53 protein-coding genes, 1 tRNA gene and 1 pseudogene (1 of these 55 only partly in view) are annotated in these 56,907 nt (G+C 63.4%); 13 read left to right on the top strand and 42 right to left on the bottom strand.

Translation table 11 applies throughout. The features are described from left to right. The 18 genes from lptB to AKL02_RS00185 form a co-directional block, all read right to left on the bottom strand. Window positions 1–335, bottom strand: the 5' portion of a protein-coding gene (gene lptB / locus AKL02_RS00270; protein ID WP_083076650.1) for an LPS export ABC transporter ATP-binding protein. The gene continues 442 nt to the left of window position 1, outside the view; 335 of the gene's 777 nt are visible here — the first part of the coding sequence; its start codon is at window positions 333–335; its stop codon lies beyond the left edge, outside the window. Further along, window positions 335–826 (bottom strand): lipopolysaccharide transport periplasmic protein LptA, encoded by a 492-nt coding sequence (lptA, locus tag AKL02_RS00265; RefSeq protein ID WP_078570664.1) that lies wholly within the window; start codon window positions 824–826, stop codon window positions 335–337. Before lptA ends, lptB begins: the two co-directional genes overlap by 1 nt. A gap of 8 nt (window positions 827–834) precedes the next feature. Beyond that, the gene (lptC, locus tag AKL02_RS00260; RefSeq protein ID WP_108722335.1) at window positions 835–1,437 is read right to left on the bottom strand and encodes an LPS export ABC transporter periplasmic protein LptC; all 603 of its coding nucleotides are present in this window, start codon (window positions 1,435–1,437) and stop codon (window positions 835–837) included. Beyond that, window positions 1,437–2,393, bottom strand: a complete 957-nt coding sequence (locus tag AKL02_RS00255; protein ID WP_083076653.1) for a KpsF/GutQ family sugar-phosphate isomerase — start codon at window positions 2,391–2,393, stop codon at window positions 1,437–1,439. The genes lptC and AKL02_RS00255 overlap by 1 nt, the downstream gene beginning before the upstream one ends. Next, window positions 2,374–2,988, bottom strand: coding sequence for a ribonuclease D (locus AKL02_RS00250; RefSeq protein ID WP_078522186.1), 615 nt, complete (start codon window positions 2,986–2,988; stop codon window positions 2,374–2,376). The genes AKL02_RS00255 and AKL02_RS00250 overlap by 20 nt, the downstream gene beginning before the upstream one ends. Window positions 2,989–3,093: 105 nt before the next feature. Beyond that, on the bottom strand, window positions 3,094–3,735 hold the full coding sequence (locus AKL02_RS00245; RefSeq protein WP_078550970.1) for a DedA family protein: 642 nt from the start codon (window positions 3,733–3,735) through the stop codon (window positions 3,094–3,096). A gap of 75 nt (window positions 3,736–3,810) precedes the next feature. Then, window positions 3,811–4,554: a hypothetical protein gene (locus AKL02_RS00240; protein WP_133051934.1), complete on the bottom strand. Its 744-nt coding sequence runs from the start codon at window positions 4,552–4,554 to the stop codon at window positions 3,811–3,813. Between the two features lie 110 nt (window positions 4,555–4,664). Beyond that, window positions 4,665–5,723, bottom strand: a complete 1,059-nt coding sequence (locus AKL02_RS00235) for an ABC transporter ATP-binding protein (RefSeq protein WP_078550972.1) — start codon at window positions 5,721–5,723, stop codon at window positions 4,665–4,667. A 3-nt stretch (window positions 5,724–5,726) separates the two neighbouring features. After that, window positions 5,727–6,515: an ABC transporter permease gene (locus AKL02_RS00230; protein WP_078541553.1), complete on the bottom strand. Its 789-nt coding sequence runs from the start codon at window positions 6,513–6,515 to the stop codon at window positions 5,727–5,729. Beyond that, on the bottom strand, window positions 6,512–7,366 hold the full coding sequence (locus AKL02_RS00225; RefSeq protein WP_078522181.1) for an ABC transporter permease: 855 nt from the start codon (window positions 7,364–7,366) through the stop codon (window positions 6,512–6,514). Before AKL02_RS00225 ends, AKL02_RS00230 begins: the two co-directional genes overlap by 4 nt. A 77-nt stretch (window positions 7,367–7,443) precedes the next feature. Then, window positions 7,444–8,511 (bottom strand): ABC transporter substrate-binding protein, encoded by a 1,068-nt coding sequence (locus AKL02_RS00220; RefSeq protein WP_408648145.1) that lies wholly within the window; start codon window positions 8,509–8,511, stop codon window positions 7,444–7,446. Between the two features lie 279 nt (window positions 8,512–8,790). Then, the gene (locus AKL02_RS00215; RefSeq protein ID WP_083076661.1) at window positions 8,791–9,945 is read right to left on the bottom strand and encodes an iron-containing alcohol dehydrogenase; all 1,155 of its coding nucleotides are present in this window, start codon (window positions 9,943–9,945) and stop codon (window positions 8,791–8,793) included. Beyond that, on the bottom strand, window positions 9,942–11,330 hold the full coding sequence (locus AKL02_RS00210) for an aldehyde dehydrogenase family protein (RefSeq protein WP_083076665.1): 1,389 nt from the start codon (window positions 11,328–11,330) through the stop codon (window positions 9,942–9,944). Before AKL02_RS00210 ends, AKL02_RS00215 begins: the two co-directional genes overlap by 4 nt. 44 nt (window positions 11,331–11,374) lie before the next feature. After that, entirely contained in the window at window positions 11,375–12,739 is a 1,365-nt protein-coding gene (locus AKL02_RS00205; RefSeq protein ID WP_083076669.1) for a glutamine synthetase family protein, read from the bottom strand. A 110-nt stretch (window positions 12,740–12,849) separates the two neighbouring features. Then, window positions 12,850–13,887, bottom strand: coding sequence for a TRAP transporter substrate-binding protein (locus tag AKL02_RS00200; protein WP_078522177.1), 1,038 nt, complete (start codon window positions 13,885–13,887; stop codon window positions 12,850–12,852). Between the two features lie 45 nt (window positions 13,888–13,932). Further along, the gene (locus AKL02_RS00195; protein ID WP_083076673.1) at window positions 13,933–15,258 is read right to left on the bottom strand and encodes a TRAP transporter large permease; all 1,326 of its coding nucleotides are present in this window, start codon (window positions 15,256–15,258) and stop codon (window positions 13,933–13,935) included. Then, on the bottom strand, window positions 15,258–15,764 hold the full coding sequence (locus tag AKL02_RS00190) for a TRAP transporter small permease subunit (protein ID WP_078522175.1): 507 nt from the start codon (window positions 15,762–15,764) through the stop codon (window positions 15,258–15,260). Before AKL02_RS00190 ends, AKL02_RS00195 begins: the two co-directional genes overlap by 1 nt. Then, a complete protein-coding gene (locus AKL02_RS00185; RefSeq protein WP_083076676.1) occupies window positions 15,764–16,534 on the bottom strand; it encodes an N-formylglutamate amidohydrolase in 771 nt (256 codons plus the stop codon). The genes AKL02_RS00190 and AKL02_RS00185 overlap by 1 nt, the downstream gene beginning before the upstream one ends. A 200-nt stretch (window positions 16,535–16,734) precedes the next feature. Here AKL02_RS00185 and AKL02_RS00180 point away from each other — a divergent pair, with 200 nt between their 5' ends. The 3 genes and pseudogenes from AKL02_RS00180 to AKL02_RS00175 all read left to right on the top strand — a co-directional run bounded on the left by AKL02_RS00180 (window position 16,735) and on the right by AKL02_RS00175 (window position 18,183). Next, on the top strand, window positions 16,735–17,550 hold the full coding sequence (locus AKL02_RS00180) for a MurR/RpiR family transcriptional regulator (protein WP_332836473.1): 816 nt from the start codon (window positions 16,735–16,737) through the stop codon (window positions 17,548–17,550). Window positions 17,551–17,793: 243 nt separating this feature from the next. Further along, window positions 17,794–17,874 (top strand): annotated as a pseudogene (locus tag AKL02_RS21255) (hypothetical protein); the annotation flags it as partial. Between the two features lie 87 nt (window positions 17,875–17,961). Next, on the top strand, window positions 17,962–18,183 hold the full coding sequence (locus AKL02_RS00175; protein ID WP_133051935.1) for a hypothetical protein: 222 nt from the start codon (window positions 17,962–17,964) through the stop codon (window positions 18,181–18,183). Between the two features lie 173 nt (window positions 18,184–18,356). On the opposite strand, the gene AKL02_RS00170 is transcribed toward AKL02_RS00175, so the two are convergent. The 15 genes from AKL02_RS00170 to AKL02_RS00100 all read right to left on the bottom strand — a co-directional run bounded on the left by AKL02_RS00170 (window position 18,357) and on the right by AKL02_RS00100 (window position 36,089). After that, window positions 18,357–19,295: a sugar kinase gene (locus AKL02_RS00170; RefSeq protein WP_083076682.1), complete on the bottom strand. Its 939-nt coding sequence runs from the start codon at window positions 19,293–19,295 to the stop codon at window positions 18,357–18,359. After that, a complete protein-coding gene (locus AKL02_RS00165) occupies window positions 19,292–21,382 on the bottom strand; it encodes an FAD-dependent oxidoreductase (RefSeq protein WP_083076686.1) in 2,091 nt (696 codons plus the stop codon). The genes AKL02_RS00170 and AKL02_RS00165 overlap by 4 nt, the downstream gene beginning before the upstream one ends. Before the next feature lie 24 nt (window positions 21,383–21,406). Beyond that, on the bottom strand, window positions 21,407–22,576 hold the full coding sequence (locus AKL02_RS00160; protein ID WP_083076689.1) for a Gfo/Idh/MocA family protein: 1,170 nt from the start codon (window positions 22,574–22,576) through the stop codon (window positions 21,407–21,409). Between the two features lie 93 nt (window positions 22,577–22,669). After that, entirely contained in the window at window positions 22,670–23,695 is a 1,026-nt protein-coding gene (locus AKL02_RS00155) for a LacI family DNA-binding transcriptional regulator (protein WP_083076693.1), read from the bottom strand. A 1-nt stretch (window position 23,696) separates the two neighbouring features. Continuing rightward, window positions 23,697–24,029, bottom strand: a complete 333-nt coding sequence (locus tag AKL02_RS00150; protein ID WP_108722336.1) for a Dabb family protein — start codon at window positions 24,027–24,029, stop codon at window positions 23,697–23,699. Between the two features lies 1 nt (window position 24,030). Next, complete coding sequence (locus AKL02_RS00145) at window positions 24,031–25,617, bottom strand: GMC family oxidoreductase (RefSeq protein WP_083076700.1); 1,587 nt, start codon at window positions 25,615–25,617, stop codon at window positions 24,031–24,033. Between the two features lie 42 nt (window positions 25,618–25,659). Continuing rightward, window positions 25,660–27,159 carry an FAD-dependent oxidoreductase gene (locus AKL02_RS00140; RefSeq protein ID WP_083076703.1) on the bottom strand — a complete coding sequence of 500 codons (1,500 nt, stop codon included), beginning with the start codon at window positions 27,157–27,159 and terminating at the stop codon, window positions 25,660–25,662. Then, window positions 27,156–28,268 (bottom strand): ABC transporter ATP-binding protein, encoded by a 1,113-nt coding sequence (locus tag AKL02_RS00135; protein WP_083076707.1) that lies wholly within the window; start codon window positions 28,266–28,268, stop codon window positions 27,156–27,158. The genes AKL02_RS00140 and AKL02_RS00135 overlap by 4 nt, the downstream gene beginning before the upstream one ends. A 5-nt stretch (window positions 28,269–28,273) precedes the next feature. Continuing rightward, window positions 28,274–29,158, bottom strand: a complete 885-nt coding sequence (locus AKL02_RS00130; RefSeq protein WP_078541537.1) for a carbohydrate ABC transporter permease — start codon at window positions 29,156–29,158, stop codon at window positions 28,274–28,276. Further along, window positions 29,158–30,051: a carbohydrate ABC transporter permease gene (locus AKL02_RS00125; protein WP_078522163.1), complete on the bottom strand. Its 894-nt coding sequence runs from the start codon at window positions 30,049–30,051 to the stop codon at window positions 29,158–29,160. The genes AKL02_RS00130 and AKL02_RS00125 overlap by 1 nt, the downstream gene beginning before the upstream one ends. A 73-nt stretch (window positions 30,052–30,124) precedes the next feature. Further along, window positions 30,125–31,375, bottom strand: a complete 1,251-nt coding sequence (locus AKL02_RS00120; RefSeq protein WP_108722337.1) for an ABC transporter substrate-binding protein — start codon at window positions 31,373–31,375, stop codon at window positions 30,125–30,127. 54 nt (window positions 31,376–31,429) lie between these two features. Then, the gene (locus AKL02_RS00115) at window positions 31,430–32,956 is read right to left on the bottom strand and encodes an aldehyde dehydrogenase family protein (RefSeq protein ID WP_083076709.1); all 1,527 of its coding nucleotides are present in this window, start codon (window positions 32,954–32,956) and stop codon (window positions 31,430–31,432) included. A 2-nt stretch (window positions 32,957–32,958) separates the two neighbouring features. Continuing rightward, entirely contained in the window at window positions 32,959–33,726 is a 768-nt protein-coding gene (locus AKL02_RS00110) for an enoyl-CoA hydratase/isomerase family protein (RefSeq protein ID WP_083076711.1), read from the bottom strand. Next, window positions 33,723–35,294 (bottom strand): acyl CoA:acetate/3-ketoacid CoA transferase, encoded by a 1,572-nt coding sequence (locus tag AKL02_RS00105; RefSeq protein WP_083076713.1) that lies wholly within the window; start codon window positions 35,292–35,294, stop codon window positions 33,723–33,725. Before AKL02_RS00105 ends, AKL02_RS00110 begins: the two co-directional genes overlap by 4 nt. Before the next feature lie 710 nt (window positions 35,295–36,004). Continuing rightward, window positions 36,005–36,089: transfer RNA gene (locus tag AKL02_RS00100), tRNA-Leu, on the bottom strand. A 160-nt stretch (window positions 36,090–36,249) separates the two neighbouring features. Here AKL02_RS00100 and AKL02_RS00095 point away from each other — a divergent pair. The 8 genes from AKL02_RS00095 to mtgA all read left to right on the top strand — a co-directional run bounded on the left by AKL02_RS00095 (window position 36,250) and on the right by mtgA (window position 47,546). Then, entirely contained in the window at window positions 36,250–37,236 is a 987-nt protein-coding gene (locus AKL02_RS00095; RefSeq protein WP_078570642.1) for a complex I NDUFA9 subunit family protein, read from the top strand. A 57-nt stretch (window positions 37,237–37,293) separates the two neighbouring features. Beyond that, on the top strand, window positions 37,294–38,091 hold the full coding sequence (locus AKL02_RS00090) for an undecaprenyl-diphosphate phosphatase (RefSeq protein ID WP_083076715.1): 798 nt from the start codon (window positions 37,294–37,296) through the stop codon (window positions 38,089–38,091). 218 nt (window positions 38,092–38,309) lie between these two features. Further along, window positions 38,310–39,743 carry an NAD(P)-dependent oxidoreductase gene (locus AKL02_RS00085; RefSeq protein ID WP_083076717.1) on the top strand — a complete coding sequence of 478 codons (1,434 nt, stop codon included), beginning with the start codon at window positions 38,310–38,312 and terminating at the stop codon, window positions 39,741–39,743. Between the two features lie 35 nt (window positions 39,744–39,778). Then, complete coding sequence (locus AKL02_RS00080) at window positions 39,779–40,534, top strand: hypothetical protein (protein WP_232621682.1); 756 nt, start codon at window positions 39,779–39,781, stop codon at window positions 40,532–40,534. Then, on the top strand, window positions 40,531–45,069 hold the full coding sequence (gene gltB / locus AKL02_RS00075; protein ID WP_083076723.1) for a glutamate synthase large subunit: 4,539 nt from the start codon (window positions 40,531–40,533) through the stop codon (window positions 45,067–45,069). The genes AKL02_RS00080 and gltB overlap by 4 nt, the downstream gene beginning before the upstream one ends. A gap of 76 nt (window positions 45,070–45,145) precedes the next feature. Then, window positions 45,146–45,721, top strand: a complete 576-nt coding sequence (locus AKL02_RS00070) for a DUF1269 domain-containing protein (RefSeq protein WP_165756944.1) — start codon at window positions 45,146–45,148, stop codon at window positions 45,719–45,721. 129 nt (window positions 45,722–45,850) lie between these two features. After that, window positions 45,851–46,768, top strand: a complete 918-nt coding sequence (locus tag AKL02_RS00065; RefSeq protein ID WP_083076729.1) for a Hint domain-containing protein — start codon at window positions 45,851–45,853, stop codon at window positions 46,766–46,768. Window positions 46,769–46,799: 31 nt separating this feature from the next. Then, entirely contained in the window at window positions 46,800–47,546 is a 747-nt protein-coding gene (mtgA, locus tag AKL02_RS00060) for a monofunctional biosynthetic peptidoglycan transglycosylase (RefSeq protein WP_083076732.1), read from the top strand. Here mtgA and AKL02_RS00055 read toward each other — a convergent pair whose 3' ends face one another. The 4 genes from AKL02_RS00055 to AKL02_RS00040 are packed head-to-tail and all read right to left on the bottom strand — an operon-like array spanning window position 47,547 to window position 51,337. Continuing rightward, a complete protein-coding gene (locus AKL02_RS00055) occupies window positions 47,547–48,113 on the bottom strand; it encodes a DUF3833 domain-containing protein (protein WP_083076736.1) in 567 nt (188 codons plus the stop codon). It lies immediately after the preceding gene. Window position 48,114: 1 nt separating this feature from the next. Continuing rightward, window positions 48,115–49,278: an SAM-dependent methyltransferase gene (locus tag AKL02_RS00050; RefSeq protein ID WP_083076788.1), complete on the bottom strand. Its 1,164-nt coding sequence runs from the start codon at window positions 49,276–49,278 to the stop codon at window positions 48,115–48,117. After that, the gene (locus AKL02_RS00045) at window positions 49,278–50,030 is read right to left on the bottom strand and encodes a DUF1365 domain-containing protein (RefSeq protein ID WP_083076739.1); all 753 of its coding nucleotides are present in this window, start codon (window positions 50,028–50,030) and stop codon (window positions 49,278–49,280) included. The genes AKL02_RS00050 and AKL02_RS00045 overlap by 1 nt, the downstream gene beginning before the upstream one ends. After that, window positions 50,027–51,337 (bottom strand): NAD(P)/FAD-dependent oxidoreductase, encoded by a 1,311-nt coding sequence (locus AKL02_RS00040; RefSeq protein ID WP_083076742.1) that lies wholly within the window; start codon window positions 51,335–51,337, stop codon window positions 50,027–50,029. Before AKL02_RS00040 ends, AKL02_RS00045 begins: the two co-directional genes overlap by 4 nt. A 46-nt stretch (window positions 51,338–51,383) precedes the next feature. Between AKL02_RS00040 and AKL02_RS00035 the strand changes: the two genes are divergently transcribed. Then, window positions 51,384–52,115 (top strand): sigma-70 family RNA polymerase sigma factor, encoded by a 732-nt coding sequence (locus tag AKL02_RS00035; protein WP_332836456.1) that lies wholly within the window; start codon window positions 51,384–51,386, stop codon window positions 52,113–52,115. Beyond that, window positions 52,112–52,750 (top strand): ChrR family anti-sigma-E factor, encoded by a 639-nt coding sequence (locus AKL02_RS00030; protein ID WP_083076749.1) that lies wholly within the window; start codon window positions 52,112–52,114, stop codon window positions 52,748–52,750. Before AKL02_RS00035 ends, AKL02_RS00030 begins: the two co-directional genes overlap by 4 nt. A gap of 4 nt (window positions 52,751–52,754) precedes the next feature. Here the strand turns inward: AKL02_RS00030 and AKL02_RS00025 are convergent, their stop codons facing one another. From AKL02_RS00025 to rfbC, 5 genes are read right to left on the bottom strand one after another with little or no spacing between them, the layout of a single operon-like run. Further along, on the bottom strand, window positions 52,755–53,663 hold the full coding sequence (locus AKL02_RS00025; RefSeq protein ID WP_083076752.1) for a glycosyltransferase: 909 nt from the start codon (window positions 53,661–53,663) through the stop codon (window positions 52,755–52,757). 6 nt (window positions 53,664–53,669) lie between these two features. After that, a complete protein-coding gene (rfbA, locus tag AKL02_RS00020; protein WP_083076756.1) occupies window positions 53,670–54,536 on the bottom strand; it encodes a glucose-1-phosphate thymidylyltransferase RfbA in 867 nt (288 codons plus the stop codon). Continuing rightward, the gene (gene rfbD / locus AKL02_RS00015; protein WP_198453234.1) at window positions 54,536–55,381 is read right to left on the bottom strand and encodes a dTDP-4-dehydrorhamnose reductase; all 846 of its coding nucleotides are present in this window, start codon (window positions 55,379–55,381) and stop codon (window positions 54,536–54,538) included. Before rfbD ends, rfbA begins: the two co-directional genes overlap by 1 nt. Then, complete coding sequence (gene rfbB, locus AKL02_RS00010) at window positions 55,378–56,415, bottom strand: dTDP-glucose 4,6-dehydratase (protein ID WP_083079523.1); 1,038 nt, start codon at window positions 56,413–56,415, stop codon at window positions 55,378–55,380. The genes rfbD and rfbB overlap by 4 nt, the downstream gene beginning before the upstream one ends. Beyond that, window positions 56,412–56,852, bottom strand: a complete 441-nt coding sequence (rfbC, locus tag AKL02_RS00005; protein ID WP_408648104.1) for a dTDP-4-dehydrorhamnose 3,5-epimerase — start codon at window positions 56,850–56,852, stop codon at window positions 56,412–56,414. The genes rfbB and rfbC overlap by 4 nt, the downstream gene beginning before the upstream one ends. Window positions 56,853–56,907 lie beyond the last annotated feature (55 nt).

Genomic DNA, 56,907 nt, shown 5'->3' with positions numbered 1-56,907 from the left:
ACCGAAAGCCCGCGGAAAATCGAGGCTTCCTGCGGCAGATAGCCGATCCCGAGCCGCGCGCGGCGATACATCGGCAGGCCTGTCACATCGCGCCCGTCGATCAGAACCTCGCCCGCATCGGGACGGATCAGTCCGGCGATATTGTAAAAACAGGTGGTTTTGCCCGAACCGTTCGGTCCGAGAAGCGCCACGACCTCGCCACGCAACAGGTCGAGCGAGACGTCGCGAATCACGGGGCGGCGCTTGTAGCTCTTGCGCAGACCCCGGACCTGCAAACCGCCCTGGCCCGCGACCGGGGCGAGCCCGGTGTCGCTTTTGACGGCATTCTCGGTCATCACTTGCTCCCGGCGGGCTTCAGAAGCGTGCGCACACGCCCGTCCATGGTGCCGGCGCCGGTGCTCAGATCGACATTGAGCTTGTTGCCCGACATCACGTTGTCGCCTTGGGTCAGCAGCACGTTGCCGGTCATCACGACGGTGCCCGCCTTCACGTCGTAGACGGCTTCCTCGGCCTCTGCCGCCTCGGTGGGCGAGACCAGCGTGACCCCGCCCGTCGCGTGCAGCCGGGTGATCTCGGAGCGTTTGTCGCTGGCGTAGAACACCTCAAGCTCAGCGGCTTTCATGTGCATGTCGCCCTGCGTGACCTCCACGTTGCCGGAGAACACTGCCTGGCCGCTTTCCTGATTGACGTTGAGCGAGTCGGCCGTGACTTCGACCGGGGCGGTCTTGTCGGCGCGCAGCCCCCCGAAATCGACGCTTTGCGCCATCACGAGAACCGGGAACGAAACCGCCATCGCACAGGCGGTGAAAAAACGCGCTCGAAACATCCACACCCTCATTGTTGCGGCTGATATACCAGCTTCACACCCTGTTTGAAAACAAGATCGTGACTGCTGCCATCCGCCGTCGGGACCATCTGCATATAGCCCGCATCGAGCGTTCCGAAAGGGGACGTCCCATGGATAGGACCGGGCGAGGTCAGGATACTGCTATCGGTCTGTAACTCGACCTTGTCGGAGTTCACCCGGTAGCCATCGGAGGTCTGCATCGCGACCTTGCCGGTCAGGTCGATCCGGTTCGAATTGGGCTGAAATAGACCCTCATTCGCGCTCAGATCGGTCACATGGCCATCGGGCGCGGTCAGCTTCGCCGCGACCTGATCGGCACTCGCACCCTGATCCTGCGAGGGCTGGGTGCGGGCCTGCGCGGCGGTCACCGACAGCGTCGCGCCGGTATCGGTCACGCCGGAATATTCGGGCCGGGTGACCGCATTTTCGCGCGCGAGTTTCTCGACATCGACCTTGGCATAGGGAATCGCGGCGCTCGGATCGATCCGGCGCGAGACGAGAAAGATCGTCGACAACAGCGCCAGCGCGAGCAGCGGCAGGACGATCTTCGCCCAGGTCACCAGTCGCGTATGGCTGTTGTCGTACATCATCAGACGATCCCGGCCCTCAGGCAGTCGTGGATCTGCAGGAAGCCCACGGGCTTTTCGTCTTCGACCACGAAGAGCGCGGTAATCTTGCGCTCGTTCATCTGCGCCACGGCGGCCTCGGCCAATTGTCCGGGCGCGATGGTGCGCGGATTGGCGGTCATCACCTCCGAGACCTTATGCTCGAGCAGACCCTGCATATGACGCCGCAAATCGCCGTCGGTGACGATCCCGGTCAGGCGGCCCGCCTCATCGGTGACGCCGACCACGCCGAATCCCTTCTGGCTCATCATCAAGAGCGCATCGGGCATCGGCGTGTCTTCCGCCACCAGCGGCATATCGCGATGCATCAGGTCCGAGACCTTGGAAAGCCGCGCGCCCAGCTTGCCGCCCGGATGGAAGGTGCGGAAATGCTCGGCGGTGAATTCGCGATGCTCCATCAGAGCGACGGCCAACGCGTCACCGAGTGCGAGCGTCATCGTCGTCGAGGTGGTGGGCACAACGCCCGTGCCGCAGGCTTCTTCGGCCTTGGGCAGCACCAGCGCCAGATCGGCCTGCCGCAGCAGGGTCGAGTCCGGGCGGCTCGCGACACCGATCAGCGGGATCTGAAAGCGCCGCGTATGGGCGATCAGATCGGCCAGCTCCGGCGTCTCCCCGGAGTTTGACAGGACCAGCGCCAGATCGTGCCGGGTGACCATGCCCAGATCGCCGTGGCTCGCCTCCGCCGGATGCACGAAATGCGCGGGCGTCCCGGTCGAGGCCAGCGTCGCCGCGATCTTGCGCCCGATATGGCCCGATTTCCCCATGCCGGAGACGATCACGCGCCCCTCGGTCTTGAGGATCATCGCCACCGCGCGCGAAAACTCACCATCGAGGCTCGCCGCCAAGGCTTCCAGCCCAGCGACCTCGATGCCGATCACGCGGCGGGCGACGTCGGAATAATCAGTGGTGGAAGATGTCATTGGGTTCATCCCAGCCCAGCAGATCGAGCTTCGCACGCGTCGGCAGGAAATCGAAACAGGCCTGCGCCAGCCCGAGCCGGTTCTCGCGCTCGAGCCGCGCCACGAGTTCGGCCTTGATCTGATGCAGGTAGAGCACGTCCGAGGCCGCATATTCCATCTGCGCGTCGGTCAGCTCCGCCGCGCCCCAGTCCGAGCTTTGCTGCTGCTTGGAGATGTCGACGCCGACAAGCTCCTGAACCAACACTTTCAGCCCGTGGCGATCGGTGAACGTGCGCACCATCTTCGAGGCGATCTTGGTGCAGAAGACCGGCTTCGTCTCCACCCCGAACGCATTATAAAGCGCGGCGACGTCGAAGCGCGCGAAGTGGAACAGCTTCTCCACCGACGGATCGGCCAGCATGCGGCACAGATTCGGCGCTTCGGTCTGACCTTGGGCGATCTTCACCAGATGCGCATCGCCATCGCCCGCCGAAAGCTGCACGAGGCAGAGCCGGTCGCGGCGCGGGTCGAGGCCCATCGTCTCGGAGTCGATGGCCACGACGGGACCGAGATCGAGCCCGTCAGGAAGGTCGTTTTGATGCAGGTGGATTGCCACGGCGTGTCCTTCTTTAACGTCTTGCCGGGCATATAAGCCTTTTGCCGCGTTCTTGCCAACGCGAGATGGCAAAACCCGGCTTAGGTGTCGCTTGTGCTCAGCAGTTCAGCTCTCGCGCGCGGGCGTGGCGCCGCTGGGTTCGTCGTCATCTCTCAGCGGCTTCCAGGTAATCACCCGATAGGCGTAGAGCAGGACGAGCACCACGATCACGCCGGTCGAGACCGGGTTCACCCAGCTTGCGACTTCGCTGTACTGCTTGCCGAGCAGATAGCCCGCGACTGTCAGCAATGCGGTCCAAAGCGCGCTGCCCAGCGTCGTGTAGGCAAGGAACGGGACGAACGGCATGCGCGCCATGCCCGCTGGCACCGAGATCAGCGTGCGGACGCCGGGCAGCATGCGCCCGAAGAACACGCCCACCCAGCCGTGCTTGTCGAACCATTTCTTGGTGCGGGTAATGTCGCGCGGGGTGATGCCGATCCAGCGGCCATGGCGGCTCGACAGGTGGCACAGACGCTTGATCCCGATCTTGAGGCCGATCCAGTACCAAAGGAGCGCGCCCAGCACCGAACCGATGGTGCCCGCGACGATCAGCCCGATCAGCGAGAATTTCCCCTGCGCCGCCATATAGCCTGCGAGTGGCATGATCAGCTCTGACGGGATCGGCGGGAACACGTTCTCCAGCAGCATCAGCCCCGCGATGCCGAAATAGCCGAAGGACGCGATGACGCCGGTGATCCAGTTGAACATGTTTTCTCCTTTGGCGCCTCAAGCCGGAACGGCGCGCCGTGTTCGGTTATATTGGACGACAGGTTTCGCAATGCCTCATTCGGCGGCCTCGTGCGGAGCGTCAGTCTGGCGATCCTTCTCGCTTTGTCGCTGGCGCTGTCGGAGCTGCTGCAGCTCTGCGCCACGCTCGCGGCGCTGACCGTCTTCACTGGTGAGGAAAGCGCGCGCTTCCTGCTCCAGCATTTCCTTCAGCCGCGCCGCCAGTTCGCGACGTTTGCGGAAACTGCGCAGCTGCACCGTCGAAGAGGTCTGCGGCAAGAAGCGCTGATGCTCCCCGGCGTGATAGACATCGAAACAGAGCCGCCCGGCGGTCAGGATATTGTCGCGGCTGCCCTCTGCCAGCACGGTGAAAATCACCGTTTCCACCCGTTTTGCGTCTTCGGGCAGGTCGGAGAATTCCAGCGCGACGTCCACAAGATCGGAAATGCGACCGAGATCGCGATATGCCGCGGTTTTCAGCGGGCCCTTGATCGACTCGTTGGGGCCGGAGTCCGCGAATGGCGCAAAGCCCCCGGAATCGCTGGCGATCGAGTGATAGGTTTTCCCGTCGATCACGAGATCGGCCAGAAGGGCTTTCACGAAAATCGGCTCGGCGCCCATATTGCCGAGCATCAGATGCCCGCGCTCATGGCCGCCCGCGACACGGGTCAGCAGCAGTTTCGAGCGACGCTCCCGCCGGAAATTCTGCAGCAGAAGTTGCAGATAGATAATCCAGACGAGCGCGGTGACGATCTGCACCGCGATACTCACCACCTGATTATGATCGACGAGCCACTCCATTTTCATCCTTCTGCAACGGTCGCGTGTAAGCTTTCATCGGCAACGCGGCAGAAGGGGCTCCGGGTCCGAAAACCCGGAGAAAAGAGGGGTGCGGGCCCGTTTTCGCGTCGTCAGTCGGCCAGAACCAGCAGATCGCGGCTTGCGACGCTGACCTCGGCCTCGGTGCCGACCTTGGGCGGCGGATTGCCGGGGCGGTTGAACGTGTCGAGCGCGATAAGCTGCCCTTCCACTTCCATTCTCACCCGCAGGATCGAGCCGAGGAAATGCGTCTCGACGATCCGCCCCGTGAACACCGTGTCATTGCCCTCGCGGCGGCCGAGCGCCAGAACTTCGGGCCGCGCGGCCAGCGTGACCGGAGTCCCCTGACCTGCGGTGACCGGTTCGGACAGGATCACCTCGGTGTTGCCGACGCGCAGAGCGCCGCGCGCCGGATCGGCCACTTCGGCCTCGAGCGCGTTCAGCGTGCCCACGAATTGCGCGACGAAGCGGGTCTTCGGCTGGTTGTAGATCTCGAAGGGCGCGCCGATCTGCTCGGCCACACCGCCATTCATCACCACCACCCGATCCGAGATCGACAGCGCCTCTTCCTGATCGTGGGTCACGAAGATCGTGGTGATGCCGAGGCGGCGCTGAATATCGCGGATTTCTTCGCGCAGACTCACGCGGATCTTCGCATCGAGCGCGGAGAGCGGCTCGTCGAGCAGCAGCACGCGCGGCTGGATCGCGAGCGCACGCGCCAGCGCCACACGCTGCTGTTGCCCGCCCGACAGCTGGAACGGATAGCGATTGCCCAGATCGGGCAGACCGATCAGCTCGAGCATCTCGGCCACACGGGCCTTGATCTCGGCGCGCGGACGTTTCGCCACGCGCAGCCCGAAGCCCACGTTCTGCGCGACCGTCAGGTTCGGAAACAGCGCGTAGGCCTGAAACACCATTCCGATATTTCGCTGGTTCGCCCCCAGATGCGTGACGTCCTGCCCACCAATGCGGATCGCGCCGCCCGAAGGGCTCTCGAAGCCCGCCACCATCCGCAGCACGGTCGTCTTGCCGCAGCCGGACGGACCGAGCAGCGAGATAAATTCGCCCTCTTCGATGGAGAGGTTGAAATCTTTCACAACGCGGTTCGCGCCGAAGGATTTTTCCAGATGTTCGATCTCGAGAGAGGCCATGGGTTACCGCTTTGCGTTCGTATGTTTGGAAAACCGGGTGACGAGTTGGATCAGCCCCATGCAGATCCAGGTGATCGAGAAGGCGATCACCGCAAGCGCGGCAGGCTCGTAAGCCTTGTTCGCGCCGGTCAGCTGCATATAGGGGCCGAATGCCGGCCGGTTGAGGAGCGAGGCGAGGACGAACTCGCCGATGACGATGGCGAAGGTGATGAAGGCGCCCGAGAGCACCGCGACCAGCACGTTCGGCAGGATCACGCGGGCGAGGATCGTGCTCCACCCGGCGCCGAGGCTTTGCGCGGCTTCGGTCAGCGTGCCGACATCGATCGTGCGCAGCCCGGTATCGACCGCGCGATACATGTAAGGCAGCGAGAGCGTGGCATAGCCCAGCATCAGCAGGAGGTTGGTGCCCGTCGTCGTGCCGGTCAGCGGCAGGATCGACGAGGTGTTATAGAGCCGGATATAGCCGAAGACGATCACGATCGGCGGGATCACCAGCGGCAGGAGCGTGATGAACTCCACGACCGGGCGCCAATGCGGCAGCTTGAGACGCACCCAATAGGCGGTCGGCACCACGATCAGCGCGCCCACGAGGATCGTGAAGATCGCCATCACGACGGAGTAGCTGAAGGTCTCGCGGAATTGCGGATCGGCCAGCACCGAGCGGTAAGCGTCGAGCGAATAGACCCCGCGCCGCGCGCGCAGCGAGAATTCAAGCGTGCCAAGCAGCGGCAGCGCGAAATAGAGCGCCCCGAACGCCAGCGCGAGCCAGGACCAGAGTTTCTTGGATTTCATCGCATCCACCTTTCGGAGCGCACGCGGAGCCAGACATAGGCGAGGTTGGCGAGGCCGGTGATGACGATCATCCCGAAGGCCAGCGCGTAGCCCAGATGCGGGTCCTGCAGCACATCGCCGCGGATTTGCGCGTAAAGCATGATCGGCACGATCGACATCGACGAGCCGGTGAGCGCATAGGCCGTCGCCACCGCGCCGAAGCTATTGGCGAACAGCAGCGCCAGCGTGCCCAGAAGCGAGGGCCAGAGGATCGGCAGCGCGACGATGCGCCAATACTGGAAGCCGGTCGCGCCGAGGATGCTCGCCGCCTCTTTCCATTCGCGCTTCAGACCGTCCAGCGCCGGGGTGATGATCAGCACCATCAGCGGGATCTGGAAGAACAGATAGGTGATCGTCAGACCGAAGAAGCTGAGCAGGTTGAAGCCGTGGGTGTAGATGTTGAAGCCGAACCACGACTTCAGCAGCACGGTCACGAGGCCCAGACGTCCCAGCGTCGCGAGGAAGGCGAAGGCCAGCGGCACGCCTGCGAAGTTCGAGGCCACGCCCGAGAAGGTCATCACCGGACCGCGCAGCCAGTTCGGCAGGCCGCCCAGCGTCACGGCTGCGGCCAGCGCGAAGCCGATCAGGCAGCCTACAAGCGCAGTGGCGAGGCTGATCTTGATCGAGATCCAGTAGCTCGCGAGGATCGTCGGTTGAAACAGGTTCACGAGGTTCGACAGCGTGAAGCCCCCGTCGCTCGTCCTAAACGCGCCCACCACGATATACATCGTCGGTGCGATCAGGAACAAAAGCGCGAAGAGCGTGAAGGGAACCATCCCCACCCAAGTCAGCGGCAGCTTGCGGCTTTGCATCGGGCCTCGCTTTGCAGAATTTTCAATAAAGTCGCCCCGCGCGATCAGGCGCGGGGCGTGTGCTTATGCGGGCTCGGTTACTGGACGTTCGCGCCGACGACGCTATCCCAGCCGCCGGTCACGACTTCCTTGTTCGCAGCCTGCGCGTCGAGCGACGGGAAGACCGCCTTGGCGTAGCCCTCGGCGGGCGGCATCGCGTCGAGCATCTTCTGCGGAACCTTGCCGTTGGCCGACAGGTCGTTGAAGCGGATCGGGTGGCAATAGCCTTCCAGCCAGCCAAGCTGACCTTCGTCCGAATAGAGGTATTCCATCCAGAGTTTGGCTGCGTTCGGGTGCGGCGCATAGGCCGAGATCGCCTGAACGTAGACACCGGCGACAACGCCCGATTTCGGCACGACGACGTCGACCGGCGGGTTGCCGTTCAGCGTGTCGCGACCGGCCAGAGCGTTATAGTCCCACTCGACGACGATCGGGGTCGCGCCTTGGGCCAGCGTCCCGGTCTTGCCGATGACGGGCACGAAGTTGCCGTTCTTGTTCATCTCGGCGAAGTACTTCAGACCGGCTTCACCCGAGGCTTTGCCCGGCTCGCCGCCTGCTGCGACGCCCGCGGCCAGAACGCCGAGGATCGCTTGGTTCGAGGCGCGCGGATCGCCCGCCAGAGCCACCGAGTTCGCGTATTCCGGCTTGAGCAGGTCCGACCAGTCCTGCGGCACGTTGTCGACGATGTCCTTGTTCACCGCGAACGACAGCACGCCGTAATAGTCGCCATACCAGTAGCCTTCAGCATCCTTGGCGCTGTCCGGGATCGTGTCCCAGGTCGAGACCTTGTAGGGCTGGATCAGACCCTCGTCCTTGGCCGCCGGGCCGAAGGAAAGGCCCACGTCGATCACGTCGGGCGCCTGCGGACCCTTGTTGTCCTTGTTGGCGCGGATCGCCTCGAGTTCGTCGGCCGAGCCCGCATCGGGGTTCAGTTCGTTCACGGTGATCCCGGGATACTTCTTCTTGAAGCCGTCGATCACGCCCGCGTAGTTGCACCACGAATGCGGCAGCGCGATCGTGGTCAGGCTGCCTTCTTCTTTCGCGGCGGCGTAGAGGTCATCCATGCTGTCGGCGAAGCTGACGCCGGTGCTGGCAGCAAGGGCCATGGCGCTGGCCGCTGCAAGATAACGGAACTTGAAGGTCATTTTCAGGTCTCTCCCCGTTGATGGAGGGCGGTGCCGCCTCATGCGGTCCTGTCTCCCCCGAGCTATTGTCTTTCGACGGTTGTGCCGTCCGGTTGGCTCCGGCATCGGCGACCCTTTATGCGGGCGTTGTAACAGATTTTTGGCAGTACCGATGTTGAAGCAAGATTCCTCATCAACACTAGTTACAGACGCGTGAGCCGCGCCAACGAGCGAGGGCGCTAGCCCCCGCTCGCGCCGATATCAAAAGCACGCCTCGTAAAGCGCGCGGGTATTCTCGGCCGTCATCTCGACCGGGTTGCCGCCACAGGACGGATCTTCCAGCGCCATCTCGACCAGCATGTCGAGATCTTCGCGCTTCACGCCCATCTCGGTCAGGTTCGCCGGGATGGACAATTCGGTGCGCAGGCTCTCGATCCGGGCCTTGAAGCCCTCGAAGCCGCCCGCGATGCCCAGATAAGCCGCCGCGCGGTTGATCCGCTCTTCGATGGTGGCGCGGTTGAAATCGAGCACCATCGGCATCACGCAGGCATTGGTCGTGCCATGATGGGTACCGTAGACCGCGCCGACCGGGTGGCTCAGCGAGTGGATCGCGCCGAGGCCCTTCTGAAAGGCCACCGCCCCCATCGCCGCTGCCGACATCATGTTGGCGCGCGCCTCCAGATCGTCCGGCGTCGTATAGGCGCGCGGAAGGTTCTCGAACACGAGCCGCATCCCTTCGAGCGCGATGCCCTGGCTCATCGGGTGGTAATGCGGGCTGCAGAACGCCTCGAGGCAATGCGCCAGCGCATCCATCCCGGTGCCCGCCGTGATGAAGGGCGGCATGCCGACCGTCAGCTCCGGATCGCAGATCGTGATCGCGGGCATCAGTTTCGGGTGGAAGATGATCTTCTTCTTGTGAGTCTCGGAATTGGTGAGAACGCCCGCGCGCCCGACCTCCGAGCCGGTCCCGGCCGTCGTCGGCACCGCGATGATCGGCGCGATGGCGTCACCGTTCGCGCGCGTCCACCAGTCGCCGATATCCTCCAGATCCCAGACGCTCAGCGAAGCGTCCTGCCCCGCCATCAGCGCGATCATCTTGCCCAGATCGAGCGCGGAGCCGCCGCCGAAGCAGATCACGCCGTCATGGCCACCCGCCTTATAGACCTCGATCCCGGCGGCCATATTGCCCTCGTTCGGGTTCGGATCGACCTCGGAGAAAACCGCGCGGCCAAGGCCCGCCGCGTCCAGCACGTCGAGCGCAGCGGCGGTGATCGGCAGCGCGGCCAGCGCCTTGTCGGTCACCAGAAGCGGCTTCGCGATACCCACGGATTTGCAGTGATCGGCCAGTTCCGAAATCCGGCCGGGGCCGAATTTGATCGTGGTCGGATAGGACCAGTTTGCGGTGGGGGCAGTCATTTCGTCACCTTCTTGAGATGGTAGGATTTCGGACGCGTCAGCGCGTGATAGCCCAGCACCGAAAGCGAGCCGCCACGGCCCGTTTCCTTGCAGCCGGTCCAGCACAGCGCCGGGTCGAGATAGTCGCAGCGGTTCATGAAGACGGTCCCGGTCTGCAGCCGCTTGCCCATCGCCTCTGCGCGGGCGGGATCGGCGGTCCAGATCGAGCAGGTCAGCCCGTAATCGCAATCGTTCATCGCGGCGATGGCTTCCTCGTCGTCCTTCACCGGCATGATGCCGACGACGGGACCGAAGCTTTCCTCGCGCATCACGCGCATCTCGTGGTTCACGTCGACGAGGATCTGCGGCGCGAGATAGGCGCCACCGTCGTCTGCCGGGAACAGCTCGGGGTCGAGCAGCGGCTTCGCGCCATCGGTGATCGCATCCTCGATCTGGCCACGCACCACTTCGGCGAAACGCTTGTTCGCCATCGGGCCCAGCGTCGTTTCCGGCTCGAACGGATTGCCGAGGGTCAGCTTGCTCGCCCAAGCTGCGGCCTTTTCGACGAACGCATCGTAGAGGCTGGCATGGACGTAGATCCGCTCGATCCCGCAGCAGCACTGGCCCGCATTGAACAGCGCGCCATCCATCAGCCCGTCGACCGCCGCGTCCAGATCGGCATCCGCGGCCACATAGCCCGGATCCTTGCCGCCCAGTTCGAGGCCCAGCCCGGTGAAGGTGCCTGCCAGCGCGCGCTCCACCGCGCGGCCGCCGCCGACCGAGCCGGTGAAGTTGACGAAATCGAACGCCTTCGCGCCCATCAGCTCTTCCGACACCTCATGCGTCAGGTAGACGTTCTGGAACACGTCCTGCGGCACGCCCGCCGCGTGGAAGGCTTCGGCGATGCGCTCGCCCACAAGCATGGTCTGCGTCGCATGTTTCAACATCACCGTGTTGCCCGCGATCAGGGCCGGGACCAGCGAGTTGATCACCGTCATATAGGGGTAGTTCCACGGCGCGATGATGAAGACGACGCCCACCGGCTCGCGCGCGATCTGGCGCAGGAAGCTGTCGCTCTGCTCGACCACCATCGGGGCCAGCGCCTCTTCGGCGATCGAGGCCATATAGCCCGCGCGCTCGTTCATGCCGCCGAATTCGCCGCCATAGCGGGTCGGGCGGCCCATCTGCCACGCGAGCTCCTCGACCACGAGATCCTTCATCTCGTTGAGCTTGGCGATGCCCGCCTCGACGAGCGCGATACGCTCGGAGAGCGGGCGCTCGGCCCATGCGGGCTGCGCGGCGCGAAGGCCTGCTGCCAGTGCCTGCGCGTCGGAGGCGCTCAGCGCCTCGCGTTCGGCATAGACCTGCCCGTCGACGGGCGAGATACATTTCAGGGTCTTGGTCATCATGTCTCCTTGCGGGGTGTAGGGCCCCGCGGGTCTGTCAAAACTCAGGCGCGTTCGAAACCGCGCATCCGCTCCCAGTCGGTCACAACTCGGTTCTGTTCTTCGATTTCCCAGCGGGCGGCGCGCACGTAATGGGCCATCACGTCCTCGCCGAAGGCGGATTTAAGCATGTCCGAACCTTCCAGAGCGCCCAGCGCCTCGGTCAGCGATTTCGGCACCTCGGTCACTTCGCCCGCCTTGTAGATGTCGCCCGCGGCTTCCGGCCCCGGGTCCATCTCACCCTCGATCCCGGCCAGCCCCGCCGCCAGAAGCGACGCGCAGGCCAGATAGGGGTTCAGGTCGGCCCCGCCGATACGGCATTCGACGCGAATTCCTTTCGTGCCCTCGCCGCAGATGCGGAAGCCCGCCGTGCGGTTGTCCAAAGACCAGACCGCTTTCGTCGGCGCGAAAAGCCCCTCGCAGAAGCGCTTGTAGCTGTTGGTGTAGGGCGCGAGGAAATAGGTGATCTCGCGCGCATGGGTCAGCTGCCCGGCGAGGAACTGATGCATCAACTCGGACATGCCATTCGGCGCGTCCGTGTCGAAGAAGGCAGGTTTGCCTCCCTTCCAGAGCGACTGGTGCACGTGGCTCGACGAGCCCGCCTTGTCGGTGTGGTATTTCGCCATGAAGGTCGCCGAAAGCCCGTGGGACTGGGCGACTTCCTTGGCGCATTGCTTGACCAGCACATGCATGTCAGCGGTCTGAAGCCCGCCCGCATATTTCACGTTCAACTCTTCCTGACCGCATTCGGCCTCGCCCTTGGAACATTCGACCGGCACACCCGCCGCATAGAGCGCGTTGCGCATCGCCCGCATCGCCGGTTCGGCGCGCGAATTGCCCATCAGCGAATAGTCGACATTGTAACGCGCGACTGGGGTCGGATCGGGATAGCCCGCGTCGAAGAGCTGCGGATAGCTTTCCTCGAACAGGAAGAATTCCAGCTCGGTCGCCATCATCACGTCAAAGCCCATGTCCTTGGCGCGCTTGAGCTGCGATTTCAGCATCTGGCGCGGCGCATGGGGGATCGGCTCGTGGCTGTGATGATCGAGCAAATCGCAGATCACCAGCGCCGTGCCCGGCACCCACGGGATCAGCCGCAGCGTCTCCATGTCAGGCTTCATCACATAATCGCCGTAGCCGCGCTCCCAGCTGGAGGCGTCATAGCCCGGCACGGTGACCATCTCCATATCGGTCGCCAGCAGGTAGTTGCAGCAATGGGTCTCTTCCCATGCGCTGTCGATGAAATGCGCCGCGTGGAACCGCTTGCCCTGAAGCCGTCCCTGCATATCCACAAGGGCTGCGATGACCGTATCGACCTCGCCTGCATTGACCGATTTCTTGAGCGCGTCGAACGATAATTTACGCGACATGAGTTCCTCCGGGATCAAGATCACCGCGCGAGATTGCCGCGCGGTGCGGGGCCCCACAAGAGGGCAAATGTTGCGTCGTAGGGGCAGCGTTTCCGCCGCCCCCGCTTTGCTTAGCCGCAGCGATAGGGCGGGCCTGCCTTCGCCATCGTCGCGTTGTATTTCTTGAAGATGTCGACGACCTTGGCCTTCAATTCGCTCTCGGCCGCGATCTCGTCCCAGAACTTGTGGGCGGCGTCTTCGACCTTCTGCCATTCGGCGTCCGGAATGGTCGTCAGCTCCATATCGGTGCCTTCGACGCGCAGCTTCGCCTCGCCCGACCAGTACCAGTACTGGCGGTGGTAATGCGATTGATCGAAGCAGGTCTTCATCAGCGTCTTCAGACGATCCGGCACTTCATTCCAACGATCCATGTTGGCGAAGAAGTGGCCGATCCAGGCGCCCGAGATGTTGTTGGTCAGGAAGTAGGGCGCGTTCTTGCCCCAACCCGAGGTGTAATCCTCGGTGATGCCCGACCATGCGACGCCGTCGAGCTCGCCCGTCTGCAGCGCGACTTCGACGTCTTCCCACGGGATCGTCACCGGCACGACGCCGAATTGCGCGAGGAAGCGCCCGGCGGTCGGGAAGGTGAAGACCCGCTTGCCGTTGAGATCGTCGAGCGACTTCACCGGCTCTTTCATCGCGAAGTTGCACGGATCCCACGAGCCCGCCGAGATGTGCTTCACACCGACGGCCGAATACTGCTCGTCCCAGATCTCGTTGAGACCCCATTCGTTAAACAGCGTCGGCACATCGAGCGAGTAGCGCAGGCCGAAGGGGAAATAGCCGCCGAAGACGGTGACTTCGGTGGGCGAGGCCATCGAGTCATCGTCGGATTGCACGGCGTCGATCGTGCCCGACTGCATCGCGCGGAACAGCTCGGAGGTCGGCACCAGCTGGTCGGCGTAGTAAAGTTCGATCTCCATCTCGCCATCGGCGATTTCGTTGAAGGTCTTGATGCAATTGTCCACGACCTGTTCGGCCAGCGCGGGGCCGGCATAGGTCTGCATACGCCACTTGATCGGTGTGGTCTGCGCGACGGCCGGGGCCGCAAGGCCCGCCGCAGCCGCACCCACCGCACCGGTGGTGAGGAACTGTCTTCTTGTCGTCATCACTCTCTCTCCTTGTTGGTTGATCCCGGTTTTTCCGGGTTATGGTTATCTTCCAAGCACCGCATGCGGCAGCCAGAGCGCCAGCTGCGGAAAGATCATTACGAGGATCAGCGTCAGGACCATCACGCCCACGAAGGGGATCACCGAGGCGTAGATCACCGGCAGGGTGAAATCCTTCGGCGCCATCGCCTTCATCAGGAACAGGTTATAGCCGAAGGGCGGCGTGAGATAGGCAACCTGACAGGTGATGGTATAAAGGACACCGTACCAGATCATGTCGAAGCCCAGATGCCGGGCGAGCGAGACATAGACCGGGGCCACGATCACCAGCATCGCCGTGTCGTCGAGGAACATCCCCATCACGAGGAAGCTCAGCTGCATCAGGATCAGGATCTGCCACGGGCCGAGGCCGAGGCTGTCGGTGAAGAAATCCTCGATCGCGCGGCCCGCGCCAAGACCGTCGAACACCGCCCCGAAGGAGAGCGCCGCGGTGATGATCAGCATGAACATCACGGTGATCTTGAGCGTGTTCTCGGTCGAAACCTTGAAGACCTGCCAGGTGAAGCGCCGCTTGATCGCCGCCGCGAAGACGGCCGCCAGCGCGCCGATCACCGAGGCTTCGGTCAGGCTCGCCCAGCCCTTCAGGAAAGGCACCATCATCGCAACGAAGATGAAGACCGGCATCAGGCCCGCGCGCAGAAGGCGCAGCTTCTCGCGCATGGTGATCATGGCGCGCTCTTCCGCATCCATCGGCGGCGCGAGGTCCGGGTTCATTTTGCAGCGGATCACGATATAGGCGACGAAAAGCGTGGCCATCAGCAGCCCCGGCACCGCACCTGCCAGCCACAGCTCCGACACCGGCTGGCGCGCGATCAGCGAGAACAGCACCAGCACGACCGAGGGCGGGATCAGGATGCCCAAGGACGACCCCGCCTGAATGACACCCGAGATCATCAGCTTGTCGTAGTTCCGGCGCAGCAGTTCCGGCAGCGCGATCGTCGCCCCAATGGCCATGCCCGCGACCGACAGACCGTTCATCACCGAGATCATCACCATCAGCATGATCGTCCCGATGGCGAGGCCGCCCGGTAATGGCCCGAACCAGACGTGGAACATCCGATAGAGGTCTTCGGCCAGACGGCTCTCGGACATCACGTAGCCCATGTAGACGAACATCGGCAGCGTCAGAAGCGGCGTCCATTTCATCAGCTTCATGACCGAGCCGAAGCCCATCTGCGTACCGCCCGGCCCCCAGAGCCAGAACGCCGCGACTACGGCGACGAAACCGATCGCGCCGAAGACGCGCTGACCGGTCAGCATCATCAGCAGCATCGTCGAGAACATCAAAAGGGCGATGGTGTTGTGATCCATCAGATTTCCTCTCCGCGAATAGTCGCGACATCGCGGATCAGAAGTGCCACGGCCTGCAGGAACAGAAGCGCGAAGCCCGTGGTGATGATGACCTTGATCGGCCACAGCACCGGACGCCACGCGGTCGGGTTTCGCTCGTTATATTCGAAGGAATAGACCGTGGAATCGAAGGCCGAGTAGACCATGATCCCAAGGTAGAACATCAGCGCGAAAACGGTGAAGGCATCCCACCAGGCCTGCCCTTTCGGAGACCAGCGGGAATACAGCAGGTCCATCCGGACGTTCGTGTCGCCCTGAAGCGTCCACGGCGCGCCGAGCATGTAATAGGCGACCAGCGTGAACTGGGCCATCTCGAGCGTCCAGAGCGCGGGGATTTCGAAGATCTTCGTCAGCGATGAGAACAGCATGATCGCCATCATCACGTAGAGCAGGTACATCGCCACCTTGCCGAGCTTGCGGTTGAACCCGTCGATCAGGCGAACATAGGCGACACTCCAGCGTGGCATCAGGCGGCCTCCCCGTTATTTGCGGCGATCTGCGACAGCGCGGCTTGCAGCACCGGGGCAAGCGTCGCAGCCATCGCCTCTTGCGCGGCGGGATCGGCGATCAGATCGTTGCGCAGCTCCAGCATGACATTCGGCAGCCCCATCGGCGTGGCCTGCAGCGCGAGCGTATGACAGACGCCATCGGCGCCCGAGTAAGGTTCGTTAAGACGCGCATCGAGTTCGGTGACACGGCGGGCTTCATCGAGAACCGCCTGCGCCAGGCTCGGATCGGCATCGTGGATCACGCCAAGCTCGACCGCACGCGGCTTGCCGAACCAGATCGGCGTGAAGGAATGCACGGTGACCAGCGTCGTTGGCCTGCCGCGTGCCAACCGCTCGGCGATGAGACCGCGCAGCGCGGCATGGAATGGCAGGTAAAGCGCCTCGGTGCGGGCGCTGCGATCCTCGGGCGACAGCTCCGCATTGCCGGGAATGTCGTGAATCTCGGAAGTCACGGGCATTGCACCCGGATGATGCGGCGGGCGGTTAAGATCGTAGATCAAGCGCGACTGGCGGGCCGCGACCAGCGGTGCGTGCAATTTCGCAGCCAAACCACGCGCAAGGCCCAGCGCGCCGGGATCCCAAGCGATATGCGCCTCGCGCTGATCGGGGGTCAGACCCAGATCGCCCCAAGGCGCCGGAAAAACATTCGACGCATGTTCGCAGACCAGAACGACCTCACCCGGTCGATCCGCGCCTTCGATTTCCACCGCTGCATGCGCGCTGTTCAAATCGGTCCCTCTCTGTTGAGCGGCGCGATTCTACGTCGCGTCCTGGGGTCAGGCTCGCCCCGCCAAGCCGCATCTGTCAAGAAAATTTCAGAGAAGAAAATTCTGTTACAATCATTTCTAACTTGATTCGCACGGGGGTGCCCGATTTGTCAGCAGCGACGCAAAGCATCGAAGACAGGCTCCGGACGGGCATCGAAGAGATGACCCGGACCGAGAAACAACTCGCCGGACATATCCTGCGCCACTATCCGATGGCGCTTCTGGGATCTGTCGCGCAGCTGGCGCGGGCCGCCGAGGTCTCCTCTCCCACCGTGGTGCGATTGGCGCAGAAGATGGGCTATGGCGGCTATCCGGGGCTGCAGCAGGCGGTGCGCGACGAGTTGGAGGCGCAGCTTGTCTCGCCGCTGGTCAAGCACGATCGCTGGGCGGGGGATGCGCCCGACACCCATATGATCAACCGCTTCGCCGATACGGTTCTGGGCAATCTGCAGGCGACGCTGAAGCAGATCGACCACGCCGAGTTCGACGCCGCTGCCGCGCTGATGGCCGATCCCAAACGCCGCATCTTCGCGACTGGGGGCCGGATCACCGGCCCGATCGCCGCCTATTTCGTGGCGCATATGAAGGTGATCCGCCCCGGCGTCGAACTGCTAGAGCCGCTGTCGAACAGCTGGCCGCCCGCGCTTCTCGAGATGCAGAAGGGCGACGTGCTCTTGGTTTTCGACATTCGCCGCTACGAATCGAGCGTGCTGCAACTGGTGGAGATGGCGGTCGAGCAGGGGGCGGAAGTCGTGCTGATCACCGACCCTTGGGTCTCGCCCGCCGCAACCCATGCGCGCTATCGCTTCTCGGCGCAGATCGAAGCGCCCTCGGCGTGGGATTCGACGGTCGCGATTCAGGTTCTGGTCGAAACGCTTATGGCCGCGATCCAGTCGCTGACATGGGAAGAAACCTCGGCCCGCATGGCGCGGCTGGAGGCGCTGTACGACCGCGCGCGCTTTTTCCGCAGGAAATAAGGCCCAGCGCGCGCCTGCGCGAAAACGCACAGCCCGGAAACGAAAAAGTCGCGCAACCCGGATGAGTCGCGCGACTTTTTGAATAATGGTGCCCAGGAGATGCAGGCTCGAGGGAGAAAGCAATTTTTCTCTCGGGCGTCGGAAGTTCCCAGTTTCTTTGGAGAAATTTCTCCACCCAACTGCGGGTGAAATTTGCGAGAACTCCACCCGGATGGGGCAACGGGGAAGACCTACTACTTCCGCATGCGCGTCCCGAATGAGTTTACGGACGTCGAACCTCTCCGTGAGATTAACAGGTCTCTTAAGACGAGGGACTTCATAGAGGGCGAGGCACGCTGTGCGAACGTCAGGCTTGCTCTCTCCACCGAGTGGAGGGCCCGTCGCGCCGGGCGTGCCGCAGACACACGAGCTATGTTCGACGCCTTGGTCGACATACTGAAGGCCTGGGGCATGAGCTTCAGCCCGATGGAAGACCTGATTACGGGACCTCTCAGCGACCTCCATTCCCAAATCGAGGCCATTGCCAATGTGGATCCTCTGTCGCCCGCAGTCCCGGCAGCACTCGGAGCCAAAGGCCTCCCCGACCTGTCTCTCTATGAGAGCCAAAGGCATGCCCATCCTGAAGGCGAATGAGGTTCGTGAGAAGAACACACGTCAACGCTTACCTATTTTCAGATGCCAGAGCGGTTTGGCGTGGGTGGAAGTCCCGCGCCCGACACGGCAGCCTGACAGGTTTGAAGCGTCACGGCGCGGCGGAATGACGACCACCGCATAGGCATGAGGTCACTCGATGGACCGTAACCGCCCTATTCCAGCGATGCCGCGAGGGCGCGCGCTGCGTCCTTGCCCAGCCGCGCGCCCGGCGCGCCCAAGACCGCGCCGCCGACTGTCTGTCCCATGCCGACCGCCTGTTCGACCGGGTGACCAAGAAGACGGGCGGCAAGATAGCCCGCATTGAACGCGTCGCCCGCGCCGGTGGTATCACGCAGCTCTGTCAGAACTGGGGTGTCGCGCCGACCGGTGCGCCCCTCGGCAAGATACCAGACGGGGCGCGCGCCATCCTTCACGGCGATCTCCGCCACCCCCTGCCCGCTCAATCGCGCCAAGGTCTGTTCCGGTGTCGCATCGCCCCACAAGGCAGCCTCGTCGTCAAAACTCGGCAGCGCGATATCGGTATGGGCGAGCATGCGCAGACACGTGTCACGCGCCTCCTCCGGCGATTGCCAGAGCCGTGGCCGATAGTTCGGATCGAAGGAAATACGCGCGCCATCGCTGCGCGCCTTGGCAATCGCGTCGAACAACGTCTCGCGCGCCTCCGGCGAGAGAATGGCGAGGGTGATGCCCGACACATGGACGAGATCCGCGCCGGACAAGGCGCGCCCGAGGGTATCGGGATCATCCGCGAGCCGACGCGCCGCAGAGAGCTGGCGCCAATAGTGAAAACTGCGCTCCGCCCCCTCCAGTTCGATCATGTAGAGGCCCATCTCGCGCTCGGCATCGCGCTGCACGGTGGAGATGTCCAAGCCATCCGCCTCCATCTCGGCGAGGAAACGACCGGACAGCTTATCCTCGCCGATGCGCGTGACGAAGCCCGCCCGGGCACGCGATCCAAGCAGTTGCGCCGCATGCCACAGCGTGTTGAACGTATCGCCCGCATAGCCGAGGCGGAACGTGCCGCCCTCGACCGGGGCGAGTTCCAGCATCGCTTCGCCGATGGCGACCATCTTCTTCGGGTTCTCACTCATTCGCGCAGGCCTTTCGCGTCGAGGTCAAAGATGCGTCCGGTCAGCCAATCGGGCCAATCCCGCTCGAAGAACGCGCGCGCGCTCTCGTCGAAGCTGCGGTTTTCGCGGGTGTCGATCTTCAAATCTTCCCCTTCCAGACGGACGAGGATTTGCGTCTGCTTGTCGGTGTCGCGCTCCGTTTTGAAGCGGAACGCGCCCAGATCCGTGTTGCGCGCCATCGGGATCGCTTCGCCCTCATCGGAACAGATCGCGCGCGCGCCGCGGCTGCCACCGCCTTGCGAGATATACCGGTCGAGCGCGGCAAGGACGGCCTCGGAGGCAAGTGCCATCTGCTGCCACTGGATCGCACGCCCGCCATCGCCCACGCGCTCCGGGGCGATCCCGCCGCTGCGCAAGCTCCGGTTCAACTGGCGCGCCGCTGCAAGCGCTTCGGCCACGTCCTCGCTGTTGCAGATCATCCCGGCATGGTCGCTCATCCGGGCCTGAACTTCGTCGCGGACCGACTTCACGGAATGCGCGCTGTCCGTGTTCAACCGTGCAAGCAGATCCGTCACCGCCGCAGTGAGGGCCGCCGATCCGACGGCATCCGGCGCATGCGCCGTGCGGCTCGCGCCGATATGCTCGCCAACGCGGGTGCCGAAGACCTGACCGGCGTTCAGGGCCGATCCGCCCGGGCGCGTCACGCCATGCGTGCCCGCCGCCTCGCCCGCGGCATAGACACCGCGGAGGTTGGAGCGCCCCCACGGATCGACCGCGATCCCGCCATTCATATGCTGGTTGTTCACCGCGAATTCGAGCGGCGCGGCGGCGATGTCGACCTTGTAGCGACGGTACAGTTCGATCGCGAGCGGGTTCATGTGGCGCAGCCGGTCGATCGGCAACTCCTGATCCGCCCCGGCCGTGCCCAGATAGGTCCGCACATCCTCGTCGAGGCGGGTAAGATCGAAGGGCTGATCCCCGGGCACCGGAAGCGGGTTGCGGTTGAAGTCCATGAAGACCCGGCGCCCCGCAGCGCTCTCGCGCCAAATCGCCAGATCGACGAGGCTCGACGCGAAATCCAACATCCGCGTCGCGTGGAACGGCCATTGATAGCCCTTGCGGAACACGTTGGAGGCCAACTCCTGCGTCGTCCGGTAATATTGCGCGAGGAAATGATGCTCGCGCCCTTCGGCATCGACCGAATAGATATGCGGCAGGGATTGCACGTAAGTCCCCGAGAGGTTCCACGGGAACCCTTCGCGGCGCGTACCGATGCCGAACTGGCTCTCGGTGAGGTTCACCAGTTCGATCCCCGCTTCAAGCGCGAGACCCAGCGTGCCAAAACAGCCATTAGGATAGACGCTGTCGCGATAAAGCTCACCCGGCCCGCCTGCCGCGAGCACGACATTCGGCGCGGCAAACAGCACGAGACCGTATGGGTTGGCGTCGCTGCGGTCGGATTTGCGGAACGCCAGCGCCCCGGTGACACGGCGGTCGCCCCCCTCTCCTTCGGTGAGCAGTTGCACGACCGTCGTGTGGTTGAAGATCGGCACGTGGAGCCGCAGCGCCTCTTCCGCCAGCACCTTGACCATCAGCCGCGAGGTTCTGGGGCCGCAACTCGTCGCGCGCCCGGTCTCGTCATGGTCGGTCTTGTAGCGCAGCGTCGCGCCGAACCGGTCCTGCGGCAGCGGCAGGCCGAGATATTGCAGCGAGGCCATCATGCGCGGCGAGCCGACCGCCTCGATATAGGCCGTATCCTCGTCCATTGCGCCGCCAGCCCGGATCGCCCGCGCCATCGCCTGAAAATCATCCCCGTGATCGGCGGTATTCGCGGTGTGCAGCGTCTGCTTGTCGGAGCCCGAGCAGGCGGAGGTCCCGCCCCAGGCGCTCTGGCTCGCGACGATCACCTCGCCGCCGCGCCGCTTGAGTTCGACGGCGGCGCGAAGGCCAGCCGCCCCGCTGCCGACGACGAGGCAGCCGGTGAGATAGACCGGCAGGGTGAGGCCCGCGACCTCGAGCATCTCCGGGACCGCCTCGTCGGCCCGCAGCCGCGGCATCTCGATATCGGTCAGGGCGTCGAGGATTTCCTGAGGGATTGCACTGTCCATGTCTTGGCTCCGTTTGCGGTGCGATCAGCTTTGCGGAATGTCGACCCAGGCGCGTTGCCGGGATGAGCTCATGCAGGCGTCGACGATCTGGGTGATGTGATGGCCTGTCTCGAAGGTCGGCCACATCGCCTTGCCGGAGACGATGGAGCGGATGACCTCCGCCGCTTCGATGATCTTGGTCTCGTTATAGCCGAGCGCAAAATTCGGTAGCGGCAGGAAGGCCGCGTAGGTCGGATGCTCGGGCCCGACATCGATCTCGCGGTAGCCGCGGCGCCCGATCGGATCGGCATTGGTGTAGAAGCGCAGCCGGTTCACCTCGTCGAACGTATAGGCGAGGCTGCCTTTCGTGCCGTAGATCTCGTAGGTCTGCATGAATTTGCGCCCGGTCGCTACACGGCTGAAATCCACGATCCCGTTCGCACCGTTCTCGAACGTGCACAGAATCTGGCTCGCGTCGGGATTGGTGATATCGGCCCATTCCTCGCTGCCGGTCAGCTCTGCCGTCTCGCCAAGCCCCAGCCCTTCGATCTTGGGACGGCGCGGCGTGACGATGATGTTGTTGGCGATCAGAGACGTGACGCGACCGACGAGGAATTCCATGAAGCTGAAGACATGGCTGCCGGTATCCCCGACGATCCCGGTCGGTGCGAGCGACCCATCGGCGCGCCACATATAGGGCACCATCGGGTCGCCATACATGTCGACATGCTGGCACCCTTTGAACATCGTGATCTCGCCGATCTCGCCCGCATCGATGATCTCCTTCGCGAGATCATGGACGGGGTTGCGCGGGAAGCCGTGGCCGACGCGGGTGATCAGGCCGCGCGCCTTCGCGATATCGGCAAGCTCGCGCGCCTCCTCGGCGGACTCGGCAAGGGGCTTTTCGCAGAAGACATGCTTGCCCGCTTCGAGCGCGGCTTTCGCGACCTCGTAATGCAGGTTGTCGGGCAGGCAGATATCCACAAGATCAACCTCGGGATCGGCGATCACCTCGCGCCAGTCCTGAACGATCCGCGCACCGGGCACCCGGGCGGCAAGCTCCTGCGCCCGCGCGGGATTGCGATCGACGAGGGTGACGACGCGCGCCGTACCTCCCTCGGTCCCGAAGAAATGCGGAAAAGTCTCGTAGGCCATCGTGTGGACTTTGCCCATCCACCCCGAAGCGCCGAGCACGGCAACGCGGATCTCTGTCATTAGAACACTCCTCTCCTGTTCGCGCCGGTGTCTCTCCGCGCGGTCTCGTCTCTGTTTCGTCCGAACGGGCGGGCCTCCCGTCTCCCTGTCGTCTCAGCCCGCAGGCGTCTCGCCACTCGATCCACGAATGGCCAGCGAGACCGGCGTGCGGATTTCCGGCGCCGGTACCTTGTCGTTCTCGAGCCAGGCCAGGATCGTTTCGGCGACAAGCTTCCCGAAGCCGTCAATATCGCAGCGCACCGAGCTGAGCGGCGGCCAGGAATGGGCCGCTTCCTCGATGTCATCGAAGCCCACGATGCGCAGATCGCGCCCGACATTGCGCCCGATCTCGGCGCAGCCCGAAATCATCCCGAGCGCGACCTGATCGTTGAAGCAGACCGCGGCATCGACCTCCGGATGATCCTTTGCCAACGCGTGCGCCGCCTCCCTGCCGAAGGCGCGGCTCGCGCTGCCGGTCAGAACATGGGGCTCGAGCCCGGCGCTCTCGATCGCACTCAGATAGCCCGCCATGCGTTCCTGCGTGACCGCCCGGCCTTCCAGACCGCCAACGAAAGCGATCCGCTTCGCGCCTTGTTCGAGGAGATGCTCTGTCGCGATGCGCGTCCCGTTCGGATAGTCCGGCGCGGCGAAGGGGAAGAGCTCGGTCCGCATCTCGACTTTACGCAGCACCTGCATCGCCGGAATGCCCGCCCGCTGAAGCGCCTCGAAGCTCAGCGCCTCGTCGCCATAGGCGGGCGACAGGATCATCGCGGAGACGCCGTGCTCGATCATCGCCTCGACCACCTGCGCCTGCAGCTGGGGGTCTTCGTCGGTATTGGCCACGACCGCAGCATAGCCGCGGCTCGACAACGCCATTTGGACGGATGTCGCGAATTCGGTGAAGAATGGGTTGCGCAGGTCGTTGATCACGAGACCGACGAGCCCGGCCCCCGCGCTGCGCAGATTGGCCGCCGCCCGGTTATAGACATAGCCGATCTCGGTCATCGCAGCCTGCACCTGCTCGCGCGTTTTCTGCTTCACCAAGGGGCTGTTCTGGATCACGAGGCTGACGGTCGATTTCGAGACCCCGGCCTTGCGCGCCACGTCGATGATCGTCGGTCTGCGGTCGCTCGGCGCCATGTCACGCCCCCTGCGGCTGTGCCGCGATCTCAAGGTCGAAAACGAGGATGCCGTCGATCCCGCCTTGGGCGTTGGCCACGAGCTTCGCACCGAGCGCCCGGTGATCGGGATGTTCCTGATAGGCGGCGAGCGCCTCCCAGTCGCGGAAATCGACGGTGAAGCCGTGCATGTAGCCGCGCTCGATCTTCTCGGGGCTCTCGGAGCGGCCCGCGCAGATCGCGCCAAGCCCGTCCACCTTGCCCTCGATCGCGTTCAGCTCCTCCCAGAGCGGCGCGATCTCTTCCTCGCTCAGCTCGGGTTTAAATTTGACGAGAACGATGTGGCGCACTGTCATGTCAGCCTCCATGTGACGCGCGGATCATATCGGCGGCTTTCTCGCCGATCATGATCGCCGCGGCGTTGGTGTTGGACGAGATCACGCGCGGCATGATCGAGTTATCGACGACGCGCAGTCCCTCGATCCCGTTGAACCGCAATGTCGGGTCTACGACAGCTCCCGGATCGGCGCCCATGCGACATGTCCCCGCGCAGTGATGCGACGTTTTCGAATGGGTGCAGATGAAATCGAAGTAATCCTCATCGGTTCGGACATCGGGCCCGGGAAGGCGCTCGGCGAGGATATATTTGCGCAAGGGCGATTGCGACAGGATTTCCTGCGTCAGCTTCAGCCCCCGGATCGACATTTCGCGATCGAGCGGATCCTGCAGATAGTTCGGATCGATCAACGGCGCCTTCGCCGGATCGTCGCTTTGCAGGCGGACGCTGCCGCGCGAGCGCGGGCGCAGGTAACAGGAATTGAGCGTGATACCGCCCTGCGGCATCGAGACGACGCCGTGTTCGATGCCGGTCCCGAGCCCGAGATGGAACTGCAGATCCGGGGACCGCGACTCGGGATCGGCATACCAGAAGCCGCCGGTTTCGAACAAAGACGACGCCACCGGCCCCTTGCGTCCGAACAGATATTGCAGCCCCGCCAGCGCCGCCCAATGCGGTTTCGCATAACGGTCGTAGCTATAGGGGCCCGACAGTTCGCTGATGCAATAAAGGTCGAGGTGATCCTGCAGATTGGACCCCACCTCCGGCTGGTCGAAGACGACATCGATCCCGAGCGAGGCCAGCTCGTCCGCCGGTCCGATCCCCGACAGCTGCAGGAGCCGCGGCGAGCCGATCGCCCCCGAACAGAGCAGCACTTCGCTTTCCGCCCGCAACCGCGTGCCATCGACAAGCTCGACCCCTATCGCGCGGCCATTCTCGACCACGATCCGGCGCACCTGCGCACCCAGCTGCACCGTCAGGTTCTCGCGGTGACGGTTCGGCGCGACATAGGCCATCGCCGCCGAGGAGCGGCGCACGTTGCGCTGGGTCAGCTGATAATAGGCGACGCCGTCCTGCTTCTCGCCGTTCACGTCGTAATTGCGCGGGATACCAAGCTCCGCTGCCGCTTCGAAATAGGCCTCGCAGACCGGCAGGGGGGCGCGCGGGTCGCTCACGCCGAGCGGACCGCCCTTGCCGTGATACCGGTTCTCGAGGCTCGCGTTATCCTCGGCCTTGCGGAAATAGGGCAGCACGTCCTCATAGCCCCAGCCGGTGCATCCCATCTGACGCCATTCGTCGTAATCGCGCGCATTGCCGCGGGTATAGACCTGCGCGTTGATCGCGGAGCCGCCGCCGATCACCTTGGCCTGAGTGTAGCGAAAGACCTTGTTCTGCATGTGCCGCTGCGGAACCGTTTCCCAGCCCCAGCTGCCGATGCCCTTGGTCATCTTCGCGAAGCCCGCGGGCAGATGATAGAACGGGTGGCGATCGCTGCCGCCCGCCTCGAGCAGCAGGACGTCCGCCGACGGATCCTCGGAGAGACGCCCGGCCAGCACCGAGCCCGCCGAACCGCCGCCGATAATGATGAAATCGTAAGTCGTCTTCATGCTGGCCTCCTTGGCCAAGTCTCTCGCCGTAGCCCGGGTGGCTCAGGCGGCGAGCTCTGTCTGTGCGATATGCTCGGCTGCGCGCAGGGCGAGCGCCGCGACGGTAAGGGCGGGGTTCACGGCAGCCGAGGTCGGCAAGACGGACGCATCGGCGATGAACAGGTTCGGGTGATCATGGCTGCGGCAGAACGTGTCGACGACGCTCGACGCCGGATCGTTACCCATCCGCGCCGTCCCGCATTGATGCGACGGGGTCTGTCGGTCGAACGGCCGCGCAAGCACGATCGGGTAGCCCGCAGCGCGCAGCTTTCTGCGCAGCATGGCGACGAGTTCGAGATGTGCCTCCCAGTTGGACCGCTTCCAGTCGAGCCGGATCTTGCCGTTCTTCAGCGTCACGCGGCTCTTGGGATTGGGGAGGTCTTCGGACATCGCGTAGAGATCGACCGATCGGTTGGCGATCCAGCTCGCCACCGGTCGCGGCAGCGGCGAGGCCGAGGCGAGGATCGGACCGGAGATTTTGCCGAGCAGCTGGATATTGCCCAGCGGCGCGCCACTCGCCCCGCCCGAGAGGTAGAAATCGTTGATCGCCAGTGTCTTCTGATAGACCGCCCGGTTCCGACGGAGTGGGTGCAGCGCCAGAACGGCCGAGCAATTGTGGTTCATGAAATTGCGCCCGACCTGATCGGAGCCGTTCGCCAGCCCGGTCGGATGGCGCTCAGTCGCAGAGGCCAGCAAGAGGGCCGCGCTTTGCACCGCCCCGGCGGAGAGCACGACGACCGACGCCGTCAGCGTCTGCGTCTGCCCGTCTTTCTCGATCTCGACCCCGCTGATGCGGTTCTCGGCATCGACGATCAGACGCCGCGCCCGCGTGCCCGTCATCAGCTCCACATTCGGGGATTTCAGCGCCGTCGCCAGACCGACGCTTTCGGCATCCATCTTGCCGCCGCAGGTATCGGGGAACGCATCCCAAGGCGTCCGCCCATGCGCGAGCCAGCGGTCGATATCGACCCCAAGCGGCAGGGAAGAAGGGTGCAGCCCGACCGATTTCAGCCGCCGCCGCAGCGCCTTGATATCGGGCTCGTCCGGGACCGGCGCATGGGCGTAGAGGCCGGAATGGCGCGGCTCCGTCGGGTCCTCTCCAAGCTGACCGCGCACCTGATAGAGCGCCTCGGCCTTCTGGTAGAACGGCTCGATCTCGTCATAGGCGATCGGCCAGCCCGGCGTGGTGCCACCCTGATGCGCGACAGGCGAGAAATCCGCCTTGCGGTAGCGCATCAGAACGGCGCCGTAGAATTTCGAGTTGCCGCCGACATTGTAGTAATTGCCGGGGTTGAACGGCACGTCATCGCCATCGAGCCAGGTTTCCTCGGGCCGGTAATGACCACGCGCGAAGATCGCGTCCGGGTCGCGCGCGTCCGGCGTGTCGGGCAGGCGTTCGCCACGCTCGAGCACCAGCACGCGCCGCCCCGTCCGGGCCAGTGCCGCCGCCGTGGTGGCACCGCCCATGCCCGAGCCGATGATGATGACGTCGGCATCGCTCATGGCTGGATGCGCTCCTCCGTCTTGGGATCGAAGGCCACCGCCTTGTCCATGTTGACGGCGAAATCGAAGACCTCACCCGCCCGCACGGTCACATCGGCCCGCATCCGGGCGATGGCGTCGCGCCCGCCCAGCGTCATCGTCACGAACGTGTCCGACCCTGCGGGTTCGGTGACGCCGATATGGTTGCGCAGCGACGCGATATGGTCGGCATTGCGATCGGCCCCCTCCGGATCGGTGATCGTCTCCGGCCGGATCCCGAGAAGGATTTCGCGCCCGTCCCACGCGGCGAGATTGGGTTGCGGGAAGCGGAGCAGTTGCTCCACCCCGTCATGGCCCGTCACGGCCGCATGGGGCGCACCGTCCTTCACCACGATCCGCGACGGGAACACGTTCATCGCGGGGCTACCCATGAAGGTCGCCACGAAAACATTCGAGGGCGTGTCGTAGATTTCCTTCGGCGTGCCGAGCTGCTGCACATAGCCCTTGTTCATCACCGCGATCCGGGTCGAGAGCGTCATCGCCTCGATCTGGTCGTGGGTCACGTAGACGATCGTGGTGCCAAGGCTCTGGTGCAGCTTCTTGATCTCGGTGCGCATATCGACGCGCAGTTTCGCGTCGAGGTTCGACAGCGGCTCGTCGAACAGGAACACATCCGGGTCGCGCACCAGCGCACGGCCCATCGCGACGCGCTGACGCTGACCACCTGAAAGCTGCCCCGGTTTGCGGTCGAGCAGATTGTCGATCTGCAGCATCTCCGCCACCCGGTTCATCGCGTCCTCGCGTTCGGGCTTGGGTGTGCCATGCATCTCGAGACCGAAAGTGATGTTCTGGCCCACCGTCATGTTCGGGTAGAGCGCGTAGGACTGGAACACCATCGCGATGTTGCGCTTCGACGGGTGCACACCATTCATGGTGCGCCCCTTGATCGAAATCTCGCCGGAGGTGATCCCTTCCAACCCTGCGATCATGCTCAGAAGCGTGGACTTGCCGCAGCCGGACGGGCCGACCAGCACGAGGAATTCACCTTCATCGACCGAGATGTCGACGCTGTGCAGCACTTCGACCGCGCCGTAGGACTTGGTGACGTTTGAAATATCGAGGAGACCCATTGGCATTACCCCTTGACTGAGCCCGCCATCAGGCCGCGCACGAAGAAGCGCCCCGAGACGATGTAGACGATGAGAGTGGGCAGCGCCGCAAGGATCGCACCCGCGAAGTGAACGTTGTAGGCCTTCACGCCGGTCGAGCTTTGAACGAGGTTGTTCAAGGCGACGGTCATCGGCTGGCTGGCCTGCCCGGCGAAGGACGACCCGAACAGGAAGTCGTTCCAGATATTGGTGAACTGCCAGATGATCGTGACCACGATGATCGGCCCCGACAGTGGCAGAAGGATGCGGTAGAAGATCCGGAAGAACCCGGCCCCGTCGATCTGCGCCGCGCGTACCAGCTCGGTCGGGAAGGCCGAGTAGTAGTTGCGGAAATAAAGCGTCGTGAAGCCGAGCCCGTAGACGACGTGGACGAGGATCAGCCCCGGCACCGAGCCTGCGAGCCCGATCATCCCAAGCACCCGCGCCATCGGGATCAGCACGATCTGGAACGGAATGAAGCACGAAAACAGCAGCATCCCGAAGAGGATCGTGTCACCGCGGAACCGCCACTTGGTCAGAACGTAGCCGTTGAGCGCGCCCATGATGGTCGAGATCGCCACCGCCGGAACCACGATCAGGATCGAGTTGATGAAGTAGGGGCGCAGGCCGGTCGGCTGAACGCCGATCTGGGCCGAGGACCAGGCTTCGCGCCACGGCTCGAAGGTCCAGACATCGGGCAGCGCCATCATGTTGCCGCCCGTGATCTCGCTCAGAGGTTTGACCGAGTTGATCAACATCACCGCGAGCGGCAGCAGGTAGAACAGCGCGAACAGCAGCAGGAAGAGATAGATGAAGGTGCGGGTCACGCGATTTGTGCGGATCGCGACCCCGGTATCGACGGCGCCGGACATTACTTCGGCTCCTTCAGTTCAGCGTAGAGATAGGGGATCATGATCGCGGCGATGGTCATCAGCATGATAACCGCCGACGCTGCGCCCACGCCCATCTCGTTGCGGGTGAAAGTGTAGGAATACATGAAGGTCGCGGGCAGTTCGGTTGCCCGGCCCGGGCCGCCACCGGTCAGCGCGATGACGAGGTCATAGGATTTGACCGCGAGGTGCGCGAGGATAACGAAGGCCGACAGGAAGGCAGGCCGAAGCTGCGGAATGATGATGCGGCGATAGAGGTTCCAGTTCGAGGCGCCATCCATCTGTGCCGCTTTCAGGATTTCGTTGTCGATGCCGCGCAGTCCGGCGAGGAACATCGCCATGACGAAACCCGAGCTTTGCCAGACCGCGGCGATCACCACCGTGTAGATCGCCATGGACGAGCTCTTGATCCAGCCGAAATGGAAACTCTCCCAGCCCCAGAGATGCAGGGTATGTTCGATGCCGATGCCCGGATCGAGAAGCCATTTCCACGCCGTGCCCGTCACGATGAACGAAAGCGCCATCGGATAGAGGAAGATCGGGCGCAACATCCCCTCGCCGCGGATTTTCTGATCCAGAAAGATCGCGAGGGTCAGCCCGATCGCGATACAGATCGCGATGTAGAGCGAGGCGAAGATTGCAAGGTTCTGGACCGCGATCGTCCAGGTCGGCAATTGGAAAAGCCGCCAGTAATTGTGCCAGCCGACAAGGTCGAAGCTCGGCAGGATCCGGCTGTTTGTGAACGACAGGTACCCGGTGAACACGATGAAGCCGTAGACGAAGATCAACATGGACGCGACAGAGGGCGCGAGGACGATCTTGGGAATCCATTCCTGAAGCCGGGTACGCAAGTCTGACTGGACCGGACGGGCCATTGCTCTCTCCTTTGGGGAAATGAGACGGATGGGTGAGGTTCGGGCCGGTCAGATCGACCGGCCCGAGGGCCTGTTACTGAGCCAGTGACACGGCCTTGACGAGTTCCTTGGCGGCGGTCTCGGCGTCATATTCGCCGTTGAAATTCGCCGTCACCACGTCGTAGATCGCGTTCTTCACCGAAGCCGGGTCGGCATGTCCATGCGCCATGGAACCCAGCAGCGTGCCGTTCTCGCTCGCCGATTTCAGCTGAGCCATCGCCTTCTTGCCGCAAGCGTCGAACTCTTCGTCCGACACGTCCGTGCGCGAGGGAACAGAGCCTTTCACCGTGTTGAAGGCGATCTGGAACGACGGCGACATCACGGCTTTCGCCATCGCGTCCTGCGCGGCCTGCGCATCCTCGCCCACCTTGAACATCGCGAACTGGTCGGAGTTGAAGGTCACATCGCCTGCGGTTCCCGGGGTGCGGAAGCAGCCGAAATCGACCTCGGCCTCTTTGCCGGCCCGCAGGAATTCACCCTTGGCCCAGTCGCCCATCATCTGGAAGGCGGCTTCGCCATTGATGACCATCGCGGTCGCGAGGTTCCAGTCGCGGCCCGAGAAGTTCGGGTCGACGAAGCTGTGAAGCTGCTCCATGCGCTTGAAGGATTCGACCATCTGCGGACCGCCAAGCGCTTCGGGATCGAGATCGACGAAGGCCTTCTTGTAGAACTCGGGGCCACCGACCGACAGCACGACGCCATCGAACATCGTGGCTTCCTGCCAGGGCTGGCCACCTGCGGCGAGTGCGATCTTCCCGGAATCCTTCACCTTCTGCATCGCAGCGATGAACTCGTCCCAGGTCTTCGGCTCTTCGATGCCGAGATCGGCGAGCATCTTCTTGTTCGACCACACCCAGTTGGTCGAGTGCACGTTCACCGGAACCGCGACCCAGTGGCCGTCATATTTCGAGAACTTCTGCAGCGCCGCAGGCACCACGGCATCCCAGTTGCCATCGGCCGCGACCTTGTCGAGATCGGCCAGCGCGCCTTGCTGCGCCCAGTCCGAGATGTCGAAGCCGAGCATCTGAACCGCGGTCGGCGGATCACCCGAGGTGACGCGCGCACGCAGCACGGTCATCGCACTTTGGCCACCGCCACCTGCGACGGGCATATCCTTCCAGCCGATGCCTTCTTTCTGCAGATCGTCCTTGAGAACGTTGAGCGCGGCTGCTTCGCCGCCCGAAGTCCACCAGTGAAGAACCTCCACATCCTCCGCCTGTGCCGACCCTGCGACGAGCGCCAGAACGCTCGCCATTTTCAGTGTCCGTCCGATGTAACTACGCATGATTTTCCTCCCTCTTGCGTTGTCGTCACACTCCCTCCCGTGCGACCGATCAGGTCATTCGGGTCTTACCCAAGGCTCTCGCGTGCGACCGATGCGCATCACGAGCGTCTTGATCTCGAAGAACTCCTCGAGGCCGTAGCGTCCGATCTCTCTCCCTTGACCGGATTGCTTGACCCCACCGAAGCTCAATTCCGGGAAACCGTCCATCCAGGTATTCGTCCAGACGGTCCCAGCCTGCGCCCGCGTCGAGAACTCGAGGCAGGTGTGGACGTTCTCGCTCCAAACGCCCGCAGACAAACCGTAGCTTGCATCATTCGTTAGCGCTACCGCTTCGTCCATCGTGCGGAAGGTCAGAACCGAGAGCACCGGTCCGAAGACCTCCTCGCGGGCGATCGCCATCTCGGGCGAGACGCCGCGCACGACGGTCGGTTGATAGAATTGCCCCTCGAGGCCCGGCACGGTCATCGGCCCGCCCCCCAGCGCGATCTCGGCCCCCTCGGTGACCGCGGCGCGGACATAGTCGTCGATCTTGCCTTGATGCTGGACGGAGATGATCGCCCCGACCTGCGTGCGCGGATCGAGCGGGTCGCCGAAAGCCACGCGCTTCGACAGTTCCACCACGCGCTCGACCACCTCATCCACGATATCTTCATGGACGATGATCCGGCTGCTCGAGTTGCAGCATTGCCCGGTGTTGAAATAGACGCCGAAGGTGATCGCATCGGCCGCGCTCTCAATATCGGCATCGGGGAACACGACCTGCGGGTTCTTCCCGCCAAGCTCCAGCGCGACCTTCTTCAACGTGCTCGACGCGGCCGCCGAGATCGCCTTGCCGACCGCGGTCGAGCCGGTGAAGGTCACCATATCCACGGCCTCATGCGTCGTCATCACGCTGCCCACGGAAGCTCCATAGCCCAGAACAATATTCACGACGCCCGCGGGCATCCCCGCCTCGAACAGCAGCTCCCCGAGCATAACCGTGGTCGATGGCGTCAGTTCGGACGGCTTGATGACCGTGGTGCAGCCAGCGGCGAGCGCGAAGGGCAGCTTCTGGCTCAGGATCCAGAACGGGAAATTCCACGGCGTGATCATCGACACGACGCCGATCGGGTCTTTCACGACGACGCCAAGCATGTCCGGCCCCAGCGTGTTGTGGCTGTCCCCATGCATGGTGCGCGCCAGCGAAGCCGCATAGCGCCACAGATCGGCCGCGCCCGACACTTCGGCGCGCGACTGCGAAATCGGCTTGCCGCTTTCGAGCGTCTCCAGCAGCGCCATGCGCTCGACATTGCCCTCGATCAGATCGGCGACGCGCAGCAGGATCGTGGCGCGCTCCTTGCCCGAGATCCGGCTCCAGACGCCACTGTCGAACGCCTCGCGCGCCGCGACGATCGCGGCTTCCGCATCGGCTTCGGCGCCCAGCGCTGCGCGGCTCACGAGGCAGCCATGCGCGGGGGACATCCGATCGTAGGTCTCGCCAGAGGCACTGTCGCGCCACTCGCCTGCGATCAGGTGACGACAGATGAAGGGCTCTGCGGGGATCGCCGCATCAACGGCAGAGATCAGGTTCAGCTCGGTCATGTTCAAAGTCCCGAAAAATTAGGTTTGCGTTTCTCGCGGAAAGCCGTGACCCCTTCGGCGCGATCTTCGCTGGCCGAAATGGCGGCACTTCCGAGCGCCTCAGCCATGGCGCCGCGATCTTCACCCGCCGCGACATGGATCATCGATTTCGTGATTTCGACGGCGCGGGGCGACAGCCCGAGCGCACGGTCGATCAGGGTCTGCGCTGCCGAACGCGGATCGTCGGAGATCGCGGCCACGAAGCCGACCGCCAAAGCCCGCTCGGCCTTCACCCGGTGACCGAAAAGCGCCATCTCCTTCACCATCGGTTCGGGCAGCAGGCGCATCAGCCGCTGCGTGCCCGACCAACCGGGAACGATCCCGACGCCAGCTTCCGGGAGGGCAAGGCTGGCGCCGGGTGCCATGACCCGAAGGTCGCAGGCTGCGGCAAGTTCGAGACCGCCCCCGAAGGCGTGTCCGTTCAGCGCCGCAATCGTCGGCTTCGAGAGGCGCGCGAGCCGGTCGAAGATCCGGTGTCCGTCGCGGACCCAATGCCGCGCGAACTGGGCCGGGCTCAGATCGCCCCAACCGTTGATATCCGCCCCGGTGCAGAAGGCCCGGTCGCCCTCGGCGCTCACCAGCACGCAGCGAATCTCGACGTCTCGTTCGATCCGATCGAGATGCGCCTCGAGCGCACTCAGCATCTCGACCGTAAGGGCGTTCATCTTCGCCGGGTTGTCGAGGCGCAGCTCTGCCACCGCGCCGTCGAGGATCAGGTGAATATCGCTCATGGCGTCCACCCCATCGGGGCATTGGCGAGAAGCTTCGTGGACATGGTGACGGCATTCTCCGCCACGCGCACCCGCCCCTCGGAGGCGCCGACGATATCGCGCTCGGGATCGATCCCCGGCATGATTTCGGTCGCGATGAGCCCCTTGTCATCGAGCCGCATCACGCAGCGCTCGGTGATGTAGAGCACTTCCTGCCCCTGCTCGCGCGCACGCTCCCCGGAGAAGGTCACATGCTCGACCTGGTCGACCATCTTGGTGAACTTGCCCGGCGCACGGACGCGGATGCCGGTCGCGTCCATCTCCATCTGCGCCCCGGCTTCGAACCAACCTGAGAAGACGATCTTGCGCGCATGGGCGGTGATGTCGACGAAGCCGCCGCAGCCAGCGGTCAGATAGGGCTTCTTGCCGAGCTTGGAGACATTCACATTCCCCTCTACGTCGACTTCGAGGAAGGACAGGAAGGACATGTCGAACCCGGCGCCCTGGAAATAGATGAATTGCTGCGGCGAGGGCACGTAGCCATCGGCGTTCGACGCACAGCCGAAGGCGAAGCCGGTCAGGGGCATGCCGCCCACCGCGCCTTGTTCGATCGCCCAGGTGACCGCGTCGGGATGGCCTTCCTCGAGCAGGATACGCGGCACCATCGCCGAGATTCCGAAGCCGAGATTGGCCGTCATGCCCCCGCGCAGCTCCATTGCCGCGCGCCGTGCGATCACCTTTTCGATGCCGTGCTCCGCCAGTTCGAAGCTCGACCACGGACGCATCACCTGACCCGAAATCGCCGGATCGTAGGGCGTCTCGCAGGTCTGCTTCTGATCCTCGTCCACGACGACGTAATCCACGAGGTGCCCCGGCACGCGGACGTCATGGGGCCGCAGGGAGCCCGCCGCGGTGACGCGCTCCACCTGCGCGATCACCAGCCCGCCATTGTTGCGCACCGCAATCGCCTGCTCGAGCCCGCCGAGATAGGCGCCCTCGTGCTCATAGGTCAGATTGCCGCGCTCATCGGCGGTGGTGGCGCGCAGGATGCAGACATCGGGGTAAATATTCGGGAAATGGAGCCAGGTGTCGCCATCGAACTCCACCCGGCGCACGATGGGGGCGCCCGCTGCGCGATCGTTCATCGCACAGCCCTCGCGCTCGGGATCGACGAAGGTCTTCAGGCCGACCTTGGTGATCACCCCCGGACGCCGCGCAGCCGCCTCGCGATGCATGTCGAACAGGATGCCGGAGGGCACGTTATAGGCAGTCACACGATTCTCGACGACCATCTTCCAGATTTCAGGCATCGGCAGGTTCGACGAACCCGACGGATAGGACCCGGCCAGAACCGTGCTGAGCAGACCATCCTTGGCGATGTGATCGATGCCCTTCACACCGTACATGTCCCCCGCGGCGATCGGATGGATCATGGTCAGGTTCTGCGGATGTTGCTCCTGATCGAAGCGCTCGCCGATCGCCTTGAGCACGGAATCGGGGCAGCCCAATGCCGAAGACGAGGACACCGTGATGATAGCGCCATCCGCGATTTTCCCCACTGCTTCCGATGCACTGACGATCGTGCCCATAGTTCGCTTCTCCCAATCCAAATTGCCGACCCCAGACAAGATTTCAGTCGACACGCCCCAAAAAAGACTCAGCAAATAGGAACGTTCCAAATATTCATAGGAACGTTCCAAATTTGTGTCAAACGTTTTTAGCTGAGCAAATTCATTCGATAGGAGATGGAAACGAGACGATCGCGCGAAGAGGCCCCTTCTTGCCGTGCTAAGGAGGTCGACGCCCCGCGCAGAGCCTTGACGATGAGGAGCAACTGTCAACGGCGGGGTAAAATCCTGCCATTGGGCGGCGCAAAAACCGGCGACTTCGGGGTATGGGCGCGACGCGCACTATGAGACAGCGACCGGTCAACCGCGCTCCCCAGATAGCGGACAGTTGACTGGCCGCCTTGGCCCGTGAAAGCCAAGCCTTCATCGGCTGGATCAGGCGGCGTCGGTGGACTTGCGTGCGCGGCGTTAGGCGAGCCGGCAATCGCGCTGAAGAGATGGCGAGCTAATGCTCATCTGGGCGCGCCACCAAATCCTTTCCGCATTTGCTCCACTGAACCGGAACCGGTGCGCCCGAATCTTATCGTTGCGCCTCAGGATCGAGCCTCACGAACGAAATTCATAACCCGCCTCATGAAATTCACATGCGGAACAGTTTTCGAGGCAAAATCAGGCCCAAAACAGAGAAAAGCTCGGAAAACCGAAGTTTTCCGAGCTTTTCGCTTGGTTTATGGTGCCCAGGAGAGGACTCGAACCTCCACGCCTTGCGGCACACGGACCTGAACCGTGCGCGTCTACCAATTCCGCCACCTGGGCAGGTGTCGTGGAGCGCGAGATACATAGCGGCGCTGGGACTGTCAACGGGGATCGACACGAAAAATTCGCAAGCTTCGACTCTTCGGGTCTTTGGCCTTGTTCCCGCGGGGGCGAGGCGGTAATCAAAGAACGAAATTCTTGCAAGGAAAGGCCTCTGCCCATGTCCAAGCTGGTTACGATCTACGGCGGTTCGGGGTTCGTCGGGCGCTATATCGCGCAGCGCATGGCAAAGGACGGTTGGCGGATTCGCGTTGCGGTCCGGCGTCCGAACGAGGCGCTTTTCGTCAAACCCTATGGTGCGGTCGGGCAAGTCGAGCCGGTCTTCTGCAACATTCGCGACGATGCCAGCGTGCGCGCGGCGATGCAGGGCGCGGATGCGGTGATCAATTGCGTCGGTATTCTCGTCAATGAAGGCAAGAACAAGTTCGGCGCCGTGCAAGCCGAAGGTGCAGGCCGCGTGGCGCGTATCGCTGCAGAAATGGATGTGCCGAAACTGGTGCAGATCTCGGCCATCGGCGCCAATCCCGATAGCGAGAGCGAATATGCCCGCACCAAGGCTGCAGGCGAGAAAGCGGTGCTGGATGCCTATCCGCAGGCCGTGATCCTGCGCCCCTCGATCATTTTCGGCAACGAGGACGGGTTCTTCAACAAATTCGCCTCGATGTCGCGCTTCACCCCGATCCTTCCGATCACCGGCGGTCACACGAAATTCCAGCCGGTCTTCGTCGATGATGTCGCGAAGGTCGCGGTCATGGCAGCGGATGGCAAAGTGTCCCCCGGCACCTATGAACTCGGCGGGCCGGATGTGGAGACCTTCCACGACCTGATGAAGCAGATGCTGACGGTGATTCACCGTCGTCGTCTCGTGCTGTCGCTGCCCCGCTGGGTCGCAAGCATCCTCGGCGGCGTCTTCGATCTGGGTCAGGCGGTCACCGGCGGTCTGTTCACGAACCGCATCCTCACGCGCGATCAGGTGAAGAACCTGCAAGCTGACAATGTCGTGTCCGAGGGCGCGAAAGGCTTCTCCGATCTCGGAATCCAGCCTATGGCAATGGAAGCGGTGATGCCCGGCTACCTGTGGCGCTTCCGCCCCGGTGGGCAATATGACGATATCAAAGCTTCGGCGAAGAACCTTCGCAAGACATAACCCCCTCCTTCCTCCCCGGTGCCGCTTGCGGCGCCTCTCTGACCTAGGCGGTATTTCTTGAGCTATCTGAACGACGTTCTGCTCGGTGTGATCGAAGGGATCACCGAGTTTCTCCCGATTTCGAGCACTGGCCACTTGATCCTGGCCGAACATTGGCTTGGCACGCGCTCGGATACCTACAACATCGTCATTCAGGCCGGGGCGATCCTTGCGGTGACGCTGATCTATTGGCGCCGCCTGATGGAGCTTCTGTTCAACTGGCGCAATCCGGAGAACCGCGACTATCTCGCGAAGCTGACCGTCGCCTTCCTGATCACCGCCGTTCTGGGCCTGATCGTGAAGAAGATGGGTTTCGAGTTGCCGACAACGATCCATCCCGTCGCCTGGGCGCTGGTGATCGGCGGTTTCTGGATGCTGTTTGCGGAACGCGTCGCGGATCGGCAGGCCGATAACAGCCAAATCTTCTGGCGCGTCGCGATCGCGGTCGGGATTGCGCAGATCGTGGCCGGGGTCTTTCCGGGCACCTCGCGCTCGGCCACGACGATTTTCGTGGCGATGCTGCTGGGCACCTCGAACCGGGCGGCGGCGACCGAATTCGCCTTCCTCGTCGGTATTCCCACCATGTACGCGGCGAGCGGTTACGAATTGCTCAAGCAGCTCAAGGATGGGACCGGCGGCAACGAGGATTGGGCCGGGCTCGGCATCGCTTTCGTCGTCTCGACCGTCACGGCCTTCGTCGCGGTGAAATGGCTCCTTGGCTACATTCAGGGGCACCGTTTCACCATCTTCGCGATCTACCGGATCATCTTCGGCGGGCTCCTGCTGAGCCTTGCGGCGGTCGGTGTGCTAGGCTGATCAGGAGCGAATCGCTTTTTGGCGACGCGTGATCCTCAGGAAAATCAGGGTAAAGCGGCAATAAAGTAAACCAAGCTGACCTATTTTGAGCGAATTTGAGGTGCCTTCTCATGCGCCTCTCGCAAAAAATACACATTTAGGTCAGCCTTGCTTACTTTTATTGCTGTGGCAGGCAGTGTAGTCATGCGCACCCACCGGTTTTCTAGGGAGGCGCCACAATGGCCAAGCAACCGATGCTCAAGTTCGTCAAGACGGCGAAAGAGATGCCTCAGAAGCGCGACGCGAACGTGCGCTCCCATGATTTCAACGAAATCTATCGCGAATACGCGGCCGAGAAGGCTGCCGAGCAGGCGAGCCGCTGCAGCCAATGCGGCGTGCCCTATTGCCACACGCATTGCCCGCTCCATAACAACATCCCCGACTGGCTGCGCCTGACCGCCGAAGGTCGTCTGCAGGAAGCCTACGAGATGTCGCAGGCCACCAACACCTTCCCGGAAATCTGCGGCCGCATCTGCCCGCAGGACCGTCTGTGCGAAGGCAACTGCGTGATCGAACAGTCGGGCCACGGCACCGTCACCATCGGCGCGGTCGAGAAATACATCACCGACACCGCCTTCGACATGGGCTGGGTGAAGCCGATCAAACCGGCGACCGAGCGCGCCGAAAGCGTCGGCATCATCGGCGCGGGCCCGGGCGGTCTGGCGGCCGCCGACGCGCTGCGCCGCGCTGGCGTGCAGGTCACGGTCTATGACCGCTACGACCGCGCGGGCGGGTTGATGACCTATGGCATCCCCGGCTTCAAGCTGGAGAAAGACATCGTCATGCAGCGCGTGAAGCAGCTGGAAGATGGCGGCGTCGAATTCGTGCTGAACTGCAATGTCGGCACCGATATTTCCTTCGACGCGATCCGCGGCAAGCATGACGCGGTGCTGATCGCGACGGGCGTCTACAAGACGCGCGAGCTGACCGACGAAGGCGCGGATGCGGCTGGCATCGTCCGCGCGATCGACTATCTCACCGCCTCGAACCGCAAGAGCTTCGGCGACGACGTGGCCGAGTTCGAAGACGGCACGCTGAACGCTGAAGGCAAGCGTGTCATCGTCATTGGCGGCGGCGACACCGCGATGGACTGCGTGCGTACCGCGATCCGTCAGGGCGCCAAGTCGGTGAAATGTCTCTATCGCCGCGACCGCGCGAACATGCCGGGCTCGCAGCGCGAAGTGCAAAACGCGGAAGAAGAGGGCGTGGAATTCGTCTGGCTCTCCGCCCCCGCGGCCTTCTCGGGCAACCCGGTCACCAACTGCTCGGTGCAGCAGATGCGTCTGGGCGCGCCGGATGCCTCGGGTCGTCAGAGCCCCGAGAAGATCGAGGGCGGCATCTATGACGAAGAGGCCGATCTGGTGATCAAGGCGCTCGGCTTCGAGCCCGAGGACCTGCCCGGCGCTTGGGAAGCCGGTGATCTGGAGACCACCCGCTGGGGCACGGTGAAGGCCGAATTCGGCACCCACGCGACCTCGATCCCGGGCGTCTATGCGGTCGGCGACATCGTGCGCGGCGCAAGCCTCGTCGTCTGGGCGATCCGCGACGGGCGCGAAGCGGCGGGCTCGATCCTGCGCTATCTCGAAAACGTGGCGGCGGTGGCGGCGGAGTGATCCGCGCCCTGCCGATCTGAAAAGGAATGTATGCGATGCGGTCGAATTTTCTCGGCATGGCGATCTGCGGGGGGCTGTTCAGCGCCCTGCCCGCCCATGCCGAAGACTTCGCGCCGCCGCAGGGCTGCGAGGTCTTCATGACCGTGCAGATGCATAACTGTCAGGTGGCCAATTACTATCGCTGCGCCGCCGATCCGGAGGGCGATCTCTGGACCGCATTCGCTGATGGTGAGGGCATCTATTACCTGAGCCATATCGATGCCGAAACGCGCTGGCTTGAGAGCGTGTCGACCGATGACGGCGAGATCGAGATGTTCGATCCGGGCGCATCGAAGGATGCTCCCTCGTTCTCGGCGCTCCTGTCGGACGGCAAGGACGATTACGATTTCGTCACGCGCTCGAATTACCGGGGTCTGCGCCGCTATGTCGGCAGCGATACCCTCACGGGCAAGTCGGTCAGCATCGACGATGTCCCGCTCGAGACGATCACCTTCGATCTGCGCGAGGATGACCAGAACAGCCAGACCGTCGCGACCCGCACCGGCACGCAATATATCTCGCGCAAATATCGCGTGTTTTTCAGCGGCGCGGAGCGGTTCGAGAACGATCAGGGCGATGTCGTGAGCTATGACGACAGCCCCGTGCGCTTCGACTTTCCCGGCGATCCCGGTTTCTCGACCGAGACGCCCGAATATGACTGCGACCTGATGATGACGCAGGCCGATCTTCGGCCCACGCAAGTCAGCCTCGCCCCCCTTTCCCGCTCTTTCTCCAAGGAGGCACTGCAATGACCAAATATGACGAAGCCTGGGTGGCCGCCGAGGAAGCGAAACGCCAGTGGATGAACGAGAATTCACTGTGGAAGGAAGAAGACGAGAAGGCGTCCTGCGGCGTCGGTCTCGTGGTGTCGATCGACGGCAAGGCCTCGCGCCGCGTCGTGGAGAACGGCATCGACGCGCTGAAGGCGATCTGGCACCGCGGCGCGGTCGATGCCGACGGCAAGACCGGCGACGGCGCAGGTATCCACGTCCAAATCCCCGCCCCCTTCTTCTACGACCAGATCCGCCGCACCGGCCACGAGCCGGACATGGAGAAAATGGTCGCCGTCGGTCAGGTCTTCCTGCCGCGCACCGATTTCGGCGCGCAGGAGCGCTGCCGCACGATCGTGGAATCCGAAGTTCTGCGGATGGGCCACTACATCTACGGTTGGCGCCACGTTCCGGTGAACACCGAAGTGCTGGGCGAGAAAGCCAATTCGACCCGCCCCGAGATCGAGCAGATTCTGATCCGCAACGATAAGGATATCGACGAGGAGCAGTTCGAGCGCGAACTCTACATCATCCGCCGCCGTATCGAGAAAGCGGCAATCGCGGCGCAGATCAACGGGCTCTACATGTGCTCGCTGTCGTGCCGCTCGATCATCTACAAAGGCATGATGCTGGCCGAGCAGGTCGCGGAATTCTATCCCGATCTGAAGGACGAGCGCTTCGAGTCCGCCTTCGCTATCTATCACCAGCGCTATTCCACCAACACCTTCCCGCAATGGTGGCTGGCGCAGCCCTTCCGGATGCTGGCGCATAACGGCGAGATCAACACGATCAAGGGCAACACCAACTGGATGAAGAGCCATGAGATCCGCATGGCCTCCTCGGCCTTCGGCGACAGCGCCGAAGACATCAAGCCGATCATCCCGGCTGGGGCGTCCGACTCCGGTGCGCTCGATGCGGTGTTCGAACTGATGGTCCGCTCGGGCCGCAACGCGCCGATGGTGAAGACGATGCTCGTCCCCGAGCCGTGGTCGAAATCCACCGACACGATGCCCTCCGCGTGGCAGGACATGTATGCCTATTGCAACGCCGTGATGGAGCCGTGGGACGGCCCGGCGGCGCTAGCGATGACCGATGGACGCTGGGTCTGCGGCGGTCTCGACCGCAACGGTCTGCGTCCGCTGCGCTATGTCATCACTGGCGACGGCGTTCTGATCGCAGGCTCGGAAGCCGGCATGGTGCCGGTCGATGAGGCAAGCGTGGTCGAGAAAGGCGCGCTTGGCCCGGGTCAGATGATCGCGGTCGATATGCGCGAGGGCAAGCTCTACCACGACACCGAAATCAAGGACAAACTGGCGGCCGCTCAGCCCTTCGGCGAGTGGGTCGGCAAGGTCACCGATCTGAACGCGATCCTCGTGGACGTCCCGGAGAACCCGAAATTCTCGGGCGGTGAGTTGCGCAAGCGTCAGGTCGCGGCGGGCTATTCGGTCGAAGAGATCGAACAGATCCTCGCGCCGATGGCCGAGGACGGCAAGGAAGCCATCGCCTCGATGGGCGACGACACGCCGCCTGCGGTCCTGTCCAAGCAATACCGCCCGCTGAGCCACTTCTTCCGTCAGAACTTCAGCCAGGTGACCAACCCGCCGATCGACTCGCTTCGTGAAAGCCGGGTGATGTCGCTCAAGACGCGGTTCGGCAACCTCAAGAACGTGCTCGACGAGGATAGCTCGCAGACCGAGATCTGGATCTTGGAGAGCCCGTTCCTCGCGAATTCCGAATTCGATCATATGCTCAACGAATTCGGCGAGCAGGTGACGATCATCGACTGTACCTTCCCGGCCAATGCCGATCAGGAGGCTCTGCGCGAAGGTCTGACCCGGATCCGTCAGGAAGCCGAAGACGCGGTGCGCTCGGGCGCGCTCCATATCGTGCTGAGCGATGAGGAGCAGGACGAGGACAAGGTCGCGATGCCGATGATCCTCGCGACGAGCGCCGTGCATAGCTGGCTGACGCAGAAAGGCCTGCGGACCTTCTGCTCGATCAATGTGCGTTCGGCGGAATGTATCGACCCGCATTACTTCGCGGTGCTGATCGGCTCGGGCGCGACCACGGTGAACGCCTATCTCGCGCAGGACACGCTGGCCGACCGGATCGACCGCGGCCTGCTGGGCGGCACGCTCGTCGACGCGATGCGCAAATATCGCGATGCGATCGATGCGGGCCTGCTGAAGATCATGTCGAAGATGGGGATCTCCGTGATTTCCTCCTATCGCGGCGGTCTGAACTTCGAAGCCGTGGGTCTGTCGCGCGCGATGGTCGCCGAATATTTCCCCGGCATGCACTCGCGCATCTCCGGCATCGGCCTACACGGCATCCAGCACGCGCTGGAAGGTGTGCATGCCAAGGGCTGGAAAGGCGGTCAGGACGTGCTCCCGATCGGCGGCTTCTACAAGGCGCGCCGGACGGGCGAGTCCCACGCCTGGGGCGCGCAGTCGATGCACATGCTGCAATCGGCCTGTAACCGCGCAAGCTACGATCTATGGAAGCAATACAGCTCGATGATGCGGGCGAACCCGCCGATCCATATCCGCGACATGCTGGATATCAAATCGCTGGGCAAACCGGTCCCGATCGAAGAGGTCGAGTCGATCACCTCGATCCGCAAGCGCTTCGTGACGCCGGGCATGTCGCTGGGCGCGCTGTCGCCCGAGGCGCACAAACTGCTGAACGTCGCGATGAACCGGATCGGTGCGAAGTCGGACTCGGGTGAAGGCGGGGAAGACCCGGCGCATTTCGTGCCCGAGCCCAATGGCGACAACCCGTCGGCGAAGATCAAGCAGGTGGCTTCGGGTCGTTTCGGTGTGACCGCCGAATACCTCAACCACTGCGAAGAGCTTGAGATCAAGGTCGCTCAGGGCGCCAAGCCCGGCGAGGGCGGTCAGCTTCCGGGGATGAAAGTCACCGATCTGATCGCGCGTCTGCGGCACTCGACCAAGGGCGTGACGCTGATCTCACCGCCGCCGCACCACGACATCTACTCGATCGAAGACCTCGCGCAGCTGATCTACGACCTCAAGCAGATCAACCCGAAGGTCAAAGTGACGGTGAAGCTGGTGGCGTCCTCGGGCGTCGGCACGATCGCGGCCGGGGTGGCGAAGGCGAAGGCCGACATCATCCTGATCTCGGGCCACAATGGCGGCACGGGCGCATCTCCTGCGACCTCGATCAAGTATGCCGGTCTCCCGTGGGAGATGGGTCTGACCGAGGCGCATCAGGTGCTTGCGATGAACAACCTGCGCGAACGCGTCACCCTGCGGACCGATGGCGGTCTGCGCACGGGCCGCGATATCGTGATGGCCGCAATGATGGGTGCCGAGGAATACGGCATCGGCACCGCCGCCCTGATCGCGATGGGCTGCATCATGGTCCGTCAGTGTCAGTCGAACACCTGCCCGGTGGGCGTCTGCACGCAGGACCCGGAGCTGCGCGCCAAGTTCACCGGCACGGCGGACAAGGTGGTGAACCTCATCACCTTCTACGCTCAGGAAGTGCGCGAAATCCTCGCTTCGATCGGTGCACGTTCGCTCGACGAGGTGATCGGTCGCGCCGATCTTCTCAGCCAGGTGAGCCGCGGCTCGGCCCATCTCGACGATCTGGACCTCAATCCGCTGCTGATCACCGTCGATGGCTGGGACAAGATCGTCTACGACCGTTCGAAGCCGCGTAACTGGGTCTCGGACACGCTCGATGCGGAGATCATCAAGGATGGTCACCGCTTCTTCGAGGAAGGCGAGAAGATGCAGCTCTCCTACGCGGTGCGCAACACGCTGCGCACCATCGGGACCCGCGCCTCTTCGCACATCGTGAAGAACTTCGGGATGCGCAACGCGCTGCAGTCGGACCACCTGACGGTGAAGCTGACCGGCTCCTGCGGTCAGTCGCTGGGCGCTTTCGCGGCGCCGGGGCTGAAGATCGAAGTGTCGGGCGATGCCAACGACTATGTCGGCAAGGGTCTCTCGGGCGGCATGATCGTCGTGCGTCCGCCGATGGCCTCGCCGCTGGTGGCTTCCGAGAACACGATCATCGGCAACACCGTGCTTTACGGCGCGACTGAAGGTCACCTGTTTGCAGCGGGCCGCGCAGGCGAGCGCTTCGCGGTGCGCAACTCGGGTGCAAAAGTGGTCATCGAGGGCTGCGGCTCCAACGGCTGTGAATACATGACCGGCGGCGTCGCGGTGATCCTTGGCTCGATCGGCCCGAACTTCGGCGCGGGCATGACCGGCGGGATGGCCTATCTCTACGATCCGGACAACACGGCGGAAGAGCTGATCAATCTCGAAAGCCTCGTCACCTGCGGGCTGGGCCACGAGCATTGGGAAGCCGAGCTGAAAGGCCTGATCGAGCGTCACGTCGCCGAAACGGGATCGCGCAAAGGCGCCGATATTCTCCAGCACTGGGAGACCGAGAAGGCGAACTTCCTGCAGGTCTGCCCGAAGGAGATGTTGGCGCATCTGTCCTACCCGCTCAGCGACGAACCGCAGGCGATGCCGGCGGAATAAGGGAACTCTTTCCCCTACGGAACCGTTTCAGAGGGCGAAGCACATGCTTCGCCCTTTGTTCTGTCTGGAGGTAACGATGTCCGAACTGTTGGTGATGGCGCATGAAACCGAGGCTGCGGGTTTCGCGACGCGCGAGGAACTCAGAGCACTGGAAAGAGAAGGATTTTTCCGGTCGCAGGACATTGTTGTCGTGACCCGCGACGAAAGCGGCGAGATTAATGTTCATGAAAACAGCAACACGATGGCGCTTGGCGCGATCGGTGGCGCTGTCTGGGGCGGGCTGCTGGGTCTCGTCTTCCTGTCGCCGGTCGTCGGCGCGGCAATCGGTGCGGGCGCGGGCGCTGTGTCCGGCAAGTTCACCGATCTGGGATTGAACGACTCTTTCCTGCGCGAAGCGGGCGAGAGCCTGCCGCAAGGCGGCTCGGCTGTGTTCATCTTGCTTAAGAAGGGCACCGCTGCAGAGGTCCTCGACCGGATGAAGACCCTAGGCCACGCGAGCGGCCGCGTGCTGCAGATCCCCTTGCCGGAAGATTTCCACGAGCGGCTCGAATCCGCCCTGTCTTCGGGGGGCACCACAGCATTTACCGGCGAGGAAATCACCGAAGGCGCCACCGGAAATCTCGCGCGGATGGTGGGCCCCTCTGCCCTCTAACCCCGCTGTGACCGGGATGTCACTCTTTAACCCGTAGTTAACTTTGCGCCCACAGGCGCCTTTGTGTCGCCCTGATCTCTGCTTACCAAGTAACGAATAATTTATAATAACGTTACTCGAGCAGCAAAAATGGCAACCTATTACGACCAGTTCTACATCATGGATCCGGGCAGTCCGCCCGCTGCGGGCACGGCGCTTTCGCCGACGACATATGAAATTGTCGATCGGAATAACGACAATTGGATTTCCAGCAGCAACAGTGCCCGCGACACGATCAACGGCCAACGCGTCACCGATGTCTGGCGTGGCGACACGATCACCATCGAGCGTCCGAACGGCGTGCAAGAGACGATCACGGGCGACACGTTCTACCTGCGCGACGGAAGTGCCGTGTTCACGCCGTCCGATGGCACGATCCTCCACAACGCGACCTTCATCAGCTCCACCTATGTCACACAGAGCACCCAAGCGCCGGTCGGCGATCTGGGGCCGGAATGCTTCCTCGCCGGGACGCGGATCGACACGCCCGACGGGCCGCGACTGGTGGAGCGGCTCAAGGCGGGCGATCTTGTCATCACCGAGGACGACGGGCCGCAGCCTCTTCTTTGGACGGGTGGTCGGGTCTGTCGCGGCGTCGGGGCCTATGCGCCGATCCGGTTCGCGCCGGGGGCTATGGGAAATCGACGCGCTCTTTACGTGTCTCAACAACATCGGATGTTGCTGCGCGGCTGGCGCGCCGAGATCGCCTGCGCCCATAGCGAAGTTCTGGTCGCCGCCAAGCATCTCGTAAACGGCAATAGCATTCGGGTGGCTCCGCGCCCGCGCGTGCAGTACCGCCATCTGCTTTTCGCGCGTCATCACATCCTCATGGCCGAGGGCGCGCCGACCGAGAGCCTGTTTCCCGGCAATGTCGTCCTTGAAGACGACCACGGTATCGCGCGCGAAATACGCACCGCGTGGAAGCGGGTGTCCGATGCGCCGATCAAAACCATGGTAACCGCGCGACAGGTCGCGCGTGGACCGGAATTGGCGCTGCTTGTCGCTTGACCCTTCGGGGCACGCTGTGACTTATACGCACATGGCTAAGAGCAAGAAAAAATCGGGCCGCAAACCCGCCAAACGCAGCACGAAATCGAGCGTTCCCAGCAGCATGCGCGCACCTTTCCGCACCGCCGTGAAATGGGCGCTGCGGGGCGTGATGGGTCTCGTTGCGCTGGTGCTTGTGCTGATGGTCCTGTTCAAGTTCGTTAATCCGCCGACCACCTGGACGATGTGGAGCGAACGTCAGCGTCTTGGCGCAGTCGATCAGAAATGGGTGCCGATCGAGGATATCGCGCCCGTGCTCGCCCGCTCCGTCGTCGCGGCGGAGGACGCGAATTTCTGCAACCACTGGGGCTTCGACATGCGCGCGATCCGCAAGGCGATCGACGATGGCGCCAATCGCGGCGCCTCGACGATCACCCAGCAGACCGTGAAGAACGTGTTCCTCTGGCAGGGTCGAAACTGGCTGCGCAAGGCGCTTGAGGCGTCGATGACGCCGCTGGCCGAGGCGATCTGGGGCAAGAAGCGGATCTTGGAAATCTATCTTAACGTCGCTGAATTCGACGAAGGCGCATTTGGCGTCGATGCGGCCGCGCATCGCTATTTCCGCACCACGCCCGACAAGTTGAGCGCCCGCCAATCCGCGTTGATCGCTGGCGTCCTGCCTGACCCGAAGGACCGTTCAGCGGCGAAGCCCGGCAGCTTCCTGTCGCGCCGCGCGCAGTCGATCATGGACGGCGCGGCGACGATCCAGAAGGACGGGCGCGCAAGCTGCTTCGAGTGATCACTCGGCCGGTTCGGTCATCGGGCGCATGACGGCGAACAGTTCCGCGACCTTGATCCCGAATTTGCGCATCTGCGACCGGTTCAGCAGCGTCCCGTCCGGCATCAAGTAAATCCAGTCGGTCACGTCGAGCACGTGGCCGCCCGCATCCTCGGGCAACCGCAGCCGATAGCGCATCCGCAGCGCATTGCCCGACTGCTCCATCTCGGCGCGCCCCTCGATATCGTCGGCGGTCGAGCTGATCTCGCCCTTGGGCCCGAACTGGATATTCCAGGCGCGGCTCTGGCGCCGACCGGAGGCATATTCGAACTCCTCCTCGATCACGCCGCCCTCATTAGTGAACCGCCCTGTCATCACGGCGCGGAAGCGCGAGGTGACGCGACCGTCGGGGCCGTAGATCATACCATGTGCCTCGACAGGGCCCTCGAACGCCCGGCGAATGTCGAATTCCGGGCTCTCGGCCGCATAATCCGCAGACTTTTGCGCCGGGAATGAGAAGAAGAAATGCCGGATCAAGACAGCCGCCAGGATCAGAACCGCGAGGGTGAAAAGCAATTTTAACAACATTTTACGCCCTCGCATGTGCCAGTTGGACCTGCACCACATCGGTATGGCCGACCGCGAAGGCCGCCGCGCAGGCTTCGAGATAATAGGACCAGTTGCGCAGGAACTCCGGCCCGAAGCCAAGGTCGGTGGCCCGCGCGCTGCGCTCCTTCAGACGGGTGGCCCATTGTCGGCAGGTCTCGGCATAGTCCTGCCCGAAGGCGAAGCTTTCCTTCACCGCCAGCCCGGCCTTCGCCGCCTGAACGCGGATCACCCCGTCGGACAGAAGCATCCCGCCCGGAAAGGTGTATTGCCGGATGAAATCGGAGGTCTCGCGATATTTCGGAAAGTAGGAATCAGACACTGTTATGGCCTGAATGATCGCAGAACCGCCCTCCGCCAGTCGATCTTTCACGGTTTGGAAATAGTTCGGCCAATAGCGCTCGCCGACCGCTTCGATCATCTCGATCGAGACGATATGGTCGAATTTCCCCGGCGTATGGCGATAGTCCTGCAACCGGATATCTGCCCGCCCGTCGAGCCGCGCATCGGCGTAACCTTTCTGGCTGGGCGAGATCGTGATCCCGGTAACGCGACGCCCCTGCTCGGCCGCGCGTTCGGCGAAATGCCCCCAGCCGCAGCCGATCTCGAGCACGCGTTCCCCATCGCCCATACGGTCGAGAATACGGTCGAGCTTGCGGTTCTGGGCGCGGTGCAGATCGCTGTCGCCCGGCGCGAAAAGCGCAGAGGAATAGCTCATCCCCTCGTCCAGCCAGAGCTGGTAAAACTCGTTGCCCACGTCGTAATGCGCCCGGATGTTGCGCGACGCGCCGCGCAGCGAATTGGCACGCATCAGCCGGTCGATCAGGCGGAACTTCAGGTTCGACCAGAAGCCCGCATAGGCGTAACCGTCCACGACCTTGAGGTTCTTCAGCGCCAGCGAGAGAAGCGCCTCGATCGAGGACGTCTCCCATAGCCCCGCGATATAAGACTCGCCCAGCCCGACATCGCCGCGCGACGCCATCGCCACCACGGCCTGCCAGTCGCGGATTTCCATGTCGGCTTGCGGCTCCCCGCGACCGAAACTGCGCACGGTGCCGTCAGGCAGGCGCAGACGCAGCGTCCCCTGCTCGATCTTCTCGCAGGTCGCGAGGAATTCGCTGCGGATCCGGTTGGTCAGGAAAGGCATCATTGGCTGATCTCCTCGCTGGGGGGTGTGGGCCGCGACAGGTAGCGGGCGCCTTTGAGCTTGAGCCGCAGGGCCTGCCAGTAGATCAGGCCCAGCGTGCGGATCGGGGTGAGCGGACGGCGCAGCGCCATACCGAGAAGCGCCGCCGAAGTCAGTTTGCGGCGTTGGGTCGCGAGGGTGGCCACAACGCCCTCCTCGCCATTTCGGTGATCGATGCGGATGCGGATGTGCTCGACTCCGATGTCGAAGCGAAAACGATACTCCCCGGCGATGGTCTGGAACGGGGAGACGTAGAAGATTTTCGCGGCGTGGAGCTCGGTTTCTGCCGAAATAGGGTCGAATTCCGGGGTAGCGCAGAGATAGGAGTGCCGATCGCCGAAGGTATTGTTCACCTCCGCGATCACGGCGCGCAGGTCGTCTTGCGCGTCATAGGCCAGCCAGAAATTCACCGGGTTGAACCCGGCCCCGAGGATCTTCGGCTGGGTCAGAAGGCGTAGCTTCGTAATTTCGGGCGCACCGTGACGCGAGAGCTGTTTGCGGACCCATTCGGCCCCCGTGCCGCGACCGGGCGCCCCGCCGTAATCATTGTCATGCACCGTCGCGAGGTTGCGTCCGCGGCGCGAGAAAAACCGCGGCCACGGGCCCGGCGCGTCGGGATCGATCATCACGTAGTCGACGTGATAGCGGAACTGGTGGGAAATCGCGCCCCGCCGCGCATGAACCGTATGACCGGGGCAGAACTCGCCGCTCATGCGGGCACCTTTTCGAAGTCGACCTGCGGCTGCGCCCCGCGATTGAGCTCGCGCGCCACCCTAACCGCCGAGGCGAACCCATCCTCATGGAAACCATGGCGGAGCCATGCGCCAGCGAACCACGTCCGATTCAGACCCTGTATCGACTGGATTTTGCCCTGCGCCTTTATCGCTGCGCGATCGAAGACCGGGTGCCAGAAGACCTCGTGATCGTAGATCGTCTCCTCGGCAATCGGCGCATCGGGGTTCAGCGTGACGAAAAGCGGATCGCTTTCGGGGATGTTTTGCAGTTTGTTCATCCAATAGGTCACGCCAAGCCGCGTCTCATTCGCACGGGTCTGGGCTTGATAGACCCAGCTTGACCAGCACGCGCGGCGGCGCGGCATCTGCGCCACGTCGCGATGCAGATAGACGTCGTTGGGCTGATAGCGGACCGCCGAAAGCGCGGCCTGTTCCTCTGGGGTCGGCTTGGCCAGCAACTTGAGCGCCTGATCGGAATGGGTGGCGATGATGACCTGGTCAAACTGATCCGGAAGGGCCTTTTCCGCCGAAATAGTGACTGAATTGCGCTGCCGCTCGATCGCGGTGACCGGGGTGCCGGTGCGGAATTCGACGCCGCGCAGGCGCAGGGCGGCCTCCAACCGCTTCACATATTCGATCGATCCGCCCGAGACCGTCCACCACTGGTGCTGACCGGTCGCCGAGAGAAGCGCATGGTTCTCGAAGAAGCGCAGGAGACTTTTGGCCGGGAATGCGCCGATCTGATCGGCAGGCGTGGACCAGATCGCTCCGCAGATCGGCAGCAGGTAATAGCGCCGAAACCACTCGCCCAGGTTCAGCTCGTCCAGCAGAGCATCGATCGTCACATCATCGCTTTGAGCGACAGAGACGGCCTTCGCGTTGAACTTCGCGATATCCGCGACCATGCGCAGAAAGCCCGGCCGGGCGAGGTTCCGCTTTTGTGCAACGAGGCTGTTCAGGTCGCGCAAAGCATATTCGATGCGGCCCTGATCGATCGTCACGCCAAAGCTCATGTCGGATTTTTCGACTGGCACATCGAGCTCGGAGAACAGGCGCGTCAGATGCGGATAATTCGCGTAATTGAAGACGATGAAGCCGGTATCGACCGGCTGATCGCCCTTGCGCCCCGCAGTGATCGTACGCGAATGCCCTCCAAGCCGCGTCTCCGCCTCATAGATGGTAACGCGATTATGTGGCGCGAGTTGCCACGCCGCCGCCAGACCGGAAATCCCGGATCCGATGATCGCGATGCGTTGCGCATGTGGATGCAGGGCATCAAATGACATTCGAATTCTCCCAAGCTCTTGAAGGCGTAACGGTGCATATTACCGTTTGGATCAGAAGTTTTTTCGCATCGCATGTGAACCGCTATCTCATAAGCTGCGTATCGGTCACATGCTGAGAGATGCGACCATCAACTTCGACACCACAGGGACCCCGCCAATCGCGGCGGGTCAGGCCTTTGCCGGGAAGAGAATGGACGACAGGAAATCAGCGAAACCGACGCCCGAGGCGGCTTGCGAGCAGACCGATTGGCTCGTGGCCGTCCGTGACAAGCGTGACAAAATGGCCTTCGCGCGGCTCTACGATCACTTCTCTCCGCGACTGAAGGGCATGCTGGTGCGCTCCGGCATGACGCCGGCGGCGGCGGAGGATGTGGTTCAGGACGTGATGCTCACGATCTGGCGGAAGGCACATCTTTACGATGAGACGCGGGCACGCGCCTCGGCATGGATTTACCGGATTGCACGCAATCGGCAGATTGATGTGATCCGAAGACGGCCCCGGCCCGTTCCAGACGAGCTGATCGCCGAGGCCGAGACGCGGGAAACCCGAGAGGCCGATGCGGCGATCGGGCTGGAACAGGAAGCGGCGCAGCTGCGTCAAGCGATCGAGGCACTGCCGGAAGCGCAGCGCGAGATCATCGAGCGGGCCTATGTGGGGGAACTCACACAGGCCGAAATACGCGAGGCGACAGGTCTCGCACTTGGGACGATTAAATCGCGGATCCGGCTGGCGCTGGAGAAGCTTAGACACGAGTTAAGGGATCTGAGAGAAGAATGACCGAGATTACGCATCATTTGCCCGATTGGTTGGTACGGTCCTACGCGACCGGCTCGCTCGGTCATGCGTTCTCGCTGGTCGTGGCGGCGCATGTGAGCCAGTGCGACGAGTGTCGCGCACGGCTCGAAGCAGAGGAACTGGCGGGCGGGCTGGTTCTGGATGACCTGAAAGGCATGGCCCCCAGCGACGATTTGCGGCGACGTGTGTTTGACGGGCTGGACGACGACGATGTGATCGTCGCTGAGCAACCTGCGCGCGCCGGGATTTATCCGGGCGCCGTGGTCGAGGCGATGGGCGCCGACAATCCGCGCTGGCGGGCCTTGGGCGGCGGCATCAAGCAAGCGATCCTGAGCGAGGATAAAGAAGGGTCGGCCCGGCTCCTGTATATTCCGCCGGGAATGGCAGTGCCGGATCACACCCATGGCGGGCTGGAACTGACGCTGGTTCTGCAGGGGTCCTTCTCGGACGAAACCGGCCGCTTTGGCGTCGGCGATGTGGAAGTGGCGAATGACGATCTCGATCACACGCCGATCGCGGGGATGGAGGATGTCTGCATCTGCATCGCCGCCACCGATGCGCCGCTGAAGTTCAAGGGCCTTCTGCCGCGCTTGCTGCAGCCGATCTTCCGAATTTAAGACCCTAAATACGCCGAAACACGGCCCCGATCCAAAGGGCAAGCGTAGCCGCCCGGCTTTGCCGATAGAGCCTCAGCCGGGCGAATTCTTTCAGACGGGTCGAAAACGCCGCCTCGCGCATCCTCTTGAAGCGATCAAAAATGTCTTGGTTCTCGGGCGTGAACCGATGCGCCGATGCAGTGAGAGCTGCACATTGATCGTCGATCCAGCACCGCCAATCGCCGGACAGCATGCGCCCGAGCCGCGAGAGCTTGGCAGGCATTGTGACGTTCGCCCCTTCCGCATTACCGCCGTGTTGGCGGTAGAGAAGCGTGGGCTCCGCATCATAAATGACCCGCGCGCCGCACCCTGTGAACAGCTGATAGAGCCACCAGTCATGGCGCGGCGCGGCCTGCAGTTCGCGTGCCGCCGAGATGGCCAGTTCGGCCCCGGCTGGGTTCAGGAGAATGGTGTTTCCCGCCGCGATATTCTGCACCAGCGCATTGCGAAACGACGGTGGGCGCGTGTGTCGGGCGGAAAGGCGTTGGTTTTCCAGATTGGCGTCGCAAACCCAAGTCCGGCTGCAATAGAGCGCAGCCTCCCCCTCGCCCAATGCGGCAATCCCGCGTGCAAGCCGATCCGGCAGCCAGACATCATCCTGATCGCAAAAGGCGATGTAATCCTGCTGCGCGCTGTCGATCCCCTGCAGCAGAGACAGAAAATTCCCTCCCGCGCTGATCCGCGGGCCTCTCACGATCTGAACATCATGGCTGCGCGCAAACTCCGCCAAGACGTTATGCGCGGCGTCGGTTCGGCTGTCGTCCCCGACGATCAGAAGCCAATCCCGATGGGTTTGCGCCGCGAGGCTTTCCAGTTGATCGCGCAGTTCCGGACCCGGATCGCATGTCGCCATCAGGATCGTGACCCGCGCCACGGTCGCTTACTCGATCAGGTGCAGCAGGTATTCGCCATAGCTGTTCTTGCCGAATTTCTTTGCCCGGTCGGCGAGTGCGTCTGCACTGATCCAGCCTTTCTCGAAGGCGATCTCGTCGGGCGAGCCGCTTTGAAGGCCTTGCCGCTCCTCCAACGTGCGGACGAAGTTGCCCGCGTCGAGCAGGCTGCCATGCGTTCCGGTGTCGAGCCAGGCGAAGCCCCGGCCCATCTGCGTGACCGAGAGCGCACCGTCATGCAGGTAGGTTTCCAAAAGCGAGGTGATCTCCAACTCGCCACGGGCGGAAGGCGTGATCGTCTTGGCGCGTTCGGGCGCGGTCTCGTCGAGGAAATAGAGACCCGTCACCGCGAATTGCGAGGGCGGAACTTCGGGCTTCTCGATGATCGCGCGCACGGTGCCGTTTTCGTCGAAATCTACCACGCCGTAGCGTTCGGGGTCGCGGACGCGGTAGCCGAAGACGGTGCCGCCATCCGTGGTCGCATTCGCCGCTTTGAGGATTTCGCCCAGCCCGGCGCCGAAGAAGATATTGTCGCCCAGAACCATCGCCGAAGGGCTGCCCGCGAGGAACTCCTCGGCCAGCAGATAGGCCTGCGCCAGACCGTCGGGCGAGGGCTGGGTGATATAGGTCAGGTTCAGCCCCCACTGGCTGCCATCGCCGAGCGTGCGGATGAACTGCTCCTGATCATGCGGCGTCGTGATCACCGCGATCTCGCGAACGCCCGCCAGCATCAGCGTCGTCAGCGGATAGTAAATCATCGGCTTGTCATAGACCGGCAGAAGCTGCTTCGAGACGCCCATCGTGATCGGATAGAGCCGCGTGCCCGAGCCGCCCGCCAGAATGATCCCCTTGCGCATCACTTCGCCCCCAATTCGGTCAAAACCTCGTCCAATCCCGATCTCCAATCGGGTCTCGTCAGGCCGAACACGGCCAGATCACTGCAGTCGAGCCGCGAATTGAGCGGCCGTTTCGCAGGCGTCGGATAATCGGCGGTGGGAATATCCTCCACCGTCACGCCGCGCCCGGCCTGCGCGAAGATCTCTCGCGCGAAGCCTGCCCAGCTTACATCGGGAGAGCCTGAGAAATGGTAAACGCCGCTCTTCTCAGGCGAGCGCTGCAATTCCTTCGCGATGGTCAGGCAGGCCTCGGCAATTGCCTTCGCCGGCGTCGGCCCGCCGATTTGGTCCGCCACGATCGTCAGGCGATCGCGGCTTTCCGACAGGCGCAGCATCGTCTTCACGAAGTTCCCGCCATGGGCCGAGAAGACCCAGCTGGTGCGCAGATTGGCGAAGGGGCCACCCGCAGCCCGGATCGCTTCTTCGCCGGCGAGCTTTGTGCGGCCATAGGCGCCAAGCGGAGCGGTCGGGTCGGTCGGCTTGAACGGCGCCTCGCCCGAGCCGTCAAAAACGTAATCGGTGGAGATGTGAACGAACGGGATGCCAAGGTCGCGGCAGGCTTCGGCCATCGCCGCGGGCGCGTCACCGTTGACCACTTGGGCGAGCGCCTCTTCTTCTTCGGCCTTGTCAACGGCGGTATAGGCCGCTGCGTTGATCACGGCCTCGGGCTTGGCTTCCCGGATCGCCTCAGCTGCGGCGCCGGGATCACGCAAATCGACCCTATTCCGGCCTAAAAACGCCGCATCGGGCACGAGGCGCTGCAGCTCCTGCGCGACTTGGCCGGTCTGTCCGAAGACGAGGATCATGCCTTGCCCAGCCTTTCACCGACACCGTGCCGCTCCAGCAGCGGGCGCCACCAATCCTCGTTCTCGAGATACCAGCGCACCGTGCGCTCGAGCCCCTCTTCAACGGTGACGCTCGGCCGCCAGCCCAGCTCCTCGCGGATGCGGGTCGGGTCGATCGCGTAGCGCGCATCGTGGCCGGGGCGGTCGGTGACGAAGGTGATCAAATCGGCATAGGGCGCATCGCCCGGACGCAGCTTGTCGAGAATGGTGCAGATCGTCTGGACCAGCTCGAGATTCGACCGCTCGTTCTCGCCACCGATATTGTAGCTGCGGCCCAAGGCGCCCTTCTCCAGCACCAAGAGCAGCGCATCGGCGTGATCTTCGACATAGAGCCAGTCGCGCACGTTCGAGCCGTCGCCATAGATCGGCAGCGGCTTGCCCGCGAGCGCGTTCAGGATCACGACCGGGATCAGCTTTTCCGGGAAGTGATAGGGGCCGTAATTGTTCGAACAGTTCGTGAGCACGACCGGCAGGCCATAGGTCTCGTGCCAGGCGCGCACGAGATGGTCCGAGCCCGCTTTCGAGGCGGAATAGGGACTGTTCGGGGCGTAGGGCGTCTCTTCGGTGAACTGGCCCGTTGCGCCGAGCGTGCCATAGACCTCGTCGGTCGAGATGTGATGGAAGCGGAAGCTGTCGGGGCGGCCTTCACCCTCCCAGTAGGCACGCGCCGCCTGCAGCATGTTGTAGGTGCCCATCACGTTCGTCTCGATAAAGGCGCCGGGGCCGTCGATCGAACGATCCACATGGCTTTCGGCGGCGAGATGCATCACGGCGTCGGGCCTGTGACGGGCGAAGATCGCCGTCAAAGCCTCGGGGTCGCGGATATCGGCCTGCTCGAAAGCATAAAGCGGGCTGTCGGCGACGGGCGCGACATTCTCGAGGCAGGCGGCATAGGTCAGCGCGTCGAGGTTCACCACCTCATGGCCGCGCGAGACGGCGAGACGGACGACCGCGGAGCCGATGAAACCTGCGCCGCCGGTGACGAGGATCTTCATACTGCGCCCTCCCAGGTGAAGGGGCTTTTGAGCCCGGCAAACAGCGGCGCCTCGGCATCTTTACCGGACAAAACAGGCTCTATTCCTGCGGAAAGCGGCCAGTCGATGCCCAGATCCGGGTCGTCCCAGCGGATCGCGCCCTCACACTCGGGCGCGTAGTAATCCGAGCATTTGTAGACGATCTCGGTGCCCGGCTCGAGCGTGACGAACCCATGCGCAAAGCCTGCCGGGATCAGCAGCTGCTTGCCATTCTCGAAGCTCAGCTCCGTGCCGAACCACTGGCCATAGGTCGGGCTGCCCTTGCGGATATCCACCGCGACATCCCAGAGCCGCCCACGGCCGCAGCGCACCAGCTTCGCCTGCGCATGGGGCGGGGCCTGAAAATGCAACCCGCGCACCGTGCCCACGGTCTCCGAGACCGAATGGTTGTCCTGCACGAAATCGATCTCGATCCCTGCCTCGGCAAAGCGCTTCGCCGAATAGCTCGGCGAA

Origin of the sequence: Thioclava electrotropha (assembly GCF_002085925.2) — a bacterium.
In the GTDB taxonomy this organism is placed as follows: Bacteria; Pseudomonadota; Alphaproteobacteria; order Rhodobacterales; family Rhodobacteraceae; genus Thioclava; species Thioclava electrotropha.
The sequence above is the reverse complement of the archived record's forward strand: the minus strand, read 5'-3'. Positions and strand labels throughout refer to the sequence as shown.

Excerpts from the sequence above, each read along its gene's own strand:
- AKL02_RS00255 (WP_083076653.1), bottom strand. The coding sequence starts at position 2,393 with ATGACATCTTCCACCACTGATTATTCCGACGTCGCCCGCCGCGTGATC.
- AKL02_RS00150 (WP_108722336.1), bottom strand. The coding sequence starts at position 24,029 with ATGACAGTGCGCCACATCGTTCTCGTCAAATTTAAACCCGAGCTGAGC.
- AKL02_RS00170 (WP_083076682.1), bottom strand. The coding sequence starts at position 19,295 with ATGAGTGAGAACCCGAAGAAGATGGTCGCCATCGGCGAAGCGATGCTG.
- AKL02_RS00085 (WP_083076717.1), top strand. The coding sequence starts at position 38,310 with ATGGCCAAGCAACCGATGCTCAAGTTCGTCAAGACGGCGAAAGAGATG.
- AKL02_RS00200 (WP_078522177.1), bottom strand. The coding sequence starts at position 13,887 with ATGACGACAAGAAGACAGTTCCTCACCACCGGTGCGGTGGGTGCGGCT.
- AKL02_RS00190 (WP_078522175.1), bottom strand. The coding sequence starts at position 15,764 with ATGCCACGCTGGAGTGTCGCCTATGTTCGCCTGATCGACGGGTTCAAC.
- AKL02_RS00175 (WP_133051935.1), top strand. The coding sequence starts at position 17,962 with ATGTTCGACGCCTTGGTCGACATACTGAAGGCCTGGGGCATGAGCTTC.
- AKL02_RS00135 (WP_083076707.1), bottom strand. The coding sequence starts at position 28,268 with ATGGGTCTCCTCGATATTTCAAACGTCACCAAGTCCTACGGCGCGGTC.
- AKL02_RS00110 (WP_083076711.1), bottom strand. The coding sequence starts at position 33,726 with ATGAGCGATATTCACCTGATCCTCGACGGCGCGGTGGCAGAGCTGCGC.
- AKL02_RS00140 (WP_083076703.1), bottom strand. The coding sequence starts at position 27,159 with ATGAGCGATGCCGACGTCATCATCATCGGCTCGGGCATGGGCGGTGCC.
- gltB (WP_083076723.1), top strand. The coding sequence starts at position 40,531 with ATGACCAAATATGACGAAGCCTGGGTGGCCGCCGAGGAAGCGAAACGC.
- AKL02_RS00145 (WP_083076700.1), bottom strand. The coding sequence starts at position 25,617 with ATGAAGACGACTTACGATTTCATCATTATCGGCGGCGGTTCGGCGGGC.
- lptC (WP_108722335.1), bottom strand. The coding sequence starts at position 1,437 with ATGATGTACGACAACAGCCATACGCGACTGGTGACCTGGGCGAAGATC.
- AKL02_RS00065 (WP_083076729.1), top strand. The coding sequence starts at position 45,851 with ATGGCAACCTATTACGACCAGTTCTACATCATGGATCCGGGCAGTCCG.
- AKL02_RS00195 (WP_083076673.1), bottom strand. The coding sequence starts at position 15,258 with ATGGATCACAACACCATCGCCCTTTTGATGTTCTCGACGATGCTGCTG.
- AKL02_RS00235 (WP_078550972.1), bottom strand. The coding sequence starts at position 5,723 with ATGGCCTCTCTCGAGATCGAACATCTGGAAAAATCCTTCGGCGCGAAC.
- rfbD (WP_198453234.1), bottom strand. The coding sequence starts at position 55,381 with ATGATCCTCGTCTTCGGACAGACCGGCCAAGTCGCGCAGGAGCTGCAG.
- lptA (WP_078570664.1), bottom strand. The coding sequence starts at position 826 with ATGTTTCGAGCGCGTTTTTTCACCGCCTGTGCGATGGCGGTTTCGTTC.
- AKL02_RS00130 (WP_078541537.1), bottom strand. The coding sequence starts at position 29,158 with ATGTCCGGCGCCGTCGATACCGGGGTCGCGATCCGCACAAATCGCGTG.
- mtgA (WP_083076732.1), top strand. The coding sequence starts at position 46,800 with ATGGCTAAGAGCAAGAAAAAATCGGGCCGCAAACCCGCCAAACGCAGC.
- AKL02_RS00245 (WP_078550970.1), bottom strand. The coding sequence starts at position 3,735 with ATGTTCAACTGGATCACCGGCGTCATCGCGTCCTTCGGCTATTTCGGC.
- AKL02_RS00070 (WP_165756944.1), top strand. The coding sequence starts at position 45,146 with ATGTCCGAACTGTTGGTGATGGCGCATGAAACCGAGGCTGCGGGTTTC.
- AKL02_RS00095 (WP_078570642.1), top strand. The coding sequence starts at position 36,250 with ATGTCCAAGCTGGTTACGATCTACGGCGGTTCGGGGTTCGTCGGGCGC.
- AKL02_RS00225 (WP_078522181.1), bottom strand. The coding sequence starts at position 7,366 with ATGCAAAGCCGCAAGCTGCCGCTGACTTGGGTGGGGATGGTTCCCTTC.
- AKL02_RS00220 (WP_408648145.1), bottom strand. The coding sequence starts at position 8,511 with ATGGCCCTTGCTGCCAGCACCGGCGTCAGCTTCGCCGACAGCATGGAT.
- AKL02_RS00155 (WP_083076693.1), bottom strand. The coding sequence starts at position 23,695 with ATGGCGCCGAGCGACCGCAGACCGACGATCATCGACGTGGCGCGCAAG.
- AKL02_RS00040 (WP_083076742.1), bottom strand. The coding sequence starts at position 51,337 with ATGTCATTTGATGCCCTGCATCCACATGCGCAACGCATCGCGATCATC.
- AKL02_RS00180 (WP_332836473.1), top strand. The coding sequence starts at position 16,735 with ATGACCCGGACCGAGAAACAACTCGCCGGACATATCCTGCGCCACTAT.
- AKL02_RS00240 (WP_133051934.1), bottom strand. The coding sequence starts at position 4,554 with ATGGAGTGGCTCGTCGATCATAATCAGGTGGTGAGTATCGCGGTGCAG.
- AKL02_RS00160 (WP_083076689.1), bottom strand. The coding sequence starts at position 22,576 with ATGACAGAGATCCGCGTTGCCGTGCTCGGCGCTTCGGGGTGGATGGGC.
- rfbA (WP_083076756.1), bottom strand. The coding sequence starts at position 54,536 with ATGCGCAAGGGGATCATTCTGGCGGGCGGCTCGGGCACGCGGCTCTAT.
- AKL02_RS00045 (WP_083076739.1), bottom strand. The coding sequence starts at position 50,030 with ATGAGCGGCGAGTTCTGCCCCGGTCATACGGTTCATGCGCGGCGGGGC.
- AKL02_RS00120 (WP_108722337.1), bottom strand. The coding sequence starts at position 31,375 with ATGCGTAGTTACATCGGACGGACACTGAAAATGGCGAGCGTTCTGGCG.
- AKL02_RS00050 (WP_083076788.1), bottom strand. The coding sequence starts at position 49,278 with ATGCCTTTCCTGACCAACCGGATCCGCAGCGAATTCCTCGCGACCTGC.
- AKL02_RS00030 (WP_083076749.1), top strand. The coding sequence starts at position 52,112 with ATGACCGAGATTACGCATCATTTGCCCGATTGGTTGGTACGGTCCTAC.
- AKL02_RS00210 (WP_083076665.1), bottom strand. The coding sequence starts at position 11,330 with ATGACCAAGACCCTGAAATGTATCTCGCCCGTCGACGGGCAGGTCTAT.
- AKL02_RS00230 (WP_078541553.1), bottom strand. The coding sequence starts at position 6,515 with ATGAAATCCAAGAAACTCTGGTCCTGGCTCGCGCTGGCGTTCGGGGCG.
- AKL02_RS00125 (WP_078522163.1), bottom strand. The coding sequence starts at position 30,051 with ATGGCCCGTCCGGTCCAGTCAGACTTGCGTACCCGGCTTCAGGAATGG.
- AKL02_RS00215 (WP_083076661.1), bottom strand. The coding sequence starts at position 9,945 with ATGACTGCCCCCACCGCAAACTGGTCCTATCCGACCACGATCAAATTC.
- AKL02_RS00115 (WP_083076709.1), bottom strand. The coding sequence starts at position 32,956 with ATGACCGAGCTGAACCTGATCTCTGCCGTTGATGCGGCGATCCCCGCA.
- AKL02_RS00080 (WP_232621682.1), top strand. The coding sequence starts at position 39,779 with ATGCGGTCGAATTTTCTCGGCATGGCGATCTGCGGGGGGCTGTTCAGC.
- rfbB (WP_083079523.1), bottom strand. The coding sequence starts at position 56,415 with ATGAAGATCCTCGTCACCGGCGGCGCAGGTTTCATCGGCTCCGCGGTC.
- AKL02_RS00105 (WP_083076713.1), bottom strand. The coding sequence starts at position 35,294 with ATGGGCACGATCGTCAGTGCATCGGAAGCAGTGGGGAAAATCGCGGAT.
- AKL02_RS00205 (WP_083076669.1), bottom strand. The coding sequence starts at position 12,739 with ATGTCGCGTAAATTATCGTTCGACGCGCTCAAGAAATCGGTCAATGCA.
- AKL02_RS00055 (WP_083076736.1), bottom strand. The coding sequence starts at position 48,113 with ATGTTGTTAAAATTGCTTTTCACCCTCGCGGTTCTGATCCTGGCGGCT.
- AKL02_RS00165 (WP_083076686.1), bottom strand. The coding sequence starts at position 21,382 with ATGGACAGTGCAATCCCTCAGGAAATCCTCGACGCCCTGACCGATATC.